Below are 54,909 nucleotides of genomic sequence, written 5' to 3' on the forward strand. Positions count from 1 at the left end.
CCGGCGGAGGTGGCGCGCTCACGCAGGGCGGCGAGCATCTTGGGGGCGAAGTCGATGGCGGTGACGCGCAGGCCCTGACGGGCGGCGAGCAGGGCGAGGGTGCCGGGCCCGGCGGCGACATCCAGGACGTGGGCGCCGGAGGGGGCGGCCACGCGGGTCAGCGCGTCCTTCGCGAAGTGCTCGAACACCGGGAGCAGCTCGCGCACGTACTCGGGGGCGACGAGGTTCCAGGCTTCGGGCGCGGCGAGGGGCGATGCGGTCGACGACATGGTGCGGCCTCCGGGATGGGGCGCGGATTCCACCCGAAACGGAGCGCGAGCGGGAGGTGAAATGCACGCGGACGAGGCGGTCCACGACGCGGTGCGTGCATGCGGAGGCGCGCCTTGACCCAGGAGACGTGTCACAGGAGGCTGGGAGGCCATGCGACTGCGATGGGTGGTCTGGGGCGCGCTCCTGGGGGTGCAGCTCCTCGTGACGGTGTTCCCGGTCGAGGCCTTGGGGCCGGTGGTGGCGGGCTCGGTCTATCTGCCGTTGATGTTGTTGAGTGGCCTGGGATTGCGTGTGTACGGACCTGGCGAGTCGGGAGGCTGGGCGCCGCCGTCGTTGGAGGGGTGGCTGTTGCTCGCGCTCTTCTGGGGCCTGGTGTGGTGGGCCGTGGTGTCCCTGGGCGCGCGGCTGATGCGGCCCAGGGCGGGCCTGTCGACGTAGGCCCCCGCGCTCAGGGGGGCGCGACAGCGGCGCTCTGGCCGAAGTCCGCGCCGCGCAGCTTCGTCACGCAGTCCAGGGGCAGGGGCGCTTCGGGGGCACGCAAGAAGGCGAGCGTGATTTCTCCGCCGCAGCGATTGAAGGACGCGCCGTGGCTCTGTCCCGGCATCTCGACGTAGCGCGCGTGAGGCATCGACTCGAGCAGCTGTCGCCCCCAATCCGGAGGCGTGTCCGGGTCGAACTCGCCGGCGAACACCAGCGTGGGGACGTCGCTCGTCACCGGCGTGTTCTCCTCGGCCGGAGCGCGCGCCACGTTCCAGGCGCGGCAGGTCTTCACCGACGCCGTGCCCTGGTCCACACCCCCGAGCCCCACTGAGGGCGCCCGCTGCGCGGCGATGCGCTGGGTGTCCTCGAAAGGAAGCTCCTCCGAGCACCAGACCGACAGCCTCAAGCCCCACGTCATCGTCGAGGGCCCCAGGCTGTCCTCCACCAGCGGCGTCAGCTCCGAGTAATCCCCCGCCGCCGCTCGCGAGATGATGCGAGGCACCAGCGGGATGCGCTTCGGGTCGTGCAGCGCCGCGTCGATGGCCCGGACGACCTCCGCGCCCCGGACCTCCACTCGCTTGCCCTCTGTCTTCGACGGATTCAACACCAGGGGCAGGGGCTTGCGGTCCGCCGCCGCGACGAGCTGGGCGAAGCGCTTGCGCAGCTCCGGGTGGGCGGCGCCACACTCCCGGTCGAGGGCGCAGCCATCGAACACCACATCGAGCACGCGCTGAAAGTTCGCGGCGGACACCTCGTCGAAGTTCACCTCGGGCGGCAGCACCGAATCGAGGATGAGCGAGCGCACCGTCCCCGGGTGCCGGCGCGCCACCGTGAGCATCAGCCGCGTGCCGTACGAGAGGCCCTGCAGGTTCAGCGTCTTGTACCCGAGCACCTGCCGGAGCGCGTCGATGTCATCCGCCGTGGCGGCCGTCGTGTAGCCATCCAGGTCCACGCCCTCGGAGGCCCACTTCGCGCGGCAGCGCCCGGCCTCCTTCGTCAGCGCGTCCTGCGCCTTCTGGCCCCGCAGCCGGCCCGCGGCAATCTCCCCCTTGAGCGCGTTGATGCCCGGGCACTCGAGCGCGGGCTGCGCCAGCTTCCCGCCACGAGGCTCCAGGACCAGGAAGTCGCGCTCATCGAGCAGCGGGTTGCGCTTGCCGGAACGCACGTTGGAGACGGCGCTGACACCGGGCCCGCCGGGCATGAAGAGCAGGGGATCCGGGGCCGGCTTCTGGGCGCGGCTGCGCAGGCGCATCGCCGGGAGCTTGATGAGTCGGCTGTCCGCCTTCTGTCGGTTCTCCGGGACGACGAGCAGGCCGCAGTCGATGGCCTCGTCGGACGCGACGGTGGAGGGGCAGGGCGTCGGCTCGAAGCGGGGGACGGCCTCCGGGGCCGAGGCATGGGCGGTGAATCCGAGGAACAGCCCCGTCACGAGGACGAAGAAGCGCGAGGACATGGGGGACTCTAGACCCGGCGCTCGAAGCGGCGTCCAATACGGAAAAACCACCCTGTGATAACGCAGTGAAATCACCGCCCCTCGACACCCGTCGCCTCAGTTGTTTCATCGCGGTCGCGGAGACGCTGCACTTCCGCAAGGCCGCCGAGCGGCTCCACCTCGCGCAGCCGGCGCTCAGTCAGCAGATTCGCCGGCTGGAGGAGGAGCTCGGCTGCCAGTTGCTGCGCCGGGACCGACGGCGCGTGGAGCTGACCCCTGCGGGACAGGCCCTGTTGGACGCGGGGCGGCGCGCGCTCGTGCACCTCTCCCATGCGACGGAGGCCGCGCAGCGCACGGCGGCGGGGCAGCAGACGTTGCTGCGCGTCGGCTTCCTGAGTCCGGCCTCGTTCTCGCTCGTGCCCGAGGTGCTCCGTCGACTGCGCGCCGCGCACCCGGAGGTCCACCTGATGTTGCGTGAGGCGGACAGCACGACGTTGTTGGAGGAGGTGCGACTGGGAGGGCTCGACGTGGCCTTCGTGCGAGGCCCCGTGACGGCGTCGGGAGTGCGCATCGACACGCTCCGTCGCGAGCCGCTCGTCGTCGTGCTGCCCTCGGGGCATCGACTGGCACGCAAGACGCGAGTGCCCCTGGAGCAGCTCGCCGACGAACCGTTCATCGGCTTTCCGCGGGACACGGCGCCCTCGCTGCATGACGCGGTGACGGGGATGTGCCTGGAGGCGGGCTTCGCGCCGACCTTCGTGGCGGAAGCAGGGGAGTGGTTCACCATCGTCAGCCTGGTCGCAGCGGGGCTCGGCTGCGCCCTGTTGCCGGAGTCCGTGCGCACCTTCACGCGCGAGGGCGCCGTCTATCGCTCCATCGCCGGACACGCACGACACGTGGAGCTCGCCATCGCGAGAGGCCCCACGCCACCGGGCCCCTCCCTGCGCGCCTGTCTGCGAATCGTCTCCGCGCTGACGGACGTGGACCTGCTCTGAAGCGACGCATCCAAGGGGCTCGACGAGGAGTCCCCGGGCTCACGTCCGGGGACTCCTCCGCGACCGAGCCGAGAGCTCAGTTGACGAGCAGCACCTTGCCAGTGCCGCCCTTCTCCGCGTGCTTCTGGGCGTCCTTCGCCTCATCCAGCTTGAACGTCTTGCCAATCGGGATGGTCAACTCGCCCTTGGCCACGCTCTCTCCCAGCTGCGCGAGCCGGCGTCCATCCGGGTGCGAGAAGAAGCTGCTCACCTGGAGGCCCTTCTCCTTCGCCCCCTTCGGCTCCCCCACCACGCTGCACACCCGCCCGCCGCGCTTCACCTTGTCCAACACCGCCGCCACGGCCTTGCCGCCCACCGTGTCCGCCACGGCGTCCAGCGTCGGCAGCTTCGCGATGTCGCTCGCATCCTCCAGCGCGACCACCCCGTCCACGCCGAGCTTCCGGGCCTCCTCCACCTGCGTGGCCCGTACGCCCGCCCAGACCTTCGCCCCCCGCGCCTTCGCCGCGAACAGGGCCGCGCGTCCCACCGCCCCCACCGCGCCGGTGACGAGCACCGTGTCCCCCGGGGCCGGCTTCATCTGCTCCTCGATCAACTGCACGCCCGTCAGGGTCACCAGCGGCAGCGCGGCCGCGTCCTTCAGCTCCAGCGAGTCCGGCACCCGGGCCCAGACCTCCTCGGGGGCGACCACCGTCTCCGCATAGCCCGAGGACACCACGCCCATCACCCGGTCGCCCTTCTTGAAGCCCTTCACGCCCTGCCCCACCTCGACGACCTCTCCCGAGACGTCCCGTCCGAGGATGGCGGGGAACGTCACCGGCATCACTTCCTTCATGTCGCCTCGACGAATCTTCCAGTCGACCGGGTTGATGCTCGCGGCGATGACGCGCACCTTCACGTCTCCCGGGCCCACCTTCGGCTCGGGCATCTCCGTCACGACGAGGTTGTCCGCATCTCCATAGGCCTTCAGCACGACGGCTTTCATGGGGTGGCTCCCGGAATGAAGTGGCTCGAAGCGCGCTCCAACGACGGACCAACGATAAGTACGGACGAAGAGGTCGCCATCGTCCGCGGGCGCCTGACTCCCTGGCCACCCCTCACGAGGACTCCTGGAGGCGCTGCGTGCCTCCGCCTGCTTGACCGCCTTCGGTTCCCCACGTCGCGGTGAAACGAAGAGGAGGGGCGCGCTGATTTGTGTCGCCTGCGCACGACACCCCCCCGAAGTCCGCCCAGGACGCTCGACTCGGCCCGGGTGACTCGTCACTGTACACACCGCCTGGCGGCCTGGGCCGGACCGCCGTGGCGCGCTGGAGTCCCTCGGCCGCGAAGGAGTCGCCATGCAGTACACGAACCTGGGTCGCTCGGGGCTCTCCGTCAGTCGGCTGTGTCTGGGCACGATGAACTTCGGCTGGAACACCGAGGAGCCGGAGTCCCACGCCATCATGGACACCGCGCTGGAGCGCGGCATCAACTTCTTCGACACCGCCAACGTCTACGGCTTCGGCGACAACAAGGGCCGCACCGAGCAGGTCATCGGCAACTGGTTCGCCCAGGGCGGACGGCGCCGCGAGCGCACCGTGCTCGCCACCAAGGTCTACGGCCCCATGGGCGACTGGCCCAACGAGGGCAAGCTGTCCGCCCTCAACATCCGCCGCGCCCTCGACGCCAGCCTCAAGCGCCTGCGCACCGACTACATCGACCTCTACCAGTTCCACCACGTCGACCGCGCCACCCCGTGGGAGGAGATCTGGCAGGCCCTCGAGGTCGCCGTCACCCAGGGCAAGGTGCTCTACGTCGGCAGCAGCAACTTCGCCGGCTGGCACATCGCCCAGGCCCAGGCCGCCGCCACACGGCGCGACTTCCTGGGCCTCATCAGCGAGCAATCCCTCTACAACCTGCTGGCGCGCACCGTGGAACTCGAAGTGCTCCCCGCCGCCCGCCACTACGGCCTGGGCGTGCTGCCCTGGTCCCCCCTCCACGGCGGCCTGCTCGGCGGCGTGCTCAAGAAGGAGCGCGAGGGCAAGCGCCGCCTGGAGGGCCGCGCGCGAGAGGCCCTCCAGAAGAACCAGGAGAAGATCGAACGCTACGAAGCCCTCGCCGCCGAGCTGGGCCACGAGCCCGGAGACGTCGCGCTCGCGTGGCTTTTGCACCAGCCCGCCGTCACCGCGCCCATCATCGGACCTCGCGTGGCGGGCCAGCTCGACGCCGCCCTGCGCGCGCTCGACGTGAAGCTCGATGAGAAGACGCTGGCCCGGCTGGACGAAATCTTCCCGGGCCACAAACCCGCGCCCGAGGACTACGCCTGGTAGCGCCTCACACCGCCGTCCAGCCACCGTCGACGTCCAGCACCATGCCGGTGGCATAGGCACACGTCGCCAGGAAGAGCGCCGCGTCGGCCATGTCCCGGGGAGCGCCCGCGCGCTTCATCGGGACGTGGGCGGCGAGCGTGTCCAGGAACGCCCCCACCTGCGTCACCGGCACGCCCCAGTCGATGGCCGTGTCCTTCGTGAGCCCGGGTGACAGCACGTTCACCCGGAGGCCCCGGGGCGCCAGCTCCACCGCGAGCGAGCGCCCCATGGCGTTGATGCCCCCACACAGCCCCGCCCCGCCCGCGTAGTTCGCCAGCGCCGCGTGCCCGGCGATGCCCGAGCACAACAGGATGGCGCCCCCTTCCCGCATCTTCGGCACCGCGTGACGCACCGCGGAGAGCTGTCCGAAGAAGCGGTCCTTGAACAGCGCCTCCCAGGCGCTCATCGGCACCGTCTCCACCGGCCCGAACACCGCGCCGCCCGCGCACGTCACCAGCAGGTCCACCCGGGGCACCGACTCCATCAGCCGCACCACCTGGGCCTCGTCTCCCACATCCGTCACCACGCCGCGCGCACCATGGCCAATCCGCGCCACCGCCTCGTCCAGCCGCCCCTGACGCCGGCCGGCGATGACCACCTCCGCGCCCTCGCTCGCGAAGCGCTCGGCGATGGCCAGCCCGATGCCCGTGGCCCCGCCCGTGATGACCGCGATTCGTCCATCCAATGCACCCATGGTTTGCCTCCTCGTGTCTGGGTATCCATCGCCGCTGACTGCATACGGCGCGAAGGCGTGGGCCTGGCGCTCACGATTCATGCGCCACCCGGCGCCCACGTGTGTCCTGGAGTCGAACTAGACAGTCCAGACAACCGTGGGGCAAGGTCGAGTTCCCCTCCGAGGGTGGGCCACCCTCCTTGCGCCGGAGTACACACCATGCGTCGCTTTGTCGTGTTGGTTTCGCTGCTGGGGCTGTCCGCGTGCGGTGGAGGAGTCGAAGCCGAGCAGCAGCCCGAGTCCCCCGCACAGGCGGAGCAGGGCGTCTGCTCGGGAGATGCCTGGGCATGTTTCTGTGGGCAGTACACAGACGTGTACACCTGCAACGACGCCGTCTCGTCCAATGGCTGGCGTTGTTATTGGGCGGGGTCCGCCACGGTCGCCAAGGCGCGGTGCCTGCCGACCTACGAGTGAGCCTTCCCCGCATCAGGGCGGGAGGCAACGTGCTGGCGCGAGGTCCATATCGCGCGTGGCATGGATTCGTTCCCGGATGAGCGCCATTCCCGCGCATCCCGAGGCGGTCCGAGGGACACCTCACGCACCTCCCGTTGCTCCGGCACCGGATGGAAATCCCTCCATCCGGCTGTCTGGAGCACAGCATGTCCGAATGGAGTGTTCGCAAGCGCAGCGCCGGGTGGTGGGTATTGCCCCTCGCCCTGGCCCTTGGCACGGGCTGCGGAGAGCACGCCTCCGTCGAGCCCCCCTCGGCGCGCGTCCCCGACGACGACCTTGCGGTGGCGCTGGACGGCGCGTTCGTCGAGGTGCCGCGCGCGACGAGCCCGGAGCTGCGACAGAAGGTGTCCCAGCGGCTCGACGGCGCCGTGGATGACGCGGGCAGGAGCTTCTACCTCGCCATCCGTCGCTCGGAGCTGAGCCAGAAGTGGTTCCTCACCGCGTACGCCCGGCAGTACCACCCCGGCGGCGTGGGCGGCATGGCGGGGACGGTCCTGGGCAGCCGCGTGGTGAGCTTCGAGGAGCAGAACGGCAAGCTCTTCGTGTTCGACGTCGACCGGCGCAAGGTGATGAGCGACGTGTTCGACCCCCAGGTGCTGGTGGAGGCGTACCCCATCATCACCGACCACCGTCCCTTCAACCGGCTGCCGGGCTCCCAGCAGTACGTGCTCATCGACCCGGTGGCGGGGCTCAATCGCTACGGCGTGGTGGGAGACCGCTTCGGCCAGGACGGCCTGCGCTTCCAGGTGGAGCTGAGCTTCGCGCAGCGCTTCCGCCGGCTCGCCGATGGCATGGCCTTCGAGCAGGTCTTCACCGGCTACTCGAACCTGCCCTACGAATGGGCGGACTACTACAACGAGGCCAACGCCTTCCGCACCTCGGGCACGCTGGGCCTCTCCTGGCGCAAGTACACGGAGGGCCCGGGCTACACGCCCACGCCGCTGCCGCCTCGCGAGCACTACTTCCGCAGCGACCGGCGCATCGTCCCCAACACCACCGCGGAGCAGTCCGAGCAGGTGGCGGTGAAGTGGAACATCCACCCCGGCATGCGGCCCATCCGCTGGCACATCATGGACACGGTGCTCGCGGCGCAGCAGGACCCGCGCCTGCAAGGCTATGACCTGGTCGACGCGATGAAGCGCGGCATCGAGGGCTGGAACGCCGCGTTCGGCTTCCCCGTGTTCGAGGCCGTCGTCGGAGGCGGCAAGGAGGACTTCGCGGACGACGACCGCAACGTCCTCATCTTCGACACCGACGAGATGATGCCCCTGGCCTTCGCCAACTGGCGCAGCAACCCCGACACCGGCGAGATTCGCGGCGCCAGCGTCTATTACGCGATGAGCTGGGTGCTCGACGCCATCGCCACGAACGCGGAGGACGACGCGGCCCCCGCGGACGCGCTGCCGGCGGGCGCCCTCCCGGAGACCCCCAGGCTGACCTGGGCGGGGCTGACGAACGACCGCAGCTGCGAGCTGAGCGTCACCGGGCCGGGCCATGCGCGCGCGCCGCTCTCCGTGCAGGCACGCCAGCAGCTCTCCGGGCTCACCCGCAAGCAGCGGGTGGAGCGCTCCATCACCCACGTCCTCTTGCATGAGATTGGCCACACGCTGGGGCTGCGCCACAACTTCATGGGCTCGCGCGCGAATGATGGGAGCCCCTCGGCGCCCATCTCCACCTCGGTGATGGACTACCTGATGCCGGACGAGCGCGCGCTGCTGGCGGAGCCGGGTGTCTACGACGTGCGCGCGGTGCGCTATCTCCACGGCCTGTCGCAGCAGCTGCCGACGGAGGCGTTCTGCACCGACGAGGACCGACGGCTGGACCCCTACTGCGCGCCGTATGACCGCTTCGCGGACTCACTCCCGCTCTGGCACGGCCCGGAGTTCCAGCGGCACCAGGACTACCTGCTCCACAGCCCGCTGAGCTTCACGCGCCTGCAGGGGTACTTCGACCACGTCACCCCCTGGTACTTCGGCTTCATCCGCGTGTCGGACCCCGCGTCGCAGGTGATGGCCTACGAGTTCGCCCTGGAGAAGCTGCGCCCGCCGCTGGTGATTCCCCCGGGCGCGCGGCCGGACTACGCGGCCCGCGCGGACGAGCTCACCCGGCGCATCTTCCAGCGGCTGTACCTGGACCCCGCGACCAGCCGGGGACGCTTCCTCCCCAACCCGCCTCCCACGCCCGCGCTGATGGCGCCGATGCTCGCGGACCTGAGGGCCCTGGTCCTCGACACGGATGGCGTGCGCAGCTACGCCTCGCGCCGCACGATGGTCGACGTGCTGAAGGCCCAGCAGTCGTTGGGGGCCTACCGCCTGCTGCGCGAGCTGGAGGGCACCCTCACCGCGAGCCTGCCGTCGCTCTCCGACGATGACCGGCTGGAGACGGAAGACCTGGTGCGCCGCATCTCCGGGGCCTTGTCCCCGTACTACTTCTGACCCGGAGGGCCAGGCCCGGCGCGAGGAAGGTGGACGATGAAGGTGGAGCCCTCGCCCGGGCGGCTCTCCAGGAGGATGCGGCCCCCATGGGCCTCCACGAGCTGGCGGGTGATGAACAAGCCCAACCCCAGCCCGCCGTAGTGCCGGCTGGACACCGCGCGCTCGAAGCGGTCGAAGACGCGCGCGGCGTCCTCGGGGGCGATGCCGATGCCCCTGTCTTGCACCTCCACGCGCGCCCGCTCCGCGTCGCCGCGCACGCGCACGTCCACCGGCGCGCCGTGCCCGTACTTGAGCGCGTTGGACATCAGGTTGGTGAGGACCTGCTCCAGGCGCAGCCGGTCCCACCGGCCCGTCATCGGCTCGGGCGCGTCCACCTCCAGCCGCACACCCGCGGCCTGGGCCTCCGCCTCGAAGCGACGCGCCAGCTCCCGCACCAGCTCCCCCAGCTCCACGTCCTCCAGCTGCAGCTCCATCCGCCCGCTCGACAGGCGCGCCACGTCCAGCAGGCTGTCCACCAGCTTGGTGAGTCGGGTGGTCTGCCGCTCGCACGTCTCCACTCCGCGCTCCAGCCGCTCCGCGTCCAGCGGCCCCGGCTGCCTCAGCTGCCGGAAGAGCAGCTGCAGCTGGAGCTTGAGCGAGGTGAGCGGCGTGCGCAGCTCGTGCGCGGCCACGCTGAGGAACTCGTCGCGCACGCGCACCGCGGCCTGGGCCTCATCGGCCAGCCGTCGATGCTCGGCGCTGGCCTGCTCCGCCAGGGCGCGCGCGTTCACCTGCGCGCGGGTGACGAGGAAGAGCAGCAGCGACATCAGCAGGCCGCCGCCCGCCACCGTGAAGGGATGGCTGGAGCGCGTGCCCCTCATGAAGGCCTCGCGGGTGGTGAACACCAACGTCCACGGCACCCCGGCCACCTGCACGGTGAGCTGCTGCCGGAGCCCCCCCGCGTCCGGCGCGCCGGGGTGCGAGGTGTAGAGCCGCGCCGGCTCGCTCACGGTGGCGCCGTCGTAGATGGTCAGGTCGATGGTGGACTGGAAGCCCTGGAAGCGCAGGCCCTCCACGAAGTCCTTCATGCGGAAGGCGCCGAAGACGAACCCCTCCAGTCGCTCGCCGCGGGCCTGGGGCGTGGTGGGCTCCACCATCCCCGCGTAGAGCGGGACGTAGATGACGAAGCCCGCCTGGGCCACCTGGTCCAGGGGCTCGGAGACCAGCTGCACCTTGCCGGTGGCCGCGGGCAGGCCGCTTCGCATCGCGCGCTCCAGCGCCGCCCTGCGCGCCGGCTCGGACATGATGTCGAACCCGAGCACCCGGAGGTTGTTCACGTCGAACGGCTCCACCAGGTCGACGACGGCGTGGTGCTCGCGCGCGTCCTCGGGCCACACCCGGTACTGGGGGAAGCCCTCCTGGCGCATCCGGGCCTCGTGCCGCGCCAGCTCGTCCCGGCTCAGCCACCGCGCCAGGCCGACGGCCTGGATGCCGGGGTAGCGCTGGCGCACCTCCAGGCTCTCCGTGTACGCGCGGAACTCACGCCGCTCCACCGCCTCGCTGCCGGTGAAGACGCCGCGCGTGCCCAGGAGCATGGCCTGGTAGACGTCCAGGCGCTGCTGGAGGGCCACGGAGCCGTCCGCGGTGGCGTCATCGAAGAGCTGCTGCCTGCGCAGGCTCACCCCCCGCCGGATGTACGTGGTCGCCCCCGCCGTGACGAGCAGCCCCATCAGCAGGGCGAGGAGGGCGGCCGCGTTGCGGCGCACGTGGGAGGCGAGGGAGGTCGACACGAGTGTCCTCCAGGAGAAACGCCCGGGCCTGAAACACAATCCCCGTCCATCCGTCCGCGTGAGCGACACTGCAACGGCTGCTCGCTCGGGGCATTCTAGGAGCCATGGTGCGTCACGTCATCGTCGTGGGAGCAGGACCGGGCGGGCTGTCCGCCGCCATCAACCTGGCCGGGCAGGGCTTTCGCGTCACCGTGGTGGAGAAGGACCCGGTGCCCGGAGGGCGGATGAAGGGGCTGACGCTCGGAGCCCAAGGCGAGTACACACTCGACACGGGGCCCTCCATCCTCCAACTCCCGGGGGTGCTGGAGCGCATCTTCGAGCGCTCCGGACGTCGGCTGGTGGACTACGTGAAGCTGGTCCCGCTGGACGTCAACACGCGGCTGCACTTCTGGGATGGCTCCCAGCTGGACACCAGCCGGGACCCCGCGCGGATGGAGGCGGAGGTGGCGCGCTTCGGTCCCCAGCAGGTGGAGGGCCTCAGGCGCTGGCTCGCCGAGGGGAAGGACAAGTACGGCATCGCGTACGAGAAGTTCATCTGCACGCACGCGGGCAGCCTCGCCTACTACGCCCCCTGGCGCCTGGCCTCCACGCTGCGCTTCAAGCCCTGGCAGACGCTCTACAAGCACCTGGACTCGTTCTTCCACGACGACCGGCTGACGTACGCGCTGGCGTACCCGTCGAAGTACCTGGGCCTGCACCCGACGACGTGCTCGTCGGTGTTCAGCGTGATTCCCTTCATCGAGCTGGCCTTCGGGGTGTGGCACGTGGACGGCGGCTTCCGGGAGCTGGCGCGCGGGATGATGCGGTGCGCGCAGGACCTGGGCGCCAGTTTCCGGATGGGCGCGCCCGTCAAGCGCGTGCGCGTGGAGGCAGGGCGCGTGGCGGGCGTGGAGCTGGAGGGCGGCGAGGTGCTGGAGGCGGACGCGGTGGTGCTGAACGCGGATTTGCCCTACGCGGCGACGAAGCTCTTGTCGGCCGAGGCGCGCGAGGGCTCGCGGCTGACGGACGCGGCGCTGGAGAAGGCGAAGTACTCGTGCAGCACGTTCATGGCGTACTACGGCCTGGACACGCGCTACGACGACTTGCCGCACCACCTCATCTATCTCTCGGAGTCGGCGCGGCGCACGGACCGGGACGCGCTGGAGGACCGGGAGCTGGACGTGGACGACCCGCCCTTCTACGTGTGCAACGCGTCGGTGACGGACCCGAAGGGGGCGCCGGAGGGGCACTCGACGCTCTACGTGCTGGTGCCCACGCCGAACACGGCGCGGCCGGTGGACTGGGCGAAGACGGAGGCGACGCTGCGCGAGCGCATCCCGGCGATGCTGGAGAAGGTGGGGCTCAAGGGCGTGCGTCAGCACATCCGCGCGGAGCGCTACTTCACGGCCCAGACGTGGCGGGACGAGTTCAACGTGTTCCGGGGCGCGGTCTTCAATCTCTCGCACACGTGGATGCAATTGGGCCCGCTGCGGCCCCGGGTGAAGAGTCCGGACGTGGAGGGCTTGTATTGGGTGGGCGGAGGCACCCACCCGGGCAGCGGACTGCTCACCATCATGGAGAGCGCGAACATCGCGGCGGACTACCTGACGCGCGAGGCGGGCAAGGGGCCGCTGCCGGGCTGGCCGTACGTGCCGCCGCTGGAGGATGAGGCGCGGTCGGCGCCCCAGGCGCGCGCCGGCTGACGCGGCACTGCGCCGCGTCACTCCGGCCGCGCCTCCTCTCCAGCCATGCAGGCCAAAGGGGCCCGGCTCGCAACGAGGCCCCACGGATGCGAAGCTGTCTCCCATGCCGTTCTTCATCCCATTCGCGGTGGGAGGCCTGGTGCTGACGGCGCTGGGGCTCGGTGCGAAGAAGGTCTGGGACCAGGGCCGCGTCGTCGAGTCCCCCGCGCTCGCCCAGGCCCGTGAGCGACACGCCGCCGCGCTCGGCGCGCTCAAGTCCGCCCGGCTGCGCGTGCGCACGGGCCTCGCCTCCTACGGCGAGCGTCAGGCCCGTGCCCGAGCGGAGGTCGTCGAGCCCCTGCGAGGACTGCTCGCGCGACTGGAGCGCTGGGAGCACGCGAAGCGGGAGGACGTGCTCCCGCCCGAGGCCCTCGCGGCCCTGGAGGCGCTGCCCTCCGAGCCCGTCTCCCGCGCCGCGCGCCGGGCGTGGCCCCTCTTGGGCGCGGGCGCGCCCGTGCCCCCCGGCTGGGAGCCCGTGCTCACGTGGATGGAGCGAGGCTGGCTGCAGGAGGACGCGGCCCCGGTGGTGCTCGATGGGGTCTCCCTGTTCGAGGCCGCGGCGCCATGGGCCTCGGCGAGCACCGTGGAGGACACCGACGAGGCCCGAGTGCGTCAGCTGGACGCCTGCGCGGCGACGCTCCGACAGGCCACGGAGTTCCTCGACGCCCTGCTCGGAAGGCTCACCTCGCTGGAGACCCGCGTGGGCGCGCTCCAGTCGAGGGCCGAGGTCCAGCTTGCGTACCTGGACGCGGCGAGCTTCGAGCAGGACGGCCCCGAGCCCCGCGAGCGCCTCGGCCGCCTGGGCCTGCTCGTGGGCCGGCTGGTGGTGCTGCTCCGCGCCCCGGTGCTGGGGGCCGACGGGCGACTCGAACCCGAGCCGCCCGTGTCCCCCGAGGAGGCCGCGCTCGCTCAGACGTAGCGCTGGGCCAGCTGCGACACCTGACCGGTGGCGTGGGTGACGGCGACGGCCGCCTGCTGCGTGGTGTCCAGGTGGCGCAGCGTGTCCGTGGTCAGCTCATCCAGCTCGCGCACCGCGGCGAACAGCTGGTCCACGCCCTGGTGCTGCTGGGCCACGGCCTCGGCGATCTGCCGCACCGCGGACGCGGACTCGCGCGACAGCGTGGCCAGTTCGCGCAGCCGCTCGCCGCTGGTGCGAAGCGGCGCCAGCGCCGTCTCCACGCCCGCCGCGCTCCGGTCCGTCATCTCCGTGGCCTGGGTGGCCGCCGAGGCCATCGTCTCCAACAGCCCGCGCACCTGGTTGGTCGCCTGGACGGACTGGTCCGCCAGCTCGCGCATCTGCCGCGCCACCACGCCGAAGCCCTTGCCGTGCTCACCCGCGCGCGTGGCCTCGATGGCCGCGTTGATGGCCAGCATGTGCGACTGGTCCGCCAGCGCCTTCACCACCTCCGACACGCGGCCGACCTCCCGCGCGCGCTGCTCCAGGTCCTGCATCTGCCCGTGCAGCCCGTCGGCGATGTCGCGGATGGACGCGAGGCCCTTCTCGGTGCCCTGCAGCGACTCCTCGCCCAGCCGGCCCACCGCGGCGGCGCGCTCGGCCACCTGGAGGATGCTGGTGGCGCGAGAGGCCGCCACGTGCGACGCCTGCTGGATCTCCTGCGCCGTGGCGCGCGCCTGGTGCAGCGCCGCCGCCTGCCGCGACAGCGTCTGGTTCTGCTGGTTGCTCGCCTCCGACAGCCGCGTGCCCGCCTGCGCCAGGTCCCCCGCAGACGTGCGCAGCGAGCGCGGCAGCTCCTGCAGCCGCTGGTACAGCTGCCATGTGGTCGCGGCCAGGTCGCCCAGCTCGTCCGTGGACACCCACCGCGGCGGCGCCGCGCGGCCCTCCACCAGCGCCTCCAGCGACGCGCCCACCGCGCGCGAGCCCTTGGCCAGCCGCCGCGCCGCCCACGCCGCCGTGAGGATGGAGCCCAGCGCCGCGTAGCCGCCGAACATGACGACCGGAAGCACCAGGTCCTTCTGCAGCGGCGCCACCGTGGCGCGCACCTGCGCCGCCGACGCGGCCTGGCCCTTCGACTCGATGTCCTTCGCCAGCGCCCCCAGCTCCCGCTCGATGCGCAGGTTCAGCGTCACGACGCTCGTCAGACACGTGACCAGCAGCGCGGAGACGACGGTGGCGGGCAGCAGCCACAGCTGTCGGGGCGCGAAGCCCTCTCCGGCGGGCCGCGCGCTGGGCGCCTTCTGGTAGGCGTCCAGCACCGTGGGCATCAGCACCTGCTCATAGAGCATGTACAGGAGCGGGCTGCTGAACAGCCCCGCGCTCATCGACACCGCCACGCCCACCGGCACCACCGACATCGGCCGGTCCAACAGGAACGCCACGCCCCCGTTGAACAGCACCCCGCCGATGAACCACGACACCATCGACTCGCCGAACGCCAGCTGCGACGGGATGCGGATCAACCGCTCCACCCGCAGCCGCCCTTGCGTCGCCATGGCCCGCTTCAGGAGCCACGGCAACACCACCATCGGCTGCGCCACCGCGCACAGCCCCAGCACCAGCGGCGTGATGACTCCCAGCAGGATGCGCGTCGCCTTCGGCCCCTCCAGTGACAGCAATTGCATGTCCACGTACAGGGCAGGGCAGAAGGCCACCGTCGTGATGAGGGAGCGCAACAGGTACATCCGCCGGAACAGCGCGCCAGGGGTCGGAAGCGGAGGAGTGGACATCGGGAAGCAGTGACTCCGGGGTGGCAGTGACTTCAGCGTGCGGGGCAGCGCGCCTTGCGTCAATGTCCCGTTTCAGCAGGGGGGAAGGATTCCAACCAGGGAGCGTCTCGGGCTCCCCCCATTCCACTGGGGCCACCGGACCTCCGCAAGTCCGTGGCCGCGCTTCGCTCGCCTGAATGTCTGGGTATTTTCCTTGAATTGCGGGACTGCTTCTGGAAGGGGCCGGCCCCCGCCACCCGAGCAGGCGAGCGGCCTGGCCCTCCTGCACGACTCCAGGGCCATGCCCACACTCACTCCACAACGGCTCTCACGAGCTCACAGCCACAGGAGAGTGACATGGGTGAGTTGATCGACAAGGCCAAGGGCAAGATCAAGGAGACCGTGGGCGCGGCCACCGGCGACCGTTCGCTGGAAGCGGAGGGCAAGGTCGACACGGCCAAGGGCCACGCCAAGGAGAAGCTGGAGGACGCCAAGCGCGCCGTCCGGGACGCGGTGGACGACGACAAGCCGCGCCGCGACGAGTTCTGATTCTCGGCGACGAGCAAACCAGCACACGGCCGGGTCGCGGGGAGGCTCTCCTCGCGGCCCGTCGCCGTGGCTAGCGCTTCACCTCGGGCGGACACGCCACCTCGAGGAACGTCGTGGTCTTCCCGCTGAGCATCACCCACAAGCAGCGCAGCACACAGCCCGCGCCGAACTCTCGGTAGATGAGACCCAGATTGGTGACCACCTCTCTTCCGGTGATGACGCCGCGCATTGGTCCTCCCCCTTCTTCAGCTTCCCGTCCGTCCCGCCACCACCCACCGCGCTGTCGTCGGAGCCCTTCTGCAAAGCTCCGGCCGCTTCCCGCGCGGCCCGCTGAAGACGCTCTGTTGCTCCGCGAACGTGCCAAGCGCGCCAATCTCCAGGCAGGAATGCGCGCGTGGAACTCCCGTGAGGGATACGGATGCGGCGCGCCTGGAGTTTTTTCAGGGGGACACCCCACGGTGTGAGGCGGCCGTCCGCCCCCACTCCGCACGGCCCCGCGGGACGGGAGTCGTGCTCCACCCTCACTCGAGGACGAGTCGTGTGGCGCTGGCCGCCAGTCGTGTGACGTGGGCCGCCACACGCGAGGACCGAAGGGCTCCTCCGCCCGCTCGTGCACACGGCGTCCCCGGGGCGAGGGTGGCATCCCGGCGCGGCCGCCTGAATCTTCGAGGTGAGGGCCTCACGGGGCCTGGGCCGCGAGGCGCGGCGGACCGGCGGGCAACGGCTCGCGGACAGGTCCCTGTCGGGCGCATGGGATGGCGAATCACGCCCCCACGGCGCCGACGCTGGAGCAGCAAGGCCATTGAAAGGAGGGTCTCGTGATGAGGCAGCATGTGCTGACCCGTTTGGATATCCCGTTGCTGCAGCCGGGGACCTTCCGGGGTCCCAGGGGGCTGACGCGCCTGGTGGTGGCGACGGACTTCTCGCTGCGCTCCGAGCTCGCCCTGGCCCGGGCGCTGCGGTTGCCCCTGGGCCTGGGCGCCACCTTCACGCTGCTGCACGCGGGGCCGGTGTTGGAGGGCTCGCCCGGAGGCGTGGTGCTGGGGGGCGGCTGTCTGCGCAAGGCCGTGCACGCGGCATGTCGGAGGCTGCGCCACCGTCCGGACGTGACGGTGCGCGAGGAGCTGCGCCAGGGCGACACGCTGGACGCGCTGTCGGCGGTGGCGCGCGAGCAGGGCGCCCAGCTGGTGGTGCTGGGCGGCGAGCGGGTGCTGACGCCGGGCAGGTCGCTGGCAGAGGGCTCGATGGTGCGGCGCGCGCTGCGCCATCTGGACACGTCGATGCTGGCGGTGCGGCCCCATCCGGCGAGGCCGTACGAGAGCCCCCTGGTCGCGGTGGACTTCACGCGCGAGTCCCGGCGGGCGCTGGAGCTGACGATGCGGCTGTGTCCCCTGACGCCGGTGGCGGTGCTGCACGTGGTGGACACGCGCGAGGAGGAGGCGGCGCTGCGGGCCCGGGGCGCGCCGCCGGAGCGCCTCCTGATGCTGCGCCAAGAGCGCGAGCTCGACGCGCGCCTGGAGCTCGCCCGCTTCCTGGCGCCGTACCGGGAGACGGGGTGCGAGCTGGAGGCCCGGCTGCGCTCCGGGGAGCCGGGCGAGGCGCTCCTGGCGCACGCGCTCGAGCTGGGCTCGGACCTGCTGGTGGTGGCGGGCCCGCGAGGGGCGGGGGACGAGGCGTCGCTGGCGGAGCGGGTGCTGGCGCGGTCCTCGTGCGACGTGCTGGTGTCCCGGCACGAGCGGCCCGCGGTGGGGTGAGGGGCGGCTCTTTCGAGCGGATGTCGGGTGAGCACGTTATGAACGGGGGACGTGTCTCCCCGTCCACTCGAGTCCACCCTCCCCGCGAAGAGCTCCCTCAAGGAGCGGCTGAAGAGCGCCGGAAGCCTGTTCCGTCAGCTCCCCGGGACGTTCCGCATCTTCTGGCAGGCCAGCCCCCGGGGCGCCGTCGTGCTCGGGCTGTTGACGCTGGTGGCGGCGGTGTTGCCGGCGGCCATCGCCTGGGTGGGCAAGCTGATTGTGGACGCGGTGGTGGCGGCGGCGCAGGGCTCGGCCGAGGCGCACTCGCGCGTCTACGGGCTGGTGGGGTTGGAGTTCGCGCTGATGCTGGGCTCCGGGGTGGTGGAGCGCGGGCTGACGCTGACGCGGGAGCTCCTGCGCGCCAACCTGGGCAACCTGCTCAACGAGCGCATCTTGAAGAAGGCGCTGGAGCTGGAGCTGCGGCACTTCGAGGACTCGGAGACGTACGACAAGATGCAGAACGCCCGGCGCGAGGCGAGCAGCCGTCCGCTGTCGCTGGTGATGCAGGCGTTCTCCATCGTCCGCAATGCGATAACGCTCTCCACGTTCGCGGCGCTGTTGATTGCGCTGTCGCCGTGGAGCGTGGTGGTGCTGGTGGCGGCGTCGATTCCGGCGTTCATCGCGGAGGCGCGGCTGGCGATGGCGGGCTTCCGGCTGTACTCGTGGCGCGCGCCGGAGGGGCGCAAGCTCAACTACCTGGAGTGGATCCTCACGCGGGACAGCCACGTGAAGGAGGTGAAGCTCTTCGGGTTGGGGGACCTGGTGTTGGGGCGCTACCGGGACTTGTTCCGCAAGTTCTTCGCGGAGGACCGGGCGCTGGCCTTCAAGCGGATGGGGTGGGGGCTGGGGTTGGGGTTGTTGTCGCTGGCGGCGTTCTACGGCTGCTACCTGTTCGTCGCGGGGCGGGCGGCGGACGGGGTCATCAGCGTGGGTGACATGGTGTTGTACCTGGGGGTGTTCCGTCAGGGGCAGGCGGCGTTCCAGGGCATCCTGACGAGCGTGGGCTCCATGTACGAGGACGCGCTCTTCATGAGCAACCTCTTCATGTACCTGGAGATACCGACGGGCAGCGAGGTGGCGCGGGTGTCGCCGCCCAGGTCACCGCCCCGGGGGCGCACCAACGACATCGAGCTGCGCGACGTGTCCTTCCGCTATCCGGGGAAGGAGGCGTGGGCGTTGAGGCACGTGTCGTTGACGTTGCGGCCGGGGCAGAAGCTGGCGCTGGTGGGGGAGAACGGGGCGGGGAAGAGCACGTTGGTGAAGCTGCTGCTCCGGCTGTACGAGCCGACGGAGGGGGCGATTCTGTATGGGGGCGTGGACCTCCGGGACATGGACGTGGGGGATTTGCGCTCGCGCTTCGGGGCGGTGTTCCAGGACTTCGTGCGCTACCAGTTCAACGTGGCGGAGAACATCGGGTTGGGGCACGTGCCGGCGTTGGAGGACCGGGAGCGCATCGTGAAGGCGGCGCAATTGGGTGGGGCGAGCGGGGTCATCGAGGTGTTGCCGGGGCAGTACGACACGATGCTGGGCGGGTGGTTCGAGAAGGGGCAGGAGCTGTCGGCGGGGCAGTGGCAGAAGCTGGCGGTGGCGCGGGCGTTCATGCGGGACGACGCGGAGGTGCTGATTCTGGACGAGCCGACGGCGAGCATCGACGCGGAGGCGGAGCACGCGTTGTTCGAGCGGTTCCAGGCGTTGGCGGCGGACCGCATCGCCATCGTGATTTCGCACCGCTTCTCCACGGTGCGGATGGCGGACCAGATCGCGGTGCTGCACAACGGCGGCGTGGACGAGCTGGGCAGCCACGACGAGCTGATGGCGAAGGACGGCCGCTACGCGCACCTGTTCCGCCTGCAGGCGCGGGGCTATCAGGACTGAGACGCGCGGGCGAGGTGCCTAGGACCTCTGCTTGTTCCTCGCCTCGCGGCGCATCAGCACCAGGCCCAGTCCATAGAGAATCACGCCCGAGACCAGGGGCAACGCGAGCGCGCCGCCCACGAAGCCGCCGAAGCCCCGCATGACGCCGCCGAGGACTCCGTCGACGCCCCACCAGGGCTCGGCGCGCACGCCCAGGATGGCGCCCGTGAGGCCGCCCAGGGCGCCGGTGGCGAGCAGCAAGGGCTCGATGATGGTCATGGCGGAGTGCTCCTCAAGGGGTCTGGTGCTCGCGAGCGAAGAACGCGCGGAAGTCCACCATCGCCTGGCCCGCGTCGGGGTGCAGCGCGCCGAGCACCTCGGTGGCGAACGTGGTGGGCGCCGCTCCGGACGCCGTGATGATGCGCCCGTCCCTCACCGCCTGCGGCACGTCGCGATAGTGCGCGGCGCCCTGGTAGCCCGGGGCATGCTTCTGGAGGAACTCCAGGTCGTTGCTCGTGTGCGCGCGCCCCTCGAGCAGCCCCGCGCGAGCCAGCGCCAGCGTCGCGCCGCAGATGCCCGCGACGACGAGCCCCGCCTCCACCGCGCGGCGCAGCAGGGGCGTCAGGTCCGGACTCTGAGGCGTCATCCAGGTGCTGGAGCCAATCAGCACCAGCGCGTCCGCCTTCTCCGGGGAGAAGTCCTCGACCGCGCCATCCACCTGGATGGTCATGCCCCCGATGGACGGCACGGGACGGCCTCCCGGGGACCACCAGGAGACCTGGTCACGGAAGTCATCCCGCGCTCCCGCGGCCAGCAGCGCCGGCTCCCAGTCCGCGAAGGGGGGAATCACCACGAATGCGATGCGCGCCACCAGCGTGCTCCGGGTTGGAGGAGCACCCGAGACTAGGCAAAGCAGACGGGAAGCTGAAGCCTCCCGCCACGCAAGGCCCGCGGCGGGCGTGGGCCCTCTCCATCAGCGCGGCCTGGGCTGACTACTCACCCGGGGTCGACGTGGCGCCCTCGTCGTCCGTCAGCTCCTTGGGCCGGGAACTGGGGATGATGCGCTCCGAATACTGGTCCAGGTAGAGCGGCGCGAGCACCGCGCGCCAGCGGGCGTGGCTTCCTTCCCAGAGCTCGTCGGTGATGGTGAAGACGCCCGAGGCGCCCTCGTAGCGATTGAGGTCCATGCCCAGGCCGGGCCGGTACGCCCTGGCGCCCAGACGCACGAACAGCCGCATGTCCCGCAGGGTGTTCTTGTAGACCAGCAGCCCCGGCACGGCGTTGGGCGGGTCGGCGGCCAGGCGCAGCCCGGCGTCGAACGTCCGCTCGACGATGTTCCCCAGCAGCGTCACGCCCCTCGCCTTGACGATGCGGATGCCCTGGCCGTTGTTGCGCTTCGCATAGTCATAGATGTCGTGCACGTGGTTGCCTTCAATCTGCACGTTCACGGGCATGTCGATGACGTTGTTGCCGCCGATGGAGATGCCCCGGCCCGCGTTCCAGATTTCGTTGTAGAGGATTTGGACGTTCGTCGCGTCCTCGTGCACCAACACACCCTCCGCGGCGGAGGTGTTCGCCTGCCAGGGGTACTTCGCGAGGTTGGGGAAGTTGTAGATCTTGTTCTCGTGAAGGAGCAGGTCGTCGCACGCCTTGACGTCGACCCCGTTCTCTCCGGTGTCATGCAAGCGATTGCGCTCGACGAGGATGACGGCGGGCCTGCCGCCGTTGGGCTGACACTGCACCGCGTCCCCGGAGACGTCGTGGATGTCGTTCTCCACGATGAACACGTTCCGCGTCACGCCGCGAATCGCCACGCCGTGCGAGTCGGTGTTCTGCTTGGAGAAGTCGTAGATTTCATTGTCGTCGATGAGCACGAAGTCCGCGTAGCTGGTGATGACACCGCCGCCGGCGCGGCCCCCGTGCAGCTTGGAGTCGAGGACCTGTGAGCACCGGGTGTTGTTCTCGAAGAGCACGGCGAACGAGGGGCGCTCCTGCACGTCCACCTCGAAGAACTGGACGACCCAGTAGGGCTGACTGACCTGGACCAGGCTGCCCACGTTCGTGGCGGCCGGGAGGATGCGGGGCTGGCCCGACTGCTCCCCGCGCAGGACGATGGGCGCGGTGGCGGTGCCGGGGCGCGCTCCCTTCGCCGCGGTGATGGCGACCTGTTCGTTGTAGTCGCCCTGTCGCACCAGGATGATGTTGCCCGGGCGGGCCGCCTTCACCGCGGCCATGATGGTGCTGTAGGGGTTCAGGTCGGAGCCGAGCGGCTTGGACGGGTCCCTCGGGCCGCTCTTCGACACATAGAGCGTGGGGCCCTGCGCGACCGACGCGGCCGGGCAGTTGTCGTAGAAGAGGGCCTCCGTGAACGCCGGGGACTGCCTCGCGGTCCGGGTCTCCAGCCCGTCCACCGGCGCGGCTGCTTCCGGCGCCTCCTGGTGTCCCTCTCCGCAGGCCATGGCCCCCGCCCACAGCGACAGCAGACAAACGATATGCGTGAGCCTTCGCCCCAGTCGATGCTTCGTCATTTCGCACTGCCCCCCTGATTGGACCGCCAACCGCGAGGTTCCATGTTCGTAACGGGCGCGCGTCGCATCAACCACGCTGCCCCGAAGGGTGGGAACCTCCCGTGCTCCATGTCCCCTGGCACGGGTCCACGCGGTGGAGGACGTGGGCCGGAGGCTGCGAGAGGCGCGGCGAGGCGTCAGGCCGTCCCGCTGTCGGTGGAGGCGTTCGGGAGGTGGCGACGCCTCGTACGGGGAGACGGTGCGTCAGGACGCAGCGCGGCCACGTTGGTGCACGGGGATACGGTCTGGGTACTCCCGTGACTCGATCTGGGCAATCGCGTCGAGCGCTTCCTCGCTGACGTACCACCAGCCGGGATTCACCCGCTCATCCTCCTGGGCCACCCTGCGCAGCGCGGGGAGGGCGGGGCGGTGGCGGAAGGCACCGAGCGCGAAGCAGGCCCAGAAGCGCAGCTCCGCGGCGGGGTGCTCCAGCAACTCGACGAGGATGCCCAGCACGCGCTCACGCAGGGCCGGCACCATCGTGCGCTGGGAGCCGAGGGCCTCGATGGCCTGGCCTCGCACGTCCATGCTCTCGGAGGTGTCCTCGACGGACTGGAGCAGCGCGTCGATGATGGAGGGCTTGCCATCGCCGAGGCTGCACAACAGCCACGCGGAGACCTCGCGCGCCCGGACGTCGTCGGCGGTCCGCAGCAGCCGGGCCACGTGCTCGGCCGCGACGTCGTCGCCGACCTTCATCAACGCCATGGAGGCCTCCCAGCGCGCATCGGCGTCACCTGTCGCGAGTCGTCCGAGCAGCTCCGCCAGCTCCACGGAGGGAGGCGGGAGCGGGTGGACCTGGGGCGCGTGACGAGGCTTCCTGGGCGTCTTCTTCATGGCGCCACCCTATGCGATTCCCCGGGATGGCACCGCGAAAGGGTGGGGCGTGATGGCCCGCGTCACGCGGCGGGCAGGTGCTCGCGGACGACGCCCAGCCAGTACGCCTTTCCGTAGTACTGGCTCATCTTCCCGATGAGCTTCCCGTCGCGGAACAGGAGGAACGTGGGGATGCCGTAGAGTCCGAAGCGGTGGGCCAGGGACTCGTGCTGATAGGCGTTCACCTTCACCACGCGCATCCTCGCGCCCTCCAGTTCGGAGAGGAGCTCGGGCTCGGCGGCCGCGTAGATTTCACAGTTCGGGCAGCCGTCGCCCCAGAAGTCCACGACGACGAGCTCGCCCTGGGGTTGCATGACGAGCTGGTCGAAGTTCTCCGCCGTTCCCTCGTAGCTGACCGGATGTGCCATGCCCCATGGGTAACGGTCCGCCCGTCGGCCTTCAAGCCGGGTGGGGCCCCGAGGGGATGGCTTCCCGGGGGAGGGAGGGCGTCCCAGGGGCCGCGGAAGCAATGGGGGAGGCGAGGGCCCCGGGCTGGTGGAGGGGCCGGCTTGCGAGGGGGTGGAAGGAGGCAGCCCGGGTTGGCGGTTGTCGTGATAGGTCCCGGGATGGGCCTGCCGGGCGTCAGCCGGGGGGCTGGAGCATTCGTGTGCGGGGCGTCAAAAGCTTCAGGTGCGCACTGCGCTGAGGGGCACAGCCGCCGTAAGGTGGCGGCATCGGACGTGTCGTGGAGGGGTCATGCACGAGTGGTTGGAGGCACTGCGGAAGTCAGCGAAGGCCGCGTCATCGGGTGTGTCCGCGGATGAGGTCCGGCGGGCGGAGACGGAGTGTGGCGTCCCATTTCCCGAGGACCTCGGCCATCTGTACCTGACCTTCGACGGAGGCGAGCTCCACGGCGACGTGAGTCTCTTCCCGCTACATGGGCCCGAGGGCTCCGTGAGCGTGTTGGAGAAGACGCGACTGAAGCTGGTGGGCTTGCCGGCCGCGGGCGTGTGGCGCATCGGGATGAAGGGGCCGCACCGGCACCTGTTCTCCGCGCGCAAGTCGGCGATGGTGGAGCAGGGGGACGGGGGCGGGCCGCTGCCGGGCTGGGTGGACGCGCTGGGTGCGGAGGATTGGCTCTACGGCACCTGGGACAGCGAGAAGCGGGAGATGCGGCTGTACCGCTCGCTCAAGGACATGCTCGACGTGCTGGTGCCTCCCGCGGAGGTCGAGAGCTTCGGTGAGCGCACCTTCGCGCGGGCGATGAACGCCGTGCTGCAGGAGGCGCTCTCGGGCATGTCTGGCGAGGAGGAGTCCGAGGAGGAGCAGGCCGAGGAATCGTCCACCGAGGAGGAAGAGGACACGGGCGCGCAGCGCGAGCTCGCGTACGAGTACGACGAGGATGTGTCGCGGGGCCGCAGGGGTGGGGCGCAGGACGAGTCCGGAGGCTTCGGCCGTTTCGGGGCGAAGTCCGGGGGCGGGAAGAAGCCGGCCTTGAGGTCCTCGGTGACGCAGGCCGAGCTGTTCGTGCGACCGACGATGCAGGAGGCGCTGCGCAAGGAACTGGGGCCCGAGACGGCCAAGAAGCCCGCGGTGAAGTCCAAGGCCAGCAAGCCCGTGGCGACGATTGCCGAGACGGTGAAGGACGCGGTCGCGAAGCCCGTGGCGCAGGTCGCGGAGGCGGTGAAGGACGCGGTCTCGAAGCCGGTGGAGAAGGCCGCCAAGGCGACGAAGGCGGCTGTCACGAAGCCTGTCGAGTCGGTGAAGGATGCGGTCGCGAAGCCGGTGGAGAAGGCCACGGAGGCCGTGAAGGACGCGGTCTCGAAGCCTACGAAGGCGACGAAGACCGCTGTCACGAAGCTTGTCGACGCGGCCGCCACGGCGACGACGAAGACCGTCGCGAAGGCTGTGGAGGTGACGCAGCCCAAGGCGAAGCCCGCCGCCCAGCCCGTGACGGAGACGTCCGCGGTGCTTCCCGCGACGAAGAGTCCCACCGCGAAGTCCGCGACGAAGAGTCTCGCGACGGCGAAGCCTGGGACGGTGAAGTCAGCGACTCAGCCGTCCGTAGCGAAGACACCCGCGCCGGCGAAGTCTGCCGCAACGAAGCCCGCGGTGGCCAAGTCCACCACGAAGCAGGCTGCGGCGAAGAAGTCCGCTACGACGGCGAAGTCCACCACGAAGCAGGCTGCGGCGAAGAAGTCCGCGGGGGCGAAGCCCACCACGAAGCAGGTCGCGGCGAAGAAGTCCGCGAGGGCGAAGCCCGTCGGGAAACAGCCCGCGGCCAAGAAGTCCGCTGGGAAGATCGCGAGCAAGAAGGTCGCGGCTTCCAAGCCCGCGAAGAAGTCCGCGGGAGCAAAGCCCGCTGCCTCGAAGTCGTCCGCCGCGAAGAAGTCCACGGGCACGAAGCCCGCCAGGAAGTCGGCACCCTCGAAGGCAGCCGCCAGGAAGCCCTCGGCGAAGGGCGCCGTGAAGAAGCCGAAGTCGAAGCGCTGACCCCGTTCGCATCAGCGCGGTCCCATCCCCCGAGATGGGACCGCGTTCGAGCACGGACGTACTCGCGCATCCATCGTCCGTCGGGACCACGCCTCGCGCAGCCGCGAGCCCCACCTCCGAGAAGCGGGCCCCGCGCGCCGGGACCGCGTCAGCGCACGGACGCATCCGCGCATCCGACGTCGGCAGCCGCGCGGGCGCGAACCTAGCCCTCCGGGAGCTGGTCCCTGCGCGCCGGGCGCAGACGCTCCTCGGGCTGCGCCGTCAGCTCCACCTCCTCCGGCTCCTCGTCACCGCGCCGGAACTCGTGAATCTGGTCCGGCAGGATGTCGCGGAAGTCAGGCTCCTCCTCCAGCGGAGGGGTCGCCGCCAGGTCCTGGTCGGAGATGTTGATCTCCTCCTCGCCGGTGTCCTGGTTCACATGACGTCGCGAGGTGGCCTCGCCCACGTCCTCCGAGCCGAGCTTCTTGAATCGCATGGTGTCTCCTCGCGAAAGCGGGGTGGGCCGGCCGCCGTGTCTCAACAATGAGAACCCACGCGCCCCACCGCAATTCGCGCCGGCCGGCCGCCTGCCGGGCTCGTCCGCCTAGCCCTTGGGGACCGCCGCGCGGCCCGAGGGGTAGACGGGCTCTACCTCGAGCAGCACCATCCCCAGCGCCAGCACCCGCGACAGCGTCTCGCGCACCGTGTAGCGCCAGGGCGTCGAGCGCCCCTCGTCCGCGGGCACACCCCACGCATCGATGCCCACCGAGTTTGCGATGAACAGCGCCCGGGGCAGATGGAAGCGCTGCGTGACGAGCAGCGCCTGCTTCGCGCCGAACACGCCCCGCGCCCGCAGGCAGCTGTCGTACGTGGACAACCCCGCCTCGTCCCCCAGCACCAGCTCCGCCGGCATGCCGCGCTCCAGCAGGTAGCGGCGCATGGCCCGCGTCTCATGATGGAACGGCTTCACCTCGTCGCCGCTCACCAGCACCGAGCCCACCTTGCCCTCGCGCCACAGCGCCATCGCCATGTCCAGCCGCTGCGCGAGCACCGGCGACGGCACCGCCCCCGGCGCCAGCCCCGCGCCGAACACCAGCGCCACGGGCGCGTCGGGCGCGTCCGCCAGGCTCACGATGCGCTCCTCGTAGCTCACCCGCACCCAGTGCGAGAGGACGAGCAGGCTCACCGCGCCCATGAGCAGGAGGAAGAGGGCCCTGCGCGCCCAGACACCGCTCGCTCGGGTTGGCTTCATGGACCCAGGGGTGACACCGCACCCGGCGCCATTGTGTTACGGCCCGCCGCCCTCGAAAAGCCCTGTGTGGGCCCGGCGCGTCACGCGGGCGCGTCCGCCTGGGGAGCAGCCTGCCCCGGCAACAACCGCTGGAGCGTCTCGAGCAACTGCCGCGGGTCCACCGGCTTCGACAGGATGGCGGAAACCCCCTGGCTGGCCGCGTACACCGCCCTGTCCCGGGGACTCATCTCCGCCGTCTCCGCCGACAGGATGACCACGGGCACCTTCGCGAGCGCCGCGTCGCTCCTGCGCGCCGTCAGCACCCGGTGCCCGTCCATCACCGGCAACCCCATGTCCAACAGGATGAGCGAGGGCCGGGGCGTGCCCGACAGGAGCGCGAGCGCCTCCCTCCCGTGGTCCGCCACCAGCACCCGGTACCCCTGGAGCTCCAGGTACCCCTGGAGCGCCTCACGGATGTCCAGGTCATCCTCCACGATGAGCAGCGGTCCGGCGTCGGCAGGCCCCATGACAGGAAGGTAGGGCCTGGGGGCACACCCGCGAGTCCTCGGGGGCGCAGGTCGCCCGGTCGCCCCTCGTGGGAGGCCCCTGGGAGGCCCTGGCTCCCGTGTCCGGAAAGCCCCGGGAGGACTGCCGTTGACCGGCTCCCGCCCCGCTTATATAGGGGGCCCCGCCGTCAGACTGCCCTGCTCCCACCCCGGCGCACCCGGCAGAACGTCCCACAGGAGTTCCCCGTCCCATGGCGTCCCTTCGCGACATCCGCAAGCGCATCCGCTCGGTGAAGAACACGCGGCAGATCACCAAGGCCATGAAGATGGTCTCCGCCGCGAAGCTGCGCAAGGCACAGGACGCCATCCTCGCCGCGCGTCCGTACGCGTCGATGCTGGACCAGATCATCTCCGACCTGGCCGCGCGCTCCGGGGACAACGACCTCAGCCACCCGCTGCTGGCCGCCCGGCCCGTCAAGCGCGTGGAGCTGGTGACGCTCACGTCGGACCGCGGCCTCGCCGGCGGCTTCAACTCCAACGTCACCCGCCGCGCCAACCGGTTCCTCTACGAGAACGCGGGCCTGGAGCGCATCCAGCTCTCCACGGTGGGCCGCAAGGGCAACGACTTCTTCCGCAATCGCAACCAGAACATCCGCAAGGACTTCGGTGGCCTGTACCAGCGGCTGAACTACCGCGCCGCCGCGGACGTGGCCGAGGAGCTGGTCGCCAGCTTCCTCAACGGCGAAGTGGACGCGGTGCACATCGTCTACAACGAGTTCATCAGCGCCATTAACCAGAAGGTCGTCGTCACCCAGCTCTTGCCCCTGCAGACGCTCGGCGCCGGCGCCGCGCCCTCCGAGGGCGCCGCGGCCATGGTGGACTTCAAGTACGAGCCGGACCGCCAGGCCGTGCTGGACCGCCTGGTGCCCCAGGCCGTCAACATCAAGCTCTACCGCGCGCTCCTGGAGAGCGTGGCCAGCGAGCACGGCGCCCGCATGAGCGCCATGGAGAACGCCACCTCCAACGCCTCCGACATGATTTCCAGCCTGACGCTCACCTACAACCGCACCCGTCAGGCGGTCATCACCAAGGAGCTCATGGAGATCGTCTCCGGCGCCGAGGCGCTCAAGTAGTCCCGAGCGCCACCCCGTCGCACCCCGGGCCCGCCCCCACTTTTGGGAGCGGGCCCTTCGCGTTTAAGGGCCGCTTCGGGCCCGTCCAGGGCCCTCGGGAGGGGTCCCTGCGTGAAGCGACTGTGGGTGGTGCCGGGAGCGCTGTTCTTGGGTGGCTGTGGCTTCGACACGGTGGCCAGCGGCCACGGGGGCATCGGCTTCGACTCGTTCGGCAGCGGCACCCAGCGCGAGCCTTACGGTGAAGGCCTGCACGTGATGCGGCCGGGCAAGTCGCTCATCACGTATGACCTGCGCGTCCAGGAGATGAAGGACGAGCTCAACGTGCTGTCCAACAACGGCCTGGACCTGAAGGTGGACTCCAGCGTGCGCTACCGGGTGGACCCGCAGAAGCTGTTCGAGCTGCACACCCAGACGGGCCCCCGCTACGCGGACATCCTCATCGCCCCCATCGTCCGCTCGGAGGCGCGCAAGGTGTTCGGCCGCTACGCGCCCGAGGAGATCTACTCGACCAAGCGCGAGCAGATCGAAAAGGAGATCTACGACGAGGTGACGCGCGCGCTCGCGGGCAAGCACGTCGTCGTGGAGGCCATCCTGGTGCGCGACGTGTCCCTGCCCGCGTCCATCCGCGAGGCCATCGCCGACAAGCTGGCCGAGGAGCAGCGCAGCCAGAAGATGCGCTTCACCCTGGACAAGGAGCGCCAGGAGGCCGAGCGCCGGCAGATCGAAGCCGAGGGCATCGCCAGGTACCAGACCATCGTCCGCCAGGGCCTCACCGAGGAGTACCTGCGCTTCAAGGGCATCGAGGCCACCGAGAAGCTGGCCCAGAGCCCCAACGCCAAGGTGGTGGTCGTGGGCGGCGGCTCGAGGGGCAACCTGCCGCTGGTCTACCAGGTGGACGGGAAATAGCCCGGTTGGCGTCCGGGGTGTGGATCCGCTAAGCGGGACTTACCGGTCAGGACCCCGGGAGGCTTGATTCTGCGGGAGGCCCCCGGTAAAGGGGCACCGCCCTCATATCCGGGCGGAATTTTGATGACGGGCACGGCGCCGGTCGCCCCCCGCACGAGGCAGACGACACCCATGAGCGCTCAAGTTCCTACGGCAGGCAAAATCATCCAGGTTCTCGGCCCCGTGGTCGACGTCGAGTTCCCGCCCGGCGGCCTCCCGGAAGTCTACGTCGCCCTGAAGGTGACGAACGCGAACCTCAGCAACGAGGCGGACAACCTGGTCCTCGAGGTCGCCCAGCACCTCGGTGAGAACACCGTCCGCACCATCGCCATGGACTCCACCGAGGGTCTGGCCCGCGGCACCCCCGTGAAGAACACGGGCGCCCCCATCCAGGTGCCGGTCGGCAAGGCCACCCTGGGCCGCATCCTGAACGTCACCGGCGACCCGGTGGACGAGATGGGCCCCGTGAAGTCGCAGGAGTACTGGCCCATCCACCGCGCGCCCCCTCCGTTCACGGAGCAGGACGTGCGCGTGCAGATGTTCGAGACGGGCATCAAGGTCATCGACCTGCTCGCCCCCTACACCCGCGGCGGCAAGATCGGCCTGTTCGGCGGCGCCGGCGTCGGCAAGACGGTGCTCCTGCAGGAGCTCATCCGCAACGTGGCCATCGAGCGCGGCGGCTTCTCCGTGTTCGCCGGCGTCGGTGAGCGCACCCGCGAGGGCAACGACCTGTACCACGAGATGCAGGACACGGGCGTCATCAAGACCGACAACCTGGAGGCCAGCCAGGCCGTCCTCGTGTACGGCCAGATGAACGAGCCGCCTGGTGCCCGCGCCCGCGTCGCGCTCTCCGCGCTGACCATGGCCGAGTACTTCCGCGACGTGGAGGGCCGTGACGTGCTCCTCTTCGTGGACAACATCTTCCGCTTCACCCAGGCCGGCTCGGAAGTGTCCGCCCTCCTGGGCCGCATCCCCAGCGCCGTGGGTTACCAGCCCACGCTCGCCACGGAGATGGGCGGCCTGCAGGAGCGCATCACCTCCACCACCAAGGGCTCGATTACGTCCGTGCAGGCCATCTACGTGCCCGCCGACGACCTCACGGACCCGGCCCCCGCCACCGCGTTCGCCCACCTGGACGCGACCACGGTGCTCAACCGCTCCATCGCCGAGCTCGCCATCTTCCCCGCCGTGGACCCGCTCGACTCCACCAGCCGCATCCTGGACCCGGGCATCATCGGCCAGGAGCACTACGCGGTGGCCCGCAAGGTCCAGGGCATCCTGCAGCGTTACAAGGAGCTCCAGGACATCATCGCCATCCTCGGCATGGACGAGCTCTCCGAGGACGACAAGCTGGTCGTGGCGCGCGCCCGCAAGATTCAGCGCTTCCTGTCGCAGCCCTTCTTCGTGGCCCAGGTCTTCACCGGCAAGGAAGGCCGCTACGTGAAGCTCCAGGACACCATCCAGGGCTTCAAGGAGATCGCCGAGGGCAAGCACGACGACATCCCCGAGAGCGCCTTCTACATGGCGGGCGCCATCAACGAGGTCGTCGAGAACGCGCGCAAGCTGGCGGCGTAGACTCGCTGTCCCACCCTCCACCGAGGTGACCATGCGTCACGCGGCGCTCGCCCTGTTCCTCTGTGTCCTGTCGCTCCCCGCCCTGGCGGAGGAGCGCAAGGGACGCGCCCGGGTGAGCGCCAACGGGCTGTACAGCGTGCGCATGGTGGACGTGGGGCCGGGCAGGTGCCGGCTGGAGGTGACGAAGGAGAGCGGACCCGTCTGGCAGCTGGAGCAGTGCCTGGGGACGGTGGACGACTTCTACTTCGTCTCCAACGACGGCGAGCGGGTCTGGGTGCTGTGGCCCCTGGTGGAGAAGGGGAAGGCCCGGCCCGCGCCGAAGACGAAGAAGGGCAAGAAGCCCAAGGGGCCGCCGGACTGGGCCACGGAGGTGCTGGTGGCGGGGCAGTACGGCCGCGACGGACAGCGCATCCTGGAGCGGCGACTGACGGACCTGGTCCCCGCGAAGCAGCTCTCCGAGGTGCGGCACATGACGCACCACCTGAAGTGGCTGGAGGGCACGCTCGGCATCCCTGGCAAGGGGCCTCGGCTGACGGACGCCGGGGTGGTCGAGTTCGAGCCGGTGGGTGGGACCACCCGGCAGCTCAATTTCTGAAGTGGGTAGTGCGAGGAGCGTCATGGCCAAGCTGACTGTGGAGATTGTCACCCCCGAGAAGCGCATCCTGTCGGTGCAGGCCGACGAGGCCATCGTGCCCGGAGGCAAGGGCCTGTTTGGCGTGCGGCCGGGGCACACCCCCTTCCTGTCGCTGATGGAGCCGGGCGCGCTGACGCTGGTGGATGGCGGCAAGCGCGACGCGTACTTCGTCGCGGGCGGCTTCGTGGAGGTCGCCAACGACAAGGTGCTCGTGCTGGCCGACGCCGCCGAGCACGTGTCCGGCATCGACGTGGAGGGCGCGCGCAAGCGCCTGGGTGAGGCGCAGGACCGGCTGAAGGGCCTGTCCTCCGAGGACGCCCGCTACGAGCTGGAGCAGGCCACGGTGCGCCGCGAGGCGGCCCGCATCGGCGCCGCGGGCGCTCGCGCCTGAGTCGGTGTCCTGGCCGCTTCAGGGCCAGGACAACCCCAGCTCCCGGTCGAATCCCCGCCGGCCCTCGACGGTGAGCCGCACTCCGCGGCCCTCGGGCCGGCGCGCAATCCAGCGCCGCGCGAACAGGCGCTCCGCCAGCGCGGCGCCCAGCGCTCCGCCGATGTGAGCGCGTCGCTCGCTCCAGTCCAGACAGCGCCGCGCGAAGGCGCGCCTGCCTTGTGACAGCGCGTCCACGTCCACGCCCCACCTGGTGATGAAGCGCGCGCCCTCGGGTGTCAGCGCGTAGCTGTCGTCGCCTGTCTCCAGGAGGCCGCGGCGCTCCAGGCCGTCCGCCAGTGCGACGCCGAGCGTGCCCGCCAGGTGGTCGTAGCAGGTCCGCGCGAAGCGCAGCGGCTCGGGGACTCGCACGGTGCCCTGGCGTGTGGGGACGAGCAGGCTGAGTGCTTCGAGGGCGCGGGCGACGTCGGGCGTGGCGAGCCGGTAGTAGCGGTGGCGGCCTTGAACCTCGACGCGGACGAGGCCGCCTTCGAGCAGCTTCGCGAGGTGGCCGCTCGCGGTTTGCGGCGAGACGCGGGCCTCCTGCGCGAGCTCTCCGGCGGTGCGCGCGGGACCTTCGAGCAGGCGCGACAGCATGCCCGCGCGGGCCGGGTCTCCGATGAGCGAGGCGGTGAGGGCGAGGTCGAGCGGGTGGGGCATGGCGGGAGTCTGTGCTGTACGGACGCGAGGACGTTTCGGCGTGCACCGAAGTATCTCGGTTGGCGGATGAATGCAGAAGCGAAGCAACTCGTTCGGTATGCGTTTGTCGAGCTGGCGAGCCACCTCGGGGCATCGACTGGGCTTGAGAGAGCTGCTGCATCCCACGTTGCACACGGTTCGGCGCGCACCGAAGCATCGGCACGTCCGCGCGCACTACTCACGCGGGCATGACCGACACGCCGCGACACCGTGTGATTGCGCCTCGCATCCTCTACTTCGGCACCCCCGTGGCCCTCTTGAGCACGCTCCAGGAGGACGGCTCGCCCAACCTCACGCCGCTGTCCTCCGCGTGGGCCCTCGACGACAGGCTGGTGCTCGGCCTGGGGATGCTGGGCCAGGGGCTGGAGAACCTGCGCCGCACGGGTGAGGCGGTGGTGAACCTGCCCTCGGCCTCACTGTGGCCCCAGGTCGAGCGCCTCGCGCCCACCACGGGCCGCTTCCCCGTGCCCGACACCAAGCGCGCGATGGGCTACCGACACGAGCCTCGCAAGTTCGAGCGCGCGGGCCTCACGCCACTCCCCTCGGACACCGTCTCACCCCCACGCGTGGCCGAGTGTCCGCTGCAACTGGAGGCCGTCTTGTTGGCAGCGCACATGGCCACCCCCACGCCGGAGTCCTCCTCCGACTTCGTCATCGCCGAGCTGCGCGTCACCCGCGTCCACGCGCACGAGCACGTCACCGTGCCCGACACCCACCACGTCGATGTCACGCAGTGGCAACCGCTGCTCTATGTCTTCCGTCACTACGTGGGCACCGGGCCCGGCCTCGGACGCAATTTTCGCGCGGAGACGTGACGCGCGCGCAATCGTTGCGCCGCGGCGTCGGCGGATTCCCTCGATTCGCTTGTCTTGTCTTTCCAAATTGACGTCTGGCTCGAATCGATGCATTTGAAATGCATCTTTAAGCCCGGTCGGGCGGAAGGAGCAGACGCGATGAGCACGGCGGCGCAGGAGAAGAGCGTTTACGAGCAGATTGGCGGAGAGCCGGCGATGGCGGCGGCGGTGGACGTGTTCTACCGGAAGGTGCTGGCGGACGACCGCATCAGCCACTTCTTCGAGGACGTGGACATGGAGCGCCAGTCGGCCAAGCAGAAGGCCTTCCTGACGATGGTGACGGGAGGCCCGTCGACCTACTCGGGCAAGGACATGCGCGCGGGCCACGCGCACCTGGTGAAGCGCGGGCTGAACGACGTGCACTTCGACGCGGTGGTGGAGCACCTGAGCGCGACGCTCCGGGAGCTGGGCGTGCCCGAGCCGCTGGTGGCGCGCGTGCTGGCCATCGCGGGCGGCGCTCGCGCCGACGTGCTCAACCGCTGACGGGAACGAGAGGCTCGCCATGGCCACGGTGAAGCACGAGTCGCGGTGGTATCCGCTGGAGCCCGAGGAGAGCGTGCTGGACGGGCTCCTGCGACAGGGCGTCGCCGTGCCCCATGCGTGTCGGGCCGGCGCCTGTCAGTCCTGCCTCATGCGCGCGACGGCGGGCGACGTCCCGGAGGCCGCGCGCGTGGGCCTGAAGGACACGCTGCGCGCGCAGGGCTACTTCCTCGCCTGCATGTGCCGCCCCTCGGCGGACACCGCGCTGGAGGTCTCCGGCGCGGACGCGCTGCGAGTCCCCGCGCGCATCGCCTCATTGGACCTGTTGTCCCAAAGCGTCCTGCGCGTGCGGCTGTCCACGGACGCTCCGCTGGACTACCGCGCGGGCCAGTACGTGTCGCTGCTGCGGGCGGACGGCCTGGCCCGCAGCTACTCGCTGGCGAGCCTCCCTCGCGAGGGCCTGCTGGAGCTGCACGTCCGCCTGGTGGCGGGCGGCGAGATGAGCGGCTGGCTCGCTCGCGAGGCGCGCGTCGGTGACGCCGTGGCCGTGCAGGGCCCCGCGGGCAGCTGCTTCTACGTCGACGGCCGCCCCGAGCAGTCGCTGATTCTCGCGGGCGCGGGGACGGGGCTCGCGCCGCTGTACGGCATCGCGCGCGACGCGCTGGAGGCGGGACACCAGGGCCCCATCTGGCTGTTCCACGGCGCGCGCACCCCCGAGGGCCTCTACCTGACGCGCGAGCTGCGCGAGCTGGCCGAGCAACACGCGGGTTTCCACTATCGACCGAGCGTGCTGACGGGCGGCTCCCGGGACGTGGCCGAGGGAGCGCTCGACGCCGTCATCCGCGCCGAGTGCCCCAAGCCGGTGGGCTTCCGCGCGTGGCTCTGCGGCGACGCCGATTTGGTGTTATCCCTGCGCAAGAAGCTCTTCCTCTCCGGGCTTGCGCTCAAGGACCTCCACGCGGACGTCTTCCTGCCGAGCACACCCAGGGCGTAAGGCCGTCGGAGCCCGCTGACCGTGCACCTCACCCTCCACGCCGACTACTCGCTGCGCGTCCTGCTCTACCTCGCCGCCCGCCCCGGAAGGCTCGCCTCCACGCAGGAGCTGGCGGACGCATACGGCATCTCCAAGCACCACCTGGTGCGCGTGGTGCAGACGCTCGCGGGCGAGGGCTTCGTGGAGGTCAAGGCGGGGCGCTCGGGCGGCGTGACGCTGGCGAAGGCGACGAAGGACATCCGCGTGGGCCGCGTGCTGCGCGCGGCCGAGCCGGACTTCGAGCTGGTGGAGTGCTTCAACCGCGAGCGCAACACCTGCCCCATCGCCCCCGCCTGTGGGCTGAAGGGCGTGCTCGCGGAGGCACGTGAGGCCTTCCTCGCGGTGCTGGACCGGTACACACTGGCGGACCTGGTGGGCCGCTCCCGCAAGGACCTGTCCGACCTGTTCCTCCCGGTGATGGCGCCATGACCTCCGCTCCCCTCGAGTTGTTCCACCGCATCGCCGACCCGCCCTCCGCCGTGGCGCGCCGCTACATCGTCGACCACGCGCTGGAGGACCGCGTCATCTTCCGCAACCTCGTGTACGCCGAGGCGGAGCTGGACTGGACGCTGCACGGCGGCCACGCCACGCCCGCGCTCTGGGACGGCAAGCAACTGCACCAGGGCGCCGAGGCCGTGGTGGCTCGGCTCCAGGCCGTCGTCAACCTGGGCCGCGACGACGCGTGACGCGTGACGGCGCGTGTGCCGACTTGCGCGCGCCGCTGCCACCTCCCCACTCCTCGTGCGCCATGCGCTCCGTGCGAGTCGCCGCGCTCAAGCTTCGGGAGTTGGACACGTGTACAGGTGTGCCTTGGAGCCCGGGTGCTCGGACTTGCCGCGCGCGTGCTGGTTGCGGTAGTCAGCCCACCCCGCGCACGCGTCGGCGGATGGGCTCGAACCAGGAAGGGTGGACGGTGATGATGGCGTGCGGCCTGGAGTGTGGCGTCGGAATCGCTCGTGTGGCGAACGCGAGTGTGCTCCTCCCGCGCGAGTCAAGCCCCCACGCACGTCAATCCACCACGAGCTTCGCGCGTTTCGCGCGCTTCTCGCTGTCCGTCCAGCCCTGAGCCTCGGTTAATCTCCTCGACTCCATGCCGCTGACTCCCTCCGAGCGCCAGGACAGGTTCCATGCGGCGTTCGTGGGGCTCGCCATCGGAGATGCGCTCGGCTTCCCGCTGCGCGGCATCCCGCCCGCGAGCCTCGCGCGGCTGCCCGGGCTGGCGGAGGACTTCGCGCCCAGGCCTCGCGGCAAGTTCGCCAAGGGCCAGTTCAGCGACGACACGCAGCTGCTCCTCGCCGCCGCGGAGAGCGTCATCCGCGAGGGCCGCGTGGACGGCCGCAGCGCGGCGGCGCACCTGGCGTGGCTGTGGCAGGAGGGCATCATCCTCCAGCCGCCGCGCAGCCTGGCCGAGTCGCTCCAGCGGCTCTCCAGCGGCGTGCCGTGGATGAGCGCGGGCGCGCCCCTGGGCACGCTGTGCCCGTCGGTGCTCAGCCGCGCGCTGGTGGTGGGGCTCTTCGAGAGCGGCCAGCGCGCGAAGCTGCCGCATGACGCGGGCGTGCTCACCGTCATCACCCACAAGGACCCCGTCTGTGCCGCCGCCGCCGCCGCCTTCGCGCAGGCCGCCGCGCTGGGCATGGAGGAGGAGCCGCTGACGCCCACCGCCTTCTGCGAGCAGCTGTCGCTGGCGGCGGCCGTGCACGACAAGGGCCTGGCCGAGGAGGTGCGCCACCTGCCCCGCCTGCTCACGTGGGACACCACGCGCGCCCTGTCGCAGCTTCGCAAGGTGGGCGTGCCCCCCAGCGAGCTCAAGGGCGTGGACGGGCTGCCCGCGCACGTGGTGCCGGTGCTCTTGACGGCGCTGTACGCCACCCTGCGCGTGCCCCACGACTTCCGCGAGGCGGTGGCGCTGGTGCTGCGCTGTGGCGGCGAGGCGGACGTGGCGGCGGCGCTGACGGGCGCGCTGGTGGGCGCCCACCTGGGCACCCGCGCCATCCCCGCGCGCCTGCGCAAGGCGGTGCTGTACGTGGACAACCTGGTGGACACCGCGGACCGACTGTTCCGTGCCCATCAGGTGCGCGAGACGCTGGCCACGGCGCTGGCCCACCAGCGTCGGCGCTGAGGGGGTTCCCCCAAGGCGAGCGGGCAGGCGGGCTCCACGCCCCACTCCCGGACGGGCTTCTCGCGCTCGTCCGCCCTGCCCACCTTGTCCGGAGGAGTGGGGTCAGGTGCGGCCGAGCGAACGAGCGAGCACCCGGGAGTCCCCCTCCGCGAGCGCGGGAGAAGGACGTCGTGGACCTCGAATCCGAACGCCTGGAGCGCAGCCAGCTGGAGTCACTCTCCACGGCCGAGCTCATCCGGCACGCTCTGGCGGAGACGCGCCTGCTGGTGCGCGCCGAGGTGCTGCACGCCAAGAAGGAGCTGCGCGACGAGCTGAAGGCCGCGCGCACCGCGGGCATCCTGATAGGCGCGGGCGCGGTGCTGGCGCTCACGTCGCTGGCGGTGCTCTTCGTGGCGCTGGGGCTGGCGATGCCCCTGGGCGCGGCGCTGGGCGTGCTGCTGGTGGGCGTGGTGCTGCTCGCCGTCGCCGGCGGGATGCTCTTCATGGGCACCAGGCGCCTGCCGAAGAAGCCGCTGGCGCACACCCAGGAGCGCCTGAAGCTCGACTACCAGCTCACGCGGGAGACGCTGCAATGAACGACAACGGCCGGAGCGGCAACGAGCTGGCGGAGCGTCAGCAGCACGTCGACCATCGCATCACCCGTGGCATGGATGACCGCAAGCAGGTGGAGCAGACCGCGGACCGCATCCGCGACGAGCTCCTGCTGACGCTCGAGGAGCTGGACCGGCGCCGAGGGCGGATGCTCGACGTGCGCTACCAGGTGCAGCAGCACTCCAGCGCGCTCGTCGCCGCGGGCGCCGTGGCCATGGTGCTGGTGGGCTCGGGCGTGGGCCTGGCCATCTACCGCGCGCGCCGCCGCGACGAAATCCTGCGCAAGAAGCGCCGCAAGGCCCTGCAGCGCGCCTGGGAGAACCCGGACCAGGTCGCCTCCAGCGCGAAGGAGCGCCCCATCGGCGTGGAGCTGGGACGCAAGCTGGTCCTCATCTTCGCCACCGCGCTGGCCACCGCCGTCGCCAAGAACTCCGTGCAGACGCTCGTGCCTGCTCGCCAGCCTCCGAGCCCCGCTTCGTTGCCTGAGTAGAATCTCTAAATGCGCCGGAAATGCATATAACGCATTCTGATGTGCATGACGGACCTGCTCTATGCGCGGGCGCAGATGGGGCTGTCGCTCGGCTTTCACATCGTCTTCGCGGCGGCGGGCGTGGCGTTGCCGGTGCTCATGGTGTTGAGCGACTGGAAGGCGCGGCGCACCGGTGACGCGGACTACGTGAAGCTGAGCCAGAAGCTGGCGAAGGGGACGGCCATCCTCTTCGCGGTGGGCGCGGTGAGCGGGACGATGTTGTCCTTCGAATTGGGCCTGCTGTGGCCGGAGTTCATGGGCCGCTACGGCGAGGTGATTGGCCTGCCCTTCAGTCTGGAGGGCGTGGCCTTCTTCACCGAGGCCATCTTCCTGGGCATCTACCTGTACGGCCGCCAGCGGGTGTCGCCGAACCTCCACCTGTTCTCCGGCGTCATGGTGGCCTTGAGCGGCGCGGCGAGCGCGTTCTTCGTCACGCTGGTCAACGTCTTCATGAACGACCCGTCGGGCTTCGTGGCCACGCCCGAGGGTCCCACGAACATCCAGCCGCTGGTGGCGATGTTCAGTCCGGGCTGGCCGTACCAGACGGCGCACGTGCTGCTGTCCTGCTATCAGGCGAGCGCGTTCGCCATGGCGGGCATCCACGCGTTCGTGCTGCTGCGCCATCCGGGCGCGGCGTTCCATCGCAAGGCGCTGTCGGTGGCGCTGCCGCTCGCGTGTGTCACCGCGCTGCTCCAGCCGCTGGTGGGGGACCTGTCCGCCAAGCACGTCGCGAAGGCGCAGCCGGTGAAGCTCGCGGCGATGGAGGGGCACTTCGAGACGGAGCGCGGCGCGCCGCTGCGTCTGGGCGGCGTGGAGGTCCCCAAGGCCCTGTCCATCCTGGCCTTTGGAGATCCACACGCGGAGGTGAAGGGGCTCAACGAGTTCCCGAAGGACACGTGGCCCCCGGTGGCCAAGGTGCACGGGGCCTTCCAGGTGATGGTGGGCACGGGCTCGCTGATGGCGCTGCTCGCGCTGGTGACGCTCGTGCACCGGTGGCGAAAGAAGGCGTGGCCCTCGGGGCGGAAGATGATGCGGGCGTGGCTCGTGTCGGGGCCGCTGGGGTTGGTGGCGCTGGAGGCGGGGTGGCTCGTCACCGAGTGGGGACGGCAGCCATGGATTGTCCGCGGGGTCATGCGCACCGCGGAGGCGGTGACCCCCGTGCCGCATCTGGCCGCGCCGTTCTGGACCTTCACCGCCGTGTATCTGTTCCTCGGCGTGGTGGTGGTGTCGCTGCTCCTGAGCCAGGTGGCGGGCACGCTGCCGGGGCGCGAGGAGAAGCACGACGAGGGAGGCGAGGCCCATGTCCACTGACGTCCTGCTCGGCTTCCTGATGGCGGGGACCTTCGTCCTCTACGCGCTCTTCGGCGGCGCGGACTTCGGCGGCGGTGTGTGGGACTTGCTGGCCTTCGGGCCGCGCAAGGCGGAGCAGCGCGCTCTCATCGCCCGGGCGATGGGCCCGGTGTGGGAGGTGAACCACGTCTGGCTCATCGTCGGGCTGGTGCTGCTGTTCGCGGGCTTCCCGCGCGCCTTCGCCGCGCTGAGCGTGGCGCTGCATGTCCCGCTGACGCTGCTGTTGCTCGGCATCGTGTTCCGGGGCGCGGCGTTCACCTTCCGCACCTATGACACGCGGGGGGACGCGGCCCAGCGCAGGTGGGGGCTCGTCTTCAGCGGGGCGAGCGTCGTGGCGCCGCTGCTGCTCGGCATGTGCGTGGGCGCGGTGGTGAGCGGCGCCATCCGCGTGGAGGGGCGCGTGGTGGTGAGCGGCTTCTTCGCCTCGTGGCTGTCGCCCTTCGCGTGGGCGGTGGGCGTGCTCGCCCTGTCCCTCTTCGCCTTCCTGGCGGCGGTGTACCTGACGCACGAGTCCTCCACGCCAGGGCTGCGCGAGGACTTCCGTGCGCGCGCGCTCGGCGCGGGCGTGGCCGTCTTCGTGGCGGCGGTGCTCGTGCTGGTGCTGGCGCGCGACGGTGCGCCCCGGGTCTGGGAGGGACTGTTCCGCTCGCCCTTCGCGCTGGCGCTGCACGCGGCCACGGGCGTGTCGGCGGCGGCCGCCTTCGCGCTCCTGTGGACGCGGCGCTTCGCGTGGGCACGGCTGGCGGCGGCGCTCCAGGCGGGCCTCATCGTCCTGGGCTGGGCCGCGTCCCAGTATCCCTATCTGGTCGTCCCCGACATCACCCTGCGGGCCGCGGCGGCGAGCCCTGGCACCTTGAAGCTGCTGCTCGTCGCCATCGGCGTGGGCGCGCTCATCGTCATCCCCTCCGTCGTCCTCCTCTTCCGCGTCTTCCGCCCCCGACCCGAGGGCATGTCCGCTCCCCATCCCCAGGGGTGAGACAGAAAAATCCCGTCTCGTTGGAGTGTCCGAGTGGGAGGTCCGCGCCGGGTGTCTGTCTTTGCTCGGCGTGAATGACGCCCCGCATCCTTTTCCAGGCCGCTCGAATCTTTGGCTCCCGAGGTGAAACATCTCGTGAGGGCGGATGTGGTTTTTGTGTTTTCTCACGCAAGGAGTTGCAACCGCGGCGTTGATGAATGCATGACAGAAAGAAGCACCGCTTCTTCCTGACGTGGAGGTCGCCGATATGGGTGTCGTCCGTCGCGCGGTCGTGTCGCTGTGCTTCGTCGCGCTCCTGCTCCCGGGGATGTCTCACGCGAGTGAGTCCTTCGTGAATTGGGAGACCCCCCATGTGCACCCGCTGGATTTGACTCCTGACGGTAGATTGCTGTTGGCGGTGAACACGGCGGACAACCGGCTGCTGGTGTTCGACACGACGTCGCGCAAGGGATTGGCGCTGTTGGCGTCCATCCCCGTGGGATTGGACCCGGTGTCGGTGCGGGCCAGGAGCAACACCGAGGCCTGGGTGGTGAACCACGTCTCGGACAGCGTCAGCATCGTCGACCTGCGCCGCGCCACCGTGACGGCCACCGTGCACACCGATGACGAGCCCGCGGACGTCGTCTTCGCCGGCCGCCCCGAGCGCGCCTTCATCACCTGCTCCCAGGTGAACCGGGTGCTGGTGGTGGACCCGCGCCGCCCCGACGCGACGCCCCACCGCCTCACCCTGAAGGGCGAGGACCCGCGCGCGCTCGCGGTGAGCCCCGACGGCCGCTTCGTCTACGCCGCCATCTTCGAGTCCGGCAACGGCACCACCATCCTCGGCGGCGGCTCGCTGATTCCGGACGCGTACCCGCCCAACGCGGTGAGCGACGCGCGCGGCCCCTACGGTGGCGTGAATCCTCCGCCCAACGCGGGCACCTCGTTCGTCCCCGCGCGAAACCCCTCCAACCCGCCGCCTCCGCCCGTGGGCCTCATCGTGCGCAAGAACGGGCGCGGCCAGTGGTTCGACGACAACCGGGGTGACTGGACGGACCTGGTGAGCGGCGTGAATGCCTCCGCGTCCGGCCGCCTCCAGGGCTGGGACCTGCCGGACCGCGACCTGGCCATCATCGACACGGCGTCGCTCGACGTCACCTACGCCACGCGGCTGATGAACCTGAACATGGCGCTGGCGGTGCACCCGTCCGGCACCGTCACCGTGGTGGGCACGGACGCGCGCAACGAGGTGCGCTTCGAGCCGAACGTCAACGGCCGCTTCCTGCGCGTGCTGATGGCGACGGTGGACCCGCGCCGGCCTTCGTCCTCCACGGTGAAGGACCTCAACCCGCACCTCGACTACGCCACGCCCACGGTGCCGCAGTCGGTGCGCGACCTCTCCATCGGAGACCCGCGCGGCGTGGTGTGGAACGCGCGCGGCACGCGGGCCTTCGTGACGGGGCTGGGCTCCAACAACGTGGTGGCGGTGGGGCAGGGCGGCGCGCGGCTGGGGCAGGTGGAGGTGGGCGAGGGCCCCACGGGCATCGTCCTCGACGCGGGGCGCGAGCGGCTCTACGTGCTCAACCACTTCGGCGGGAGCATCTCCGTGCTCAACGCGGACCGGCTCGAGGAGCTGTCGCGCGTGGCCTTCTTCGACCCGTCACCGAAGGCCATCAAGGTGGGCCGCAAGCACCTCTACGACACGCACAAGACGTCGGGCCTGGGGCACGTGTCCTGCGCGTCGTGCCACGTGGACGGGCGCATGGACCGGCTCGCGTGGGATTTGGGCGACCCGAGCGGGACGGTGAAGGCGCTGGACGGCCAGAACCTGGGCATGGGCCTGCCGCTGCCGCCCTTCGAGGCGTGGCACCCGATGAAGGGCCCCATGACGACGCAGACGCTCCAGGACATCATCGGCAAGGAGCCGCTGCACTGGCGCGGAGACCGCGCGAGCCTGGAGGAGTTCAACCCCGCCTTCGAGGGCCTGCAGGGCGACGACACCCAGCTCACCCCGCGCGAGATGAGCGAGCTGCGCTCCTTCCTCGCCACGCTCACCTTCCCGCCCAACCCGTTCCGCAACCTGGACAACTCGCTGCCCAGGGACCTGCCGCTGCCGGGCCACTACACGACGGGCCGCTTCGCGCCCGTGGGCAAGCCGCTGCCCAACGGAGACGCGACGCGGGGGCTGGCGCTGTTCCGTCCGCCGCGCCTCCTGGCCCAGGGGCTCTTCGCGTGCAACACCTGCCACACCTTCCCGTCGGGGCTCGCGGTGAACGCGCAGTGGAACGGCGCTCAGTGGATGCCGCTGCCGAAGGGGGCGATGGGCGAGTCCCACCACGCGCTCGTGTCCACCGACGGCAGCACCAACGTCACGCTCAAGGTGCCGCAGCTGCGCAACCTCTATGAGAAGGTCGGCATGGAGCTGACGCAGAAGGAGAGCCTGGCCGGCTTCGCCTTCATCCACGACGGCAGCGTGGACTCGCTGTCGCGCTTCATCACCGAGCCGACCTTCAACCCGGAGAGCGACCAGGAGGTGGCGGACCTCACCGCGCTCCTGCTGTCCTTCGCGGGCTCGGAGCTGCCGCGCGGCTCGGCCACGGACATGTTCCTGCCGCCGGGGCCCGACTCCAAGGACTCGCACGCGGCGGTGGGGCAGCAGGTGACGCTGTCCTCGGCGACGCCCGCCCAGTTCGTGCGCGTGCTCCAGTTCATGTCCCTGGCCGAGCAGGGCAAGGTGGGGCTGGTGGCCAAGGGCGTGCGCCAGGGTGAGCCGCGCGGCTTCACCTACGTGGGCAACGGCGTCTTCCAGTCGGACCGCGCCTCCGAGAAGGTGGGCGCGTATCTGCTGCTGGCGGGAATCCGCCCCGGCGCGGAGCTGACCTACACCGTGGTGCCCGCGGGCTCCGAGCGACGCATCGGCGTGGACCAGGACGAGGACGGGATGCTCGACCGGGACGAGCTGGACCGGGGGCGCAGGCCGGACCGGCCGTACGACGGCCGGCACCTCGTGGAGGCCGAGGGGGCGGGTCAGGTTGGCCCGGTTGCGACCGCGGATTTGTAACCCGTATCGTCGCGCGCGGGGGGCTGCGAGTCAGCCCATGTGCTCCTTGGAGGCGTGTGCATGAAGCTGAAAGTCGCGTACTGGGTCGTCACCGCGCTGGTCTCGCTGTCCGCCGCGGGCTCCGCCTTCATGTACCTCACCGACGCGCCGCCGATGGTGGCCGCCTTCGAGCACCTGGGCTACCCGGCCTACTTCCGGACCATGCTCGGCATCGCCAAGGTGCTGGGCGTGCTGGCGCTGTGGGCTCCGCTGCCGCGCACGCTGCGGGAGTGGGCCTACGCCGGCTTCGCCATCGACTTCGTGGCGGCGGCGGTGTCTCACACGGCCATGGGGGACCCGGCGGGCAAGTCCGCCGTTCCCGTCGCCATGTTCGTGCTGCTCATCACCTCGCACCAGCTCTGGCACCGCGTGTCGTCGGGTGCCGGCGTGGAGTCGGTGCCGCAGGTGCGGGCTGCCGGAGCCTGACGTCGCTCAGGGCGTCTGGGGCCAGGCGACGCGGGGCTCCTCGTCGCCCCTGGCCACCAGCACGCTGACGTCGTCCGCGAGGTCCTCGGAGTCGAGGGCCTCCAGCACGGTGTACACGCCGGCCTTCTCGTCCATCACCAGGCAGTACACGCGCAGGTGGCCTTCGCGCAGCTCGCCGCCCTCCACCTCGCCGTTGCCCGTCCAGCCGAGCGCGTCGGTGAGCAGCTCCTCCACCGCGACGCGCTTCTCCACGTCGTGGCCGGTGCCCTTGCCCTCGATGGGGTACTGGACGATGAGCGTGGACAGGCTGTCGGGCTCCACCTCGTCGTAGCCCTCCTCGATGAGCGGGCCGGCCACGTCGGCGATGGCGAAGTCGGGGTCCTCTTCCGGAGGCAGCGGCGCGTCCTTCTGCTCGCCCACCTCGCCGACGAAGCCCCAGTGCGTGGTGAGCACGCCCTCATGGACCCACGCCTCCCAGTAACGGAGGCGGTCGCCTTCCTTCTTGTAAAGCTTCAGCAATGTAAGACCCCAGGGGAGGGCCCTGCATAGCATGACGCTGGGGGTCCGCCGCGTTCAGAAGGCGCGGCCCTGTCCACCGTCCACCGGGAGCGTGGCGCCCGTCACCCACCGGGCGCGCTCCGAGCACAGGAAGACGACCACGTCCGCCACCTCCTCGGGGGTGCCGAAGCGGCCCCAGGGCAGCTCGTTGCGCACCATGCGTGCGACCTTCTCCGGGTCCGCCTTCTGGCGTTTGTCCCAGCTTCCGCCCGGGAAGAGGATGGAGCCGGGGGCCACGCCGTTGACGCGGATGTGGTGGCGCGCCAGGTCCACGGCCATCTCCTTGGTCAGCGCCGTCAGGCCCGCCTTGGCCGTGGTGTAGGGGGCGCTGGTGGCGTACTCGCGGCCGTAGATGGAGTTGATGTGGATGATGCAGCCGCCGCTGTTGGCGCGCATGACCTCCACGGCGGCCTGGCTGCACCACACCGCGGACAGGAGGTTGCCGTGGAGCACGGTGGACCACTGCTCGGCGGTGGCCATGTCGAACGCGCCCGCGCCGCCGCTGCCGCCCACGTTGTTGACCAGGATGTCCAGCGAGCCGAACGCCTCCACCGCCGCGTCCACCGCCGCCTTCGCGCCCTCCTTCGTGGCCACGTCCGCGACGACGGTGGTGATGCTCGCGCCCGAGGAGCGCAGCTCCTTCGCGGTGGCCTCCAGGGCGTCCGCGCCGCGAGCGCTCAGGCACACCCGAGCGCCCTCCTTGGCGAGCGTCGCCGCGATGGCTCGACCGATTCCCCGGCTGCTCCCCGTCACGAGGGCCGCCTTGCCTTTGAGCTCCAGGTTCATGGGCCCGCGTTCTACTTCAGGGCACATGGGGGGAATGGGACGGAGTGTGGGGGTTGCCCGACATTCGACGGCCGGGTCCGGTTACCGGGGATTCACCGGCCGGGGTGTGAGGGCCTGGATGGCGAGCCACTCCACGGCCTCCTCCCAGAGAGAGGCGCGGGAGCCCTCGCGGAAGAAGCCGAAGTGGCCGATGGGGTGGCCCGCCTGCTTGGGCGTCACCCGGCGGTGGTCGACGAGCGCGTCCGCGTAGAAGCCCAGCAGGTGCTCCACGGCATCCTTCGAGGCGATGGGGTCGTCGGAGAAGCTGTAGGCCCGCACGGGCAGGTAGAGCGACGCGTAGGACTCGCGGCGGGGCTCGCCGCCCTCGCTCAGGAGGTAGTTGGGGTCCAGGCACCAGCGGGCCCACTGGCGGGCCACGCCCGCGGGCAGGTCCTCCACGGTGCCGGCCCAGCCGGGCAGCTTGCCGAAGGCGCGGGTGAGGGCGGGCGTCAGCACGCGCCAGTTGAGGGCCATGCGCAGCCGCTGGGGGAAGAGCTTGTAGTAGCCGGAGCCGGCGGCGACGGTGAGCAGCGCGGAGACCTCGCGAGCGTTCTCGGCGAGGCCGAGCAGCTGGCCTCCCACGCTGTGGCCGACGAGCAGGAGCCGGCGGCCGGGGAAGCGCTCGCGCACGGCGGCGATGGCGCCCGCGAGGTCCTGGCGTCCCCAGTCCTCCAGGGTGGCCTCGAAGCCCTCGAGCTGCTCGGGGCGGGAGCCGCCGATGCCGCGGTAGTCGAAGGTGATGGTGGGGAAGCCGCGCCGGGCGAGGAAGGCGGCGAAGCGCGCGTAGTAGCGCTGGCGGGCGCCGGTCGCGCTGCTGATGAGCACCACCGCGCCCACCTCCGCGCCCTCGTGGGGGAAGAGGGTGGCGGACAGCGGGTAGCCGTCCAGGGCCTGGAGGCGGAAGGGGACTCCGGTGCTCGGGCCGGTGTCCGCCACCGTCAGTCGCTCCTCCTGGGGGAGGCTGCGCACCGCGGGGCCCGCGTCCTGTTCCAGCACCGGCGCATGAGCCATGGACATGGTGTTCTCCTGTGTTTCAGGCGGGGCCTGCTTGGGTGCCGCCGCTTCGTCCTGCCCGAGATAGCGCTGGAAGTGCTGCGGGAATGCAGGGCTTTGCTGCACCATTGCAGGCATGGATATGCGATGGGACGACCTGCGCTACCTGCTCTCCGTGGCGCGCCAGGGCTCGCTCGCCGGGGCGGCGCGGGAGCTGCGCGTCGATGCGACCACGGTGGGGCGCAGGCTGACGGCGCTGGAGAAGGCGCTCGGGACGCGGCTGGTGCTGCGGGGCTCGCGCACGCTGGGGCTCACCGAGGACGCCGAGGCGGTGGTGGCGCGTGCGAGGGAGATGGAGGACTCGCTGCGCTCGCTGCATGACGCCGTGTCGGCGGAGGCGAGGGTGGAGGGGTCGGTGCGCATCGCGGCGACGGAGCACCTGGCGCAGGCGTTGTTCGCCGCGCACCTGGGCGTGCTGAACGCGCGCCATCCGGGGTTGAACGTCGAGCTGTTGGTGGGGACGGAGCTGGTGGACCTCCAGCGGGGGGACGCGGACATGGCGCTGCGGTTGGTGCCGCCGCGAGGGGACGCGCTGGTGGTGCGCAAGGTGGGCGAGATGGCGTTCTCGATGTACGCGTCTCGAGGCTACCTGCGGCGACACGGCGCGCCCCGGCCCGGGGACTTCAAGGGACACACGGTGCTCGTGTACCGGACGGGGCTGACCTCGGGCGAGGAGTCCGAGGAGCTCAAGCGGGTGACGGCGGGAGGGCGTCGGTTGCTGCAGAGCAACAGCACGTCGGCGCTGCGCGAGGCCGCGGCGGCGGGGCTGGGCGTGGCGTTGCTGCCGTGCCTCACGGGTGGGCGCGATGTGCGGCTGACGCGCGTGGGCGCGGAGGTGCTGGCCAAGCGGCCGTTGTGGCTGACGTTCCACAAGGATTTGCAGCGGAGCCTGCGCGTGCGGGCCACGGCGGACTGGGTGGCGGAGGTGTGCCGGCGCGAGAAGGCGGGCCTGTCCGGCACGGAGTCGCGCGGGCGCTGAGCGACGAGGTCAGGAGCGTGGCTTGTTCGGAGCATCATCGTGCGGACGCGCCGAGTCATGAGACGCGGAGCGCACGCTGCCAGGGCATGTAGCGGAGCTCCACTCGCGAGGGACAGTGATGTGCGGAGGCTCAGTGCGCGAGCGAGCGGCCCCGTCCCGAGGGCGCGGTATCGAGTCCTCGTTCGCGCCACTTGTGGGCACGGCGAATGGCAGGGTGCCCCCATGCATCCGCTGGGAGCAGGTGACACCCTCTGCTCGCGGTCGAGCGCTGACTCACCGGACCTCTTCGTCGAGGAGGCTCGACGACTGTGGGGGTCGGCTGACGAGCCTGCCTAGACCGCGAGGAGCCGTGAGACCTTCAGCAGCATGGCGGGGATGAGGTCAGTCCACATGCATGCCGCGAGATAGCTCCCCGCGGCGCCCAGGTAGCAGAGGCTCTGCGAGGTCGCGTTGTCCTTGTCGCGCTGAACGGCGCTGAGCCCGGCCGGGAGCGCTGCGCCGAAGCCGACGACGTACCACAACAGCCACCACGCCTCGGGGCGAGTCTCCAGCGATGCCTTGACGGCTCCCGCGAGAATCAACCCTTGGACCGAGCAGAGGATGAACAACACGCTGGTGATGACGACATTCTCCGTCCGCCTCGCGGCCTCGGAGGTGGCGGCGTCACCGTCATGCCCGCGCGCGGCCTTCCGCGAACGAGCCGAGGCCGCCAGCGCGAAGGCGACGAAGCACAGCCCCACCGCATAGGAGTAGAGGACGTCGAACAGGTACGCCTTGAGGGTGAACCAGAGAAACGACATGGGTCTCCGCCAAGGGTTTCGTGAGGAGACGTCGGAGTCTCTGGGAGCATCCATCGAGGAGCACCGCACCGTGGGAGGGCCCGGTGCTCGAGGGCACCGGGCCTGCCCCACCGTGAGGCTCACTTCACGTGGAAGCGGGCCTCCGAGGGGCTCGCGCCGCCCGAGCGCTGCACGCCGCGCCCGGGGTTCGCGGCCAGGTGCTGGAGCACCTTGAACACCGTCTCCACCTCATCCGGCTGGCCGATGTCCGCCGCGAGCTGCTCCGCCGAGCGCGCCTCCGCCTTGGCCTCCTTCAGCCGCGCCGTGAGCTTCTTCTGGATGTCCAGCACGCTGGTCGCGGCCTTCTTGCCCGCCTCGACGCCCGGCTGGTGGTACGCGTTGATGTGCACCAGGCTCGCGTACAGGCCCACCGCGCGCTCGTAGAGCGCGATGAGCGCCCCCACCGTGCGCGCGCTCACGTCCGGCACCGTCAGGGTGATGGACTCGCGGCCCTTCTCGTACAGCGCGCGGCGCGTGCCCAGGAAGAAGCCCAGCAGGTAGTCGCCGCTGGTGATGCCGCCCTCCACCTCCATCGACTCACCGTCCCGGTCCTTGAGGACCTCGATGAACGTGGCGAAGAAGTTCGGCACCCCCTCGCGCAGCTGCTGCACGTACGCATGCTGGTCCGTGGAGCCCTTGTTCCCGTAGACGGCGATGCCCTGGTTCACCACCTTGCCGTCCAGGTCCTTCTCCTTGCCCAGCGACTCCATCACCAGCTGCTGGAGGTAGCGCGACATCAGGAGCAGGCGGTCCTTGTACGGCAGGATGACCATGTCCTTCACGCCGCGCCCGTCGCCCGCGTGGAACCACATCAGCGCGAGCAGCGCCGCCGGGTTCTTCAGCGCGTCGCGCTGCCGCGTCGCCACGTCCATCTCCCGCGCGCCCGCGAGCATCCCGTCGATGTCCAACCCCTGCAGCCGCGCCGGCAACAGGCCCACCGCCGACATCACCGACGTGCGCCCGCCAACCCAGTCCCACATCGGGAACATGCGCAACCAGCCCTGCTTCCTCGCGTGCTGGTCCAGCTCACTGCCCGCGCCCGTGACGGCCACCGCGTGCTTGCTGAAGTCGAGCCCCTGCGCCTGATAGCCACGCTCGGCCTCCAGCATGCCGTTGCGCGTCTCCTTGGTGCCGCCCGACTTGCTGATGACCACCGTCAGCGTCTCGGCGAGCTTGCTGCCCAGCTGCCCCAGCACCCGGTCCATCCCGTCCGGGTCCGTGTTGTCGAAGAACGACACCTGCATCTGGTCGTCCCGCGACGTCAGCGCGTCCGCCACCAGCTGCGGCCCGAGCGCCGAGCCGCCGATGCCCACCAGCAGCAGGTGCGTGAAGCGCGCCGCCTTCTGCGGCTTGAGCTTCCCCTCGTGCACGTCCCGCGAGAAGGCGTGCACCGCGGCCACCGTGTCGGTGATGTCCTTCGACAGCGCGGGCTCCGGGGCCAGCTCCGGCGCGCGCAGCCAGTAGTGCCCCACGCGGCGGTTCTCGTCCGGGTTCGCGATGGCGCCCTTCTCCAGCGCCTCCATCTGGCTGAAGGCCTCCTCCAGCCGAGGACTCATCCGCTCCAGGAAGTCCGCCGCGAACCCCATGCGCGAGACGTCGAGGGAGAACCCCAGCGACGGGACGACGCTCAGATAACGCTGGTACCGCTCCCACAGCTCACGCTCGGTCATGGCTCCTCCTGGGGGCTCGCGCGAAGAAAAAGTGCCAGGTGGCTTAGCGCCTCCGAGCGGCCGTGGGAAGCCGAATGGGCCCCGGCCTCAGGCCGAGGGGCTCACTGTCTCCGGTTCCGAACTCGGCGGACCTTGTCGCGGCGTGGAGGAGTCCGCTGGCTTCCATGCGGGGTTGCGGAAGATGTAGCTCAGCCGCTGCCGCAGCGAGCCTCGCTTCGCCGCGTCCTTCGCGATGGAGGCGAACTCGTGGAACGCGATGCGCACCGGGTTGAACGTCTTCAGGTTCTTGGTGAGGCCGTAGACGGGCTTCTCACCCTCCGGCTCGAAGGTGCCGAACAGCCGGTCCCAGATGATGAGGATGCCCGCGTAGTTCTTGTCGAGGTAGCGCGGATTCGCCGCGTGGTGCACGCGGTGGTGCGACGGCGTGTTGAGCACCCACTCGAGCGGCCGCGGCAGCCGGCCGATGGCCTCCGTGTGAATCCAGTACTGGTACAAGAGGCTCACTGACTGCTGGACGACAATCATCACCGGCGAGAAGCCCAGCAGCGCCAAGGGCGCCCAGAACACCCAGCTCGTCGGAGGCGTCCACGTCTGCCGCAGCGCCGTCGTCAGGTTGTAGTGCTGGCTGGAGTGGTGCACCACGTGCGATGCCCAGAAGAAGCGGCTCTCGTGGTGGACGCGGTGGAACCAGTAGTAGCAGAGGTCGTCCGCGAAGAAGAGGAGCACCCACGCGAGCACGCCCGTGCCCATGCGCAGCGGCGTCAGCTGGTACAGCGCCAGGTAGCCCGCGAAGGCCACGCCCTTCCACACCACGTTGATGAACACGTTGCCCAGCCCCATGGAGAGGCTTGCGAGCGAGTCCTTCCACGTGTGCCCCACCAGGGCGGCGTTCTCCTCGCGCAGCTTCTTCACCCAGAAGAACTCGGCCACCACCGTCAGGATGAACACGGGAATGGCGGGTGCGATGAGGTCGGGGATGTGCGTGGCGTCCATGGGACACCTCCTTCAATGAAGCTCAGGACCTGGGGCGTGGGCGCGCTCGTTGCGGTGTCGGAGGAGAGAAGGCGCTGCGCATGAAGCGGGTGAGGGCATCCAGCATGCCGCGGTGGGCTGGGTCGTTCGGACGGGCACTGCCGCCCACGGCCGCGCCCTGCACGGCGTCCAGCGCCAGCTCCACCACCGCGTGGAACTCCGGAGAAGCGGACGCCACGTCGGGGAACAGCTCGCGCGCCACCCGGTGCATGTTCTCGCGGTGGGGACCGTCCACGGCGGCGAGCGCCACGCGCAGCTCCGCGTCCGTGCGCGCCGCCACGTACAGCTCGATGGCCGCCTGCAGCTCCGGCCGCTGGTACGCCGCCCACAACATGTCCACCGCCGAGGCGATGCGGTCCTTGCCCGAGGGCCGCGCGCCCACGCCGGCCAGATAGTCCTGGATGAGTCGGGGGAAGAGGTGCTCCACCGCCGCGGCGAGCAGCTCCTCCTTCGTGTCGAAGTGCGTGAAGAGGGCGCCCTGGGAGACGCCCGCTCGCTTCGCCACCTCCACCGTCGTCAGCCGGGCGTGACCCAGCTCCACCAACGTCTCGATGGTCGCGTCCAGCAGCTTGCGCCGCGTCGTCTCGCGCCGCTCCTGCTGCGTGCGCCGCACGGGGCGCGCAGCCTTGCGATCCGGGGTGGGGGTCTTGGGGGCCATCGTCACGCCAAGCATAACGCCGGACTTAATGAGTGACCAGTCACTAAGTTCGTGAGCCCTGGGCGGGCGCGTGCGAGAGGGTGATCCACGCGGCCACTCCCGCCGAGACGGTGAGACATGCGCCGACCTTCGTCGCAAGCGTGCCCTGCTCGGGGCTTTTCGCGGCGGGACCTCGGGCGGGCGAGCAGACAGGTGCACGTCCGCCATGGCGCGATTCGTCCTCGTAGGAAGTGGGTCATGGCCCAGCGGCCGGGCAGGCGAGCCCGAGAGGCCCTGGTGATAGTCCTCGCGGGTTCGAGATAATTCGTCTGGGAAATACCCCAGGCACTTGTCTCCGTTGTCCGCCGGCCCGATATGAACCTTTCCTCCGCTCTCCTTGTCGGCTCCCTCCTGGCGTCCGCGCCAGCGGCTTCCAACTCGATGGCCTCTCCGGCGGCAGACCTGCCGGAAGTGGGCGTCCCGTTTGCCTGTGGCCGCATCCACACGGTGAGCCAGGGACACGACACGGGCAGTCACCAGCACAACGACACGTTCGCCTGGGACTTCCGCATGCCGGACGGCACGCCCATCGTCGCGGCGCGTGACGGTGTGGTGCGTCTCGCGCGCGGTGACAGCACGAAGGGTGGCTGCGACGAGAAGTTCGCGCCCTACGCCAACTACGTCGTCATCTCGCACGGTGACGGGCTGGAGACGCAGTACCTCCACTTCAGCGCCGTGGTGGTGAAGCCCGGCGAGAGCGTGAAGGAGGGGCAGCTCATCGGCTTCTCCGGCTCCACCGGCTGGGCGTGCGGCGCGCACCTGCACTTCAAGGTGGCGCGCGAGGTGGGCAAGGGTTGGAACAACCCGTCCGTGCCCGCGCGCATCGCTGGCTACGGGGACCCGGTGCGCGACACGCGCGTGGCCGCGCCCATCTGCCGCGAGTCCGGCCGCGACACGCTCATGGCCACGACGGACGGCACGCACACGCCGGGCCAGCCCGTGGTGTCCATGTCACCGGAGCGCGAGGATTCGCCGCGCGGCCTCCCGCCCGGGGCGAAGGCCATCATCGACGGCCTCTCCCAGCCGCCGGCCCAGGGTGGCCAGGGTCTCGACGAAGCGCGCGCGCCCGCCCGAGCCCGCACGGCGAGCGGCCCCAGCGAGACTCGCTGAGGCCAGCAGCGCGCCCGCTCCGGCGAGCAGCGCGAAGAGGGCTCCCGCGTTGACGAAGTAGTCCAACGGCAACAGGGGGCCCTCCACGTAGGCCCGCACCACGCGGTAGCCCACGTGTCCGAGCAGCACCAGCAAGGGCAGGTTGATGAGTGGCAGCACCAGCCACCGCGCGGTGCGCCACCATCCCGCCACCGCCTCCCCCACGCCCGTGGTGACGGTGTAGCGCCACGCGGACGCCCGCGCCGCGCGCACCTCGTCGAGCAGCACGTCCAGCTCCGGTACGCCGAGCACCGAGGGCTCCAGGCCTCCGGCCCGCGCGATGCTGCGCGCTTCCGCCAGCGCGGTGCGCGCCGCGGACTCCACGCCGAAGTCGTCCTCGAAGGGCTCCACCACGGTGCTCTCCGCGGCGCGTGCGCGCGTGTGGCCTCGCACCGCGTCCACCACGGTGGAGGCCGCCGCCACCGCGAGCCCCGCGGGCAGGCTCGCGCGTCCCACCAGCGCCGCCGCGCCCAGTCCGCTCGCGCCCCACAGGGACAGTCGGAGGCCCCACGCCGCGGGCCCCCAGAAGCGTCCACCGGCCTGTCGTCGCACCTCCGCGGCCAGGTGGCCATGCGCGAGCTTGAGGCGTGAGTCGAAGTCCTCGCGCAGGCCCTCGGAGGCCTTCTCCATCCCGGAGCCCAGGGCCGTGCGCGTGCGTCCGAGCAGGGTTTCCGTCTCCTCGAGCGCGGCCTTCACGCGCGAGGACACCTCCTCCAGCGCGCCCATCGCGTTGCCGCGTCGCACGCGCGCGGCGATGGCCTGGGTGGCGAGGCCCCGGAGGTGGAAGAGGAGCGGGCCGAACTCGCCGGACACGTCGCGGCCGTCCTTCGCCGCCTGCGCGCTGATGGCGAACACGGGGACGTCCTGGGGCGAAAGGCCGTACTGCTCCGAGGCGACGCGGCGCACCTGGGCCTTGAGCGTCTCGCGCGACTCGGCGGACAGCTCGTCGGCGAAGTTGAGGATGAACACGAGCGCGCGGCGGCGGGCGAACTCGGTGAGGAACTGGACCTGGGTGGCCTCCGCCACGCTGCCCCGGTGCATCACCACCAGCGCCACGTCCGCGCGCTCCAGCGCCGCGCGCGCGACGTCGCGATGCGTGGTGGCCACGCTGTTGAGGTCGGGTGTGTCGATGAACACCTGTCCGCCCCAGAGCGCCTGGGGGCCGGGCAGGTAGCGGGTGACGCGGGCGCCGGACTGAGCCAGCGAGTCGGCCGCGGCGCCTTCGGGGGCGAACACGGTGGCGACGGTGCTGGTGGGGCGGTCCACGCCCTCGCGCGAGAGGGGCTGGCCCGCGAGCGCGTTGAGGAGGGTGGACTTGCCGGCGCCGGTAGCGCCCACGAGCGCCACGGCGAGCGGCGCGTCCCGGTTCGCCACGCCGCGCGCGTAGTCGTCCACGAGTCGCTCCAAGCGCGCCGCATGCGGCTGGAGGGCTGGCAGTTCCAGGGCGGTCCGCAAGAGGGACCGGAGGGCTTCGGGCTCGGGCAGGCTCGTCTCGTCCACGGGGAGGGACAGCCTGTCCTGCCCGTGTCCCGGGGGCCAGCGCGAATGTCGTCGGACGTGCGCCAGCGTTCAGTGCGCGCCGGTGGACTCGTGCACGGCGGTGCCGGAGCGGGTTGCTCTCTCGGAGGGAGGGTCCGCCCTGGCCGGTTCCCGAGACCAGCACGAATGTCGCCGGGCCTGCGCCTGCGTTCGGTGTGCGCCAGTGGCCTTGTGCGTGGCGGTGCAGGAGCCGGGCGCTCTCGGGTAGAACCAGGAGGCATGGAACTCTTCCTCATGTCGCCGCCGGGACGTGGCTGGGCACTGCGAGGACGCAACAACTTCCGCAGTCGGGAGGCGCCGCAGGTGGATGCGCGCAAGGCCCGGCGCGAGTGGCTGGTCCTGGCGCGAGCCATCGAGGCGCGCGGCGGCACGGTGGTGGCGCTGACCTCGCCGTCGGAGCTGCTCACGGGCATGCCCTACGCGGCGGAGTGTGGACAGGTGGTGGCGCGCGAGGGACGTGCACCCTGGTTCGTGTTGCCCCGGATGATGAGCGAGCACCGGCGCGCGGAGCGTGAGCACTGGGCCTTGCTGGCCGGGCGCATGGGCTTCGAGGTGGTGGACCCGGGCGTGGGCATCTGGGAGGCGCACGGAGATGTGGCGCACTTCGACGGTGTCACGCTCCTGTTCTGGGGCGGA

54 protein-coding genes and 1 pseudogene (2 of these 55 running past the window's edge) are annotated in these 54,909 nt (G+C 70.8%); 31 read left to right on the plus strand and 24 right to left on the minus strand.

The window, feature by feature from the left end:
- Positions 1 to 269, minus strand: the 5' end (the start) of a protein-coding gene (locus OWM54_RS24600; RefSeq protein ID WP_141326876.1) for a class I SAM-dependent methyltransferase. Its footprint begins 592 nt before the window's first position; the window shows 269 of its 861 coding nt (coding positions 1-269); it begins with the start codon at positions 267 to 269; the stop codon falls past the left edge of the window.
- 151 nt (positions 270 to 420) lie between these two features.
- Here OWM54_RS24600 and OWM54_RS24605 point away from each other — a divergent pair, with 151 nt between their 5' ends.
- Positions 421 to 708, plus strand: a complete 288-nt coding sequence (locus OWM54_RS24605; RefSeq protein ID WP_223782893.1) for a hypothetical protein — start codon at positions 421 to 423, stop codon at positions 706 to 708.
- 10 nt (positions 709 to 718) lie between these two features.
- On the opposite strand, the gene OWM54_RS24610 is transcribed toward OWM54_RS24605, so the two are convergent.
- Complete coding sequence (locus OWM54_RS24610) at positions 719 to 2,203, minus strand: alpha/beta fold hydrolase (RefSeq protein WP_267699074.1); 1,485 nt, start codon at positions 2,201 to 2,203, stop codon at positions 719 to 721.
- Positions 2,204 to 2,268: 65 nt separating this feature from the next.
- Between OWM54_RS24610 and OWM54_RS24615 the strand changes: the two genes are divergently transcribed.
- Positions 2,269 to 3,177: a LysR family transcriptional regulator gene (locus tag OWM54_RS24615; protein ID WP_267699075.1), complete on the plus strand. Its 909-nt coding sequence runs from the start codon at positions 2,269 to 2,271 to the stop codon at positions 3,175 to 3,177.
- Between the two features lie 76 nt (positions 3,178 to 3,253).
- Here OWM54_RS24615 and OWM54_RS24620 read toward each other — a convergent pair whose 3' ends face one another.
- Positions 3,254 to 4,159 (minus strand): NADP-dependent oxidoreductase, encoded by a 906-nt coding sequence (locus OWM54_RS24620; RefSeq protein ID WP_223749538.1) that lies wholly within the window; start codon positions 4,157 to 4,159, stop codon positions 3,254 to 3,256.
- 352 nt (positions 4,160 to 4,511) lie between these two features.
- On the opposite strand from OWM54_RS24620, the gene OWM54_RS24625 reads away from it, so the two are divergent.
- Positions 4,512 to 5,483, plus strand: a complete 972-nt coding sequence (locus OWM54_RS24625) for an aldo/keto reductase (RefSeq protein ID WP_223749539.1) — start codon at positions 4,512 to 4,514, stop codon at positions 5,481 to 5,483.
- A gap of 4 nt (positions 5,484 to 5,487) precedes the next feature.
- On the opposite strand, the gene OWM54_RS24630 is transcribed toward OWM54_RS24625, so the two are convergent.
- Complete coding sequence (locus OWM54_RS24630) at positions 5,488 to 6,216, minus strand: SDR family NAD(P)-dependent oxidoreductase (protein ID WP_267699076.1); 729 nt, start codon at positions 6,214 to 6,216, stop codon at positions 5,488 to 5,490.
- A 198-nt stretch (positions 6,217 to 6,414) separates the two neighbouring features.
- Here OWM54_RS24630 and OWM54_RS24635 point away from each other — a divergent pair, with 198 nt between their 5' ends.
- A complete protein-coding gene (locus OWM54_RS24635) occupies positions 6,415 to 6,669 on the plus strand; it encodes a hypothetical protein (RefSeq protein ID WP_267699077.1) in 255 nt (84 codons plus the stop codon).
- A gap of 185 nt (positions 6,670 to 6,854) precedes the next feature.
- A complete protein-coding gene (locus tag OWM54_RS24640; protein ID WP_267699078.1) occupies positions 6,855 to 9,143 on the plus strand; it encodes a zinc-dependent metalloprotease in 2,289 nt (762 codons plus the stop codon).
- Here the strand turns inward: OWM54_RS24640 and OWM54_RS24645 are convergent.
- Positions 9,134 to 10,912 carry a CHASE domain-containing protein gene (locus OWM54_RS24645; protein ID WP_267699079.1) on the minus strand — a complete coding sequence of 593 codons (1,779 nt, stop codon included), beginning with the start codon at positions 10,910 to 10,912 and terminating at the stop codon, positions 9,134 to 9,136. The two genes, OWM54_RS24640 and OWM54_RS24645, sit on opposite strands and share 10 nt — an antisense overlap.
- A 104-nt stretch (positions 10,913 to 11,016) precedes the next feature.
- Here OWM54_RS24645 and OWM54_RS24650 point away from each other — a divergent pair, with 104 nt between their 5' ends.
- Positions 11,017 to 12,594, plus strand: a complete 1,578-nt coding sequence (locus OWM54_RS24650) for a phytoene desaturase family protein (protein ID WP_267699080.1) — start codon at positions 11,017 to 11,019, stop codon at positions 12,592 to 12,594.
- A gap of 103 nt (positions 12,595 to 12,697) precedes the next feature.
- On the plus strand, positions 12,698 to 13,552 hold the full coding sequence (locus OWM54_RS24655) for a hypothetical protein (protein ID WP_267699081.1): 855 nt from the start codon (positions 12,698 to 12,700) through the stop codon (positions 13,550 to 13,552).
- Here OWM54_RS24655 and OWM54_RS24660 read toward each other — a convergent pair.
- On the minus strand, positions 13,543 to 15,318 hold the full coding sequence (locus OWM54_RS24660; RefSeq protein WP_223749545.1) for a methyl-accepting chemotaxis protein: 1,776 nt from the start codon (positions 15,316 to 15,318) through the stop codon (positions 13,543 to 13,545). The two genes, OWM54_RS24655 and OWM54_RS24660, sit on opposite strands and share 10 nt — an antisense overlap.
- A gap of 336 nt (positions 15,319 to 15,654) precedes the next feature.
- Here OWM54_RS24660 and OWM54_RS24665 point away from each other — a divergent pair, with 336 nt between their 5' ends.
- Positions 15,655 to 15,846, plus strand: coding sequence for a CsbD family protein (locus tag OWM54_RS24665; protein WP_223749546.1), 192 nt, complete (start codon positions 15,655 to 15,657; stop codon positions 15,844 to 15,846).
- A gap of 70 nt (positions 15,847 to 15,916) precedes the next feature.
- Here the strand turns inward: OWM54_RS24665 and OWM54_RS24670 are convergent, their stop codons facing one another.
- Entirely contained in the window at positions 15,917 to 16,075 is a 159-nt protein-coding gene (locus OWM54_RS24670) for a hypothetical protein (protein ID WP_015353070.1), read from the minus strand.
- Positions 16,076 to 16,667: 592 nt separating this feature from the next.
- Here OWM54_RS24670 and OWM54_RS24675 point away from each other — a divergent pair.
- On the plus strand, positions 16,668 to 17,600 hold the full coding sequence (locus OWM54_RS24675; RefSeq protein ID WP_267699082.1) for a universal stress protein: 933 nt from the start codon (positions 16,668 to 16,670) through the stop codon (positions 17,598 to 17,600).
- 51 nt (positions 17,601 to 17,651) lie between these two features.
- Entirely contained in the window at positions 17,652 to 19,514 is a 1,863-nt protein-coding gene (locus tag OWM54_RS24680; RefSeq protein WP_267699083.1) for an ABC transporter ATP-binding protein, read from the plus strand.
- 18 nt (positions 19,515 to 19,532) lie between these two features.
- On the opposite strand, the gene OWM54_RS24685 is transcribed toward OWM54_RS24680, so the two are convergent.
- The 5 genes from OWM54_RS24685 to OWM54_RS24705 all read right to left on the minus strand — a co-directional run bounded on the left by OWM54_RS24685 (position 19,533) and on the right by OWM54_RS24705 (position 23,301).
- Complete coding sequence (locus OWM54_RS24685; RefSeq protein ID WP_223749549.1) at positions 19,533 to 19,772, minus strand: hypothetical protein; 240 nt, start codon at positions 19,770 to 19,772, stop codon at positions 19,533 to 19,535.
- 13 nt (positions 19,773 to 19,785) lie between these two features.
- A complete protein-coding gene (locus OWM54_RS24690) occupies positions 19,786 to 20,364 on the minus strand; it encodes a type 1 glutamine amidotransferase family protein (protein WP_223782884.1) in 579 nt (192 codons plus the stop codon).
- Positions 20,365 to 20,485: 121 nt separating this feature from the next.
- Positions 20,486 to 22,021 carry a right-handed parallel beta-helix repeat-containing protein gene (locus tag OWM54_RS24695; protein WP_267699084.1) on the minus strand — a complete coding sequence of 512 codons (1,536 nt, stop codon included), beginning with the start codon at positions 22,019 to 22,021 and terminating at the stop codon, positions 20,486 to 20,488.
- A gap of 243 nt (positions 22,022 to 22,264) precedes the next feature.
- Complete coding sequence (locus OWM54_RS24700) at positions 22,265 to 22,894, minus strand: HEAT repeat domain-containing protein (RefSeq protein ID WP_267699085.1); 630 nt, start codon at positions 22,892 to 22,894, stop codon at positions 22,265 to 22,267.
- Positions 22,895 to 22,956: 62 nt separating this feature from the next.
- Positions 22,957 to 23,301: a thioredoxin family protein gene (locus tag OWM54_RS24705; protein WP_141332928.1), complete on the minus strand. Its 345-nt coding sequence runs from the start codon at positions 23,299 to 23,301 to the stop codon at positions 22,957 to 22,959.
- A 328-nt stretch (positions 23,302 to 23,629) separates the two neighbouring features.
- Here OWM54_RS24705 and OWM54_RS24710 point away from each other — a divergent pair, with 328 nt between their 5' ends.
- Positions 23,630 to 25,366 (plus strand): SMI1/KNR4 family protein, encoded by a 1,737-nt coding sequence (locus OWM54_RS24710; protein WP_267699086.1) that lies wholly within the window; start codon positions 23,630 to 23,632, stop codon positions 25,364 to 25,366.
- Positions 25,367 to 25,568: 202 nt separating this feature from the next.
- Here OWM54_RS24710 and OWM54_RS24715 read toward each other — a convergent pair whose 3' ends face one another.
- From OWM54_RS24715 to OWM54_RS24725, 3 genes are all read right to left on the minus strand, one after another.
- Positions 25,569 to 25,841, minus strand: coding sequence for a hypothetical protein (locus OWM54_RS24715; protein ID WP_141330335.1), 273 nt, complete (start codon positions 25,839 to 25,841; stop codon positions 25,569 to 25,571).
- 108 nt (positions 25,842 to 25,949) lie between these two features.
- Entirely contained in the window at positions 25,950 to 26,597 is a 648-nt protein-coding gene (locus tag OWM54_RS24720) for a SanA/YdcF family protein (protein ID WP_267699087.1), read from the minus strand.
- Between the two features lie 80 nt (positions 26,598 to 26,677).
- Positions 26,678 to 27,103 carry a response regulator gene (locus OWM54_RS24725; protein ID WP_267699088.1) on the minus strand — a complete coding sequence of 142 codons (426 nt, stop codon included), beginning with the start codon at positions 27,101 to 27,103 and terminating at the stop codon, positions 26,678 to 26,680.
- Between the two features lie 230 nt (positions 27,104 to 27,333).
- Between OWM54_RS24725 and atpG the strand changes: the two genes are divergently transcribed.
- From atpG to OWM54_RS24750, 5 genes are all read left to right on the plus strand, one after another.
- Positions 27,334 to 28,215, plus strand: coding sequence for an ATP synthase F1 subunit gamma (gene atpG / locus OWM54_RS24730; RefSeq protein ID WP_141330331.1), 882 nt, complete (start codon positions 27,334 to 27,336; stop codon positions 28,213 to 28,215).
- Positions 28,216 to 28,326: 111 nt separating this feature from the next.
- Entirely contained in the window at positions 28,327 to 29,121 is a 795-nt protein-coding gene (locus tag OWM54_RS24735; protein ID WP_267699089.1) for a prohibitin family protein, read from the plus strand.
- Between the two features lie 171 nt (positions 29,122 to 29,292).
- A complete protein-coding gene (gene atpD, locus OWM54_RS24740; RefSeq protein WP_046716707.1) occupies positions 29,293 to 30,735 on the plus strand; it encodes a F0F1 ATP synthase subunit beta in 1,443 nt (480 codons plus the stop codon).
- Positions 30,736 to 30,766: 31 nt separating this feature from the next.
- Entirely contained in the window at positions 30,767 to 31,330 is a 564-nt protein-coding gene (locus tag OWM54_RS24745; protein WP_141330325.1) for a hypothetical protein, read from the plus strand.
- A gap of 22 nt (positions 31,331 to 31,352) precedes the next feature.
- On the plus strand, positions 31,353 to 31,760 hold the full coding sequence (locus OWM54_RS24750) for a F0F1 ATP synthase subunit epsilon (protein WP_141330323.1): 408 nt from the start codon (positions 31,353 to 31,355) through the stop codon (positions 31,758 to 31,760).
- Positions 31,761 to 31,778: 18 nt separating this feature from the next.
- Here the strand turns inward: OWM54_RS24750 and OWM54_RS24755 are convergent, their stop codons facing one another.
- Complete coding sequence (locus OWM54_RS24755; RefSeq protein ID WP_223749556.1) at positions 31,779 to 32,456, minus strand: ArsR/SmtB family transcription factor; 678 nt, start codon at positions 32,454 to 32,456, stop codon at positions 31,779 to 31,781.
- A gap of 251 nt (positions 32,457 to 32,707) precedes the next feature.
- On the opposite strand from OWM54_RS24755, the gene OWM54_RS24760 reads away from it, so the two are divergent.
- The 12 genes from OWM54_RS24760 (at position 32,708) to OWM54_RS24815 (ending at position 43,932) form a co-directional block, all read left to right on the plus strand.
- Positions 32,708 to 33,310 (plus strand): flavin reductase family protein, encoded by a 603-nt coding sequence (locus OWM54_RS24760; RefSeq protein ID WP_267699090.1) that lies wholly within the window; start codon positions 32,708 to 32,710, stop codon positions 33,308 to 33,310.
- Between the two features lie 138 nt (positions 33,311 to 33,448).
- A complete protein-coding gene (locus OWM54_RS24765; RefSeq protein WP_248544703.1) occupies positions 33,449 to 33,832 on the plus strand; it encodes a group I truncated hemoglobin in 384 nt (127 codons plus the stop codon).
- 19 nt (positions 33,833 to 33,851) lie between these two features.
- A complete protein-coding gene (locus tag OWM54_RS24770; protein WP_223749559.1) occupies positions 33,852 to 34,823 on the plus strand; it encodes a 2Fe-2S iron-sulfur cluster-binding protein in 972 nt (323 codons plus the stop codon).
- Between the two features lie 21 nt (positions 34,824 to 34,844).
- Positions 34,845 to 35,291: an RrF2 family transcriptional regulator gene (locus tag OWM54_RS24775; RefSeq protein WP_267699091.1), complete on the plus strand. Its 447-nt coding sequence runs from the start codon at positions 34,845 to 34,847 to the stop codon at positions 35,289 to 35,291.
- Positions 35,288 to 35,548: a hypothetical protein gene (locus OWM54_RS24780; RefSeq protein ID WP_046716700.1), complete on the plus strand. Its 261-nt coding sequence runs from the start codon at positions 35,288 to 35,290 to the stop codon at positions 35,546 to 35,548. Before OWM54_RS24775 ends, OWM54_RS24780 begins: the two co-directional genes overlap by 4 nt.
- A gap of 404 nt (positions 35,549 to 35,952) precedes the next feature.
- The gene (locus OWM54_RS24785; RefSeq protein ID WP_267699092.1) at positions 35,953 to 36,981 is read left to right on the plus strand and encodes an ADP-ribosylglycohydrolase family protein; all 1,029 of its coding nucleotides are present in this window, start codon (positions 35,953 to 35,955) and stop codon (positions 36,979 to 36,981) included.
- Between the two features lie 170 nt (positions 36,982 to 37,151).
- Positions 37,152 to 37,556, plus strand: a complete 405-nt coding sequence (locus OWM54_RS24790) for a phage holin family protein (protein ID WP_267699093.1) — start codon at positions 37,152 to 37,154, stop codon at positions 37,554 to 37,556.
- A complete protein-coding gene (locus OWM54_RS24795; protein WP_223749563.1) occupies positions 37,553 to 38,062 on the plus strand; it encodes a hypothetical protein in 510 nt (169 codons plus the stop codon). Before OWM54_RS24790 ends, OWM54_RS24795 begins: the two co-directional genes overlap by 4 nt.
- 45 nt (positions 38,063 to 38,107) lie before the next feature.
- A complete protein-coding gene (locus tag OWM54_RS24800; RefSeq protein WP_267699094.1) occupies positions 38,108 to 39,412 on the plus strand; it encodes a cytochrome ubiquinol oxidase subunit I in 1,305 nt (434 codons plus the stop codon).
- A complete protein-coding gene (locus tag OWM54_RS24805; protein WP_267699095.1) occupies positions 39,402 to 40,427 on the plus strand; it encodes a cytochrome d ubiquinol oxidase subunit II in 1,026 nt (341 codons plus the stop codon). Before OWM54_RS24800 ends, OWM54_RS24805 begins: the two co-directional genes overlap by 11 nt.
- Positions 40,428 to 40,674: 247 nt before the next feature.
- A complete protein-coding gene (locus OWM54_RS24810) occupies positions 40,675 to 43,467 on the plus strand; it encodes a hypothetical protein (RefSeq protein WP_267699096.1) in 2,793 nt (930 codons plus the stop codon).
- 60 nt (positions 43,468 to 43,527) lie between these two features.
- Positions 43,528 to 43,932: a DoxX family protein gene (locus tag OWM54_RS24815; RefSeq protein WP_141325714.1), complete on the plus strand. Its 405-nt coding sequence runs from the start codon at positions 43,528 to 43,530 to the stop codon at positions 43,930 to 43,932.
- 6 nt (positions 43,933 to 43,938) lie between these two features.
- Here OWM54_RS24815 and OWM54_RS24820 read toward each other — a convergent pair whose 3' ends face one another.
- From OWM54_RS24820 to OWM54_RS24830, 3 genes are all read right to left on the minus strand, one after another.
- A complete protein-coding gene (locus tag OWM54_RS24820; protein WP_267699097.1) occupies positions 43,939 to 44,451 on the minus strand; it encodes a hypothetical protein in 513 nt (170 codons plus the stop codon).
- A 54-nt stretch (positions 44,452 to 44,505) separates the two neighbouring features.
- The gene (locus OWM54_RS24825; protein WP_223749569.1) at positions 44,506 to 45,276 is read right to left on the minus strand and encodes an SDR family NAD(P)-dependent oxidoreductase; all 771 of its coding nucleotides are present in this window, start codon (positions 45,274 to 45,276) and stop codon (positions 44,506 to 44,508) included.
- An 81-nt stretch (positions 45,277 to 45,357) separates the two neighbouring features.
- Positions 45,358 to 46,332: an alpha/beta fold hydrolase gene (locus tag OWM54_RS24830; protein WP_267699098.1), complete on the minus strand. Its 975-nt coding sequence runs from the start codon at positions 46,330 to 46,332 to the stop codon at positions 45,358 to 45,360.
- Positions 46,333 to 46,444: 112 nt separating this feature from the next.
- Here OWM54_RS24830 and OWM54_RS24835 point away from each other — a divergent pair, with 112 nt between their 5' ends.
- Complete coding sequence (locus tag OWM54_RS24835) at positions 46,445 to 47,347, plus strand: LysR family transcriptional regulator (RefSeq protein WP_267699099.1); 903 nt, start codon at positions 46,445 to 46,447, stop codon at positions 47,345 to 47,347.
- 332 nt (positions 47,348 to 47,679) lie between these two features.
- On the opposite strand, the gene OWM54_RS24840 is transcribed toward OWM54_RS24835, so the two are convergent.
- The 4 genes from OWM54_RS24840 to OWM54_RS24855 all read right to left on the minus strand — a co-directional run bounded on the left by OWM54_RS24840 (position 47,680) and on the right by OWM54_RS24855 (position 51,546).
- Positions 47,680 to 48,147: a hypothetical protein gene (locus OWM54_RS24840; RefSeq protein WP_141325709.1), complete on the minus strand. Its 468-nt coding sequence runs from the start codon at positions 48,145 to 48,147 to the stop codon at positions 47,680 to 47,682.
- Between the two features lie 119 nt (positions 48,148 to 48,266).
- Entirely contained in the window at positions 48,267 to 49,856 is a 1,590-nt protein-coding gene (locus OWM54_RS24845; protein WP_267699101.1) for a glucose-6-phosphate isomerase, read from the minus strand.
- Between the two features lie 87 nt (positions 49,857 to 49,943).
- Complete coding sequence (locus OWM54_RS24850; protein WP_223749573.1) at positions 49,944 to 50,849, minus strand: sterol desaturase family protein; 906 nt, start codon at positions 50,847 to 50,849, stop codon at positions 49,944 to 49,946.
- Between the two features lie 22 nt (positions 50,850 to 50,871).
- Positions 50,872 to 51,546 (minus strand): TetR/AcrR family transcriptional regulator, encoded by a 675-nt coding sequence (locus OWM54_RS24855; protein ID WP_267699102.1) that lies wholly within the window; start codon positions 51,544 to 51,546, stop codon positions 50,872 to 50,874.
- A 549-nt stretch (positions 51,547 to 52,095) separates the two neighbouring features.
- On the opposite strand from OWM54_RS24855, the pseudogene OWM54_RS24860 reads away from it, so the two are divergent.
- Positions 52,096 to 52,353 (plus strand): annotated as a pseudogene (locus tag OWM54_RS24860) (M23 family metallopeptidase); the annotation flags it as partial.
- Between the two features lie 183 nt (positions 52,354 to 52,536).
- Here the strand turns inward: OWM54_RS24860 and OWM54_RS24865 are convergent.
- Positions 52,537 to 54,234, minus strand: coding sequence for a GTPase (locus OWM54_RS24865; RefSeq protein WP_267699103.1), 1,698 nt, complete (start codon positions 54,232 to 54,234; stop codon positions 52,537 to 52,539).
- Between the two features lie 258 nt (positions 54,235 to 54,492).
- On the opposite strand from OWM54_RS24865, the gene OWM54_RS24870 reads away from it, so the two are divergent.
- Positions 54,493 to 54,909 carry the start of a dimethylarginine dimethylaminohydrolase family protein gene (locus tag OWM54_RS24870; RefSeq protein WP_267699104.1) on the plus strand. Its footprint extends 480 nt past the window's final position, so only the first 417 of its 897 coding nucleotides appear in the window; it begins with the start codon at positions 54,493 to 54,495; the stop codon falls past the right edge of the window.

It is taken from the genome of Myxococcus sp. MISCRS1 (assembly GCF_026626605.1).
In the GTDB taxonomy this organism is placed as follows: domain Bacteria; phylum Myxococcota; class Myxococcia; order Myxococcales; family Myxococcaceae; genus Myxococcus; species Myxococcus fulvus.

What these genes read in the sequence shown, in the direction of transcription:
- OWM54_RS24840 (WP_141325709.1), bottom strand. Translation starts at nt 48,147, where the DNA reads ATGTCGTTTCTCTGGTTCACCCTCAAGGCGTACCTGTTCGACGTCCTC.
- OWM54_RS24770 (WP_223749559.1), top strand. Translation starts at nt 33,852, where the DNA reads ATGGCCACGGTGAAGCACGAGTCGCGGTGGTATCCGCTGGAGCCCGAG.
- OWM54_RS24750 (WP_141330323.1), top strand. Translation starts at nt 31,353, where the DNA reads ATGGCCAAGCTGACTGTGGAGATTGTCACCCCCGAGAAGCGCATCCTG.
- OWM54_RS24625 (WP_223749539.1), top strand. Translation starts at nt 4,512, where the DNA reads ATGCAGTACACGAACCTGGGTCGCTCGGGGCTCTCCGTCAGTCGGCTG.
- OWM54_RS24755 (WP_223749556.1), bottom strand. Translation starts at nt 32,456, where the DNA reads ATGCCCCACCCGCTCGACCTCGCCCTCACCGCCTCGCTCATCGGAGAC.
- OWM54_RS24850 (WP_223749573.1), bottom strand. Translation starts at nt 50,849, where the DNA reads ATGGACGCCACGCACATCCCCGACCTCATCGCACCCGCCATTCCCGTG.
- OWM54_RS24815 (WP_141325714.1), top strand. Translation starts at nt 43,528, where the DNA reads ATGAAGCTGAAAGTCGCGTACTGGGTCGTCACCGCGCTGGTCTCGCTG.
- OWM54_RS24785 (WP_267699092.1), top strand. Translation starts at nt 35,953, where the DNA reads ATGCCGCTGACTCCCTCCGAGCGCCAGGACAGGTTCCATGCGGCGTTC.
- OWM54_RS24845 (WP_267699101.1), bottom strand. Translation starts at nt 49,856, where the DNA reads ATGACCGAGCGTGAGCTGTGGGAGCGGTACCAGCGTTATCTGAGCGTC.
- OWM54_RS24665 (WP_223749546.1), top strand. Translation starts at nt 15,655, where the DNA reads ATGGGTGAGTTGATCGACAAGGCCAAGGGCAAGATCAAGGAGACCGTG.
- OWM54_RS24710 (WP_267699086.1), top strand. Translation starts at nt 23,630, where the DNA reads ATGCACGAGTGGTTGGAGGCACTGCGGAAGTCAGCGAAGGCCGCGTCA.
- OWM54_RS24825 (WP_223749569.1), bottom strand. Translation starts at nt 45,276, where the DNA reads ATGAACCTGGAGCTCAAAGGCAAGGCGGCCCTCGTGACGGGGAGCAGC.
- OWM54_RS24630 (WP_267699076.1), bottom strand. Translation starts at nt 6,216, where the DNA reads ATGGGTGCATTGGATGGACGAATCGCGGTCATCACGGGCGGGGCCACG.
- OWM54_RS24810 (WP_267699096.1), top strand. Translation starts at nt 40,675, where the DNA reads ATGGGTGTCGTCCGTCGCGCGGTCGTGTCGCTGTGCTTCGTCGCGCTC.
- OWM54_RS24635 (WP_267699077.1), top strand. Translation starts at nt 6,415, where the DNA reads ATGCGTCGCTTTGTCGTGTTGGTTTCGCTGCTGGGGCTGTCCGCGTGC.
- atpG (WP_141330331.1), top strand. Translation starts at nt 27,334, where the DNA reads ATGGCGTCCCTTCGCGACATCCGCAAGCGCATCCGCTCGGTGAAGAAC.
- atpD (WP_046716707.1), top strand. Translation starts at nt 29,293, where the DNA reads ATGAGCGCTCAAGTTCCTACGGCAGGCAAAATCATCCAGGTTCTCGGC.
- OWM54_RS24650 (WP_267699080.1), top strand. Translation starts at nt 11,017, where the DNA reads ATGGTGCGTCACGTCATCGTCGTGGGAGCAGGACCGGGCGGGCTGTCC.
- OWM54_RS24700 (WP_267699085.1), bottom strand. Translation starts at nt 22,894, where the DNA reads ATGAAGAAGACGCCCAGGAAGCCTCGTCACGCGCCCCAGGTCCACCCG.
- OWM54_RS24660 (WP_223749545.1), bottom strand. Translation starts at nt 15,318, where the DNA reads ATGTCCACTCCTCCGCTTCCGACCCCTGGCGCGCTGTTCCGGCGGATG.
- OWM54_RS24725 (WP_267699088.1), bottom strand. Translation starts at nt 27,103, where the DNA reads ATGGGGCCTGCCGACGCCGGACCGCTGCTCATCGTGGAGGATGACCTG.
- OWM54_RS24800 (WP_267699094.1), top strand. Translation starts at nt 38,108, where the DNA reads ATGACGGACCTGCTCTATGCGCGGGCGCAGATGGGGCTGTCGCTCGGC.
- OWM54_RS24715 (WP_141330335.1), bottom strand. Translation starts at nt 25,841, where the DNA reads ATGCGATTCAAGAAGCTCGGCTCGGAGGACGTGGGCGAGGCCACCTCG.
- OWM54_RS24765 (WP_248544703.1), top strand. Translation starts at nt 33,449, where the DNA reads ATGAGCACGGCGGCGCAGGAGAAGAGCGTTTACGAGCAGATTGGCGGA.
- OWM54_RS24780 (WP_046716700.1), top strand. Translation starts at nt 35,288, where the DNA reads ATGACCTCCGCTCCCCTCGAGTTGTTCCACCGCATCGCCGACCCGCCC.
- OWM54_RS24695 (WP_267699084.1), bottom strand. Translation starts at nt 22,021, where the DNA reads ATGACGAAGCATCGACTGGGGCGAAGGCTCACGCATATCGTTTGTCTG.
- OWM54_RS24705 (WP_141332928.1), bottom strand. Translation starts at nt 23,301, where the DNA reads ATGGCACATCCGGTCAGCTACGAGGGAACGGCGGAGAACTTCGACCAG.
- OWM54_RS24835 (WP_267699099.1), top strand. Translation starts at nt 46,445, where the DNA reads ATGGATATGCGATGGGACGACCTGCGCTACCTGCTCTCCGTGGCGCGC.
- OWM54_RS24795 (WP_223749563.1), top strand. Translation starts at nt 37,553, where the DNA reads ATGAACGACAACGGCCGGAGCGGCAACGAGCTGGCGGAGCGTCAGCAG.
- OWM54_RS24655 (WP_267699081.1), top strand. Translation starts at nt 12,698, where the DNA reads ATGCCGTTCTTCATCCCATTCGCGGTGGGAGGCCTGGTGCTGACGGCG.
- OWM54_RS24670 (WP_015353070.1), bottom strand. Translation starts at nt 16,075, where the DNA reads ATGCGCGGCGTCATCACCGGAAGAGAGGTGGTCACCAATCTGGGTCTC.
- OWM54_RS24855 (WP_267699102.1), bottom strand. Translation starts at nt 51,546, where the DNA reads ATGGCCCCCAAGACCCCCACCCCGGATCGCAAGGCTGCGCGCCCCGTG.
- OWM54_RS24720 (WP_267699087.1), bottom strand. Translation starts at nt 26,597, where the DNA reads ATGAAGCCAACCCGAGCGAGCGGTGTCTGGGCGCGCAGGGCCCTCTTC.
- OWM54_RS24675 (WP_267699082.1), top strand. Translation starts at nt 16,668, where the DNA reads ATGAGGCAGCATGTGCTGACCCGTTTGGATATCCCGTTGCTGCAGCCG.
- OWM54_RS24605 (WP_223782893.1), top strand. Translation starts at nt 421, where the DNA reads ATGCGACTGCGATGGGTGGTCTGGGGCGCGCTCCTGGGGGTGCAGCTC.
- OWM54_RS24640 (WP_267699078.1), top strand. Translation starts at nt 6,855, where the DNA reads ATGTCCGAATGGAGTGTTCGCAAGCGCAGCGCCGGGTGGTGGGTATTG.
- OWM54_RS24620 (WP_223749538.1), bottom strand. Translation starts at nt 4,159, where the DNA reads ATGAAAGCCGTCGTGCTGAAGGCCTATGGAGATGCGGACAACCTCGTC.
- OWM54_RS24830 (WP_267699098.1), bottom strand. Translation starts at nt 46,332, where the DNA reads ATGTCCATGGCTCATGCGCCGGTGCTGGAACAGGACGCGGGCCCCGCG.
- OWM54_RS24745 (WP_141330325.1), top strand. Translation starts at nt 30,767, where the DNA reads ATGCGTCACGCGGCGCTCGCCCTGTTCCTCTGTGTCCTGTCGCTCCCC.
- OWM54_RS24610 (WP_267699074.1), bottom strand. Translation starts at nt 2,203, where the DNA reads ATGTCCTCGCGCTTCTTCGTCCTCGTGACGGGGCTGTTCCTCGGATTC.
- OWM54_RS24685 (WP_223749549.1), bottom strand. Translation starts at nt 19,772, where the DNA reads ATGACCATCATCGAGCCCTTGCTGCTCGCCACCGGCGCCCTGGGCGGC.
- OWM54_RS24805 (WP_267699095.1), top strand. Translation starts at nt 39,402, where the DNA reads ATGTCCACTGACGTCCTGCTCGGCTTCCTGATGGCGGGGACCTTCGTC.